This window comes from Planococcus sp. TJ-301 (genome assembly GCF_058268475.1).
In genome coordinates, this window is the sequence record NZ_JBZDOH010000001.1 from 1555289 (window position 1) to 1612193 (window position 56905).

57 protein-coding genes and 1 riboswitch (2 of these 58 cut by a window edge) are annotated in these 56905 nt (G+C 48.1%); of the genes, 19 read left to right on the forward strand and 38 right to left on the reverse strand.

Translation table 11 applies throughout. From position 1 onward, the window contains the following. The 10 genes from AC4EHJ_RS07665 to AC4EHJ_RS07710 all read right to left on the reverse strand — a co-directional run. On the reverse strand, positions 1-958 hold the 5' portion of the coding sequence (locus AC4EHJ_RS07665) for an adenosylcobinamide amidohydrolase (RefSeq protein ID WP_490974967.1). Its footprint begins 503 nt before the window's first position; only the first 958 of its 1461 coding nucleotides appear in the window; the start codon lies at positions 956-958; the stop codon falls past the left edge of the window. A 1-nt stretch (position 959) separates the two neighbouring features. After that, positions 960-1952, reverse strand: coding sequence for a FecCD family ABC transporter permease (locus AC4EHJ_RS07670; protein ID WP_490974968.1), 993 nt, complete (start codon positions 1950-1952; stop codon positions 960-962). Then, positions 1945-2913: an ABC transporter substrate-binding protein gene (locus AC4EHJ_RS07675; RefSeq protein WP_490974969.1), complete on the reverse strand. Its 969-nt coding sequence runs from the start codon at positions 2911-2913 to the stop codon at positions 1945-1947. Before AC4EHJ_RS07675 ends, AC4EHJ_RS07670 begins: the two co-directional genes overlap by 8 nt. A 357-nt stretch (positions 2914-3270) precedes the next feature. Next, positions 3271-3458, reverse strand: a riboswitch (cobalamin riboswitch). 44 nt (positions 3459-3502) lie between these two features. Continuing rightward, complete coding sequence (argS, locus tag AC4EHJ_RS07680) at positions 3503-5164, reverse strand: arginine--tRNA ligase (protein WP_490974970.1); 1662 nt, start codon at positions 5162-5164, stop codon at positions 3503-3505. After that, positions 5161-5571, reverse strand: coding sequence for a YwiB family protein (locus AC4EHJ_RS07685; protein ID WP_490974971.1), 411 nt, complete (start codon positions 5569-5571; stop codon positions 5161-5163). Before AC4EHJ_RS07685 ends, argS begins: the two co-directional genes overlap by 4 nt. A 174-nt stretch (positions 5572-5745) precedes the next feature. Further along, entirely contained in the window at positions 5746-6243 is a 498-nt protein-coding gene (locus tag AC4EHJ_RS07690; RefSeq protein ID WP_490974972.1) for an antibiotic biosynthesis monooxygenase family protein, read from the reverse strand. Positions 6244-6345: 102 nt separating this feature from the next. Further along, entirely contained in the window at positions 6346-7572 is a 1227-nt protein-coding gene (locus AC4EHJ_RS07695) for a cation:proton antiporter (protein WP_490974973.1), read from the reverse strand. Between the two features lie 275 nt (positions 7573-7847). Continuing rightward, entirely contained in the window at positions 7848-8720 is an 873-nt protein-coding gene (speB, locus tag AC4EHJ_RS07700; RefSeq protein ID WP_490974974.1) for an agmatinase, read from the reverse strand. A 1-nt stretch (position 8721) separates the two neighbouring features. Next, the gene (gene speE / locus AC4EHJ_RS07705) at positions 8722-9555 is read right to left on the reverse strand and encodes a spermidine synthase (protein WP_490974975.1); all 834 of its coding nucleotides are present in this window, start codon (positions 9553-9555) and stop codon (positions 8722-8724) included. 374 nt (positions 9556-9929) lie between these two features. Further along, complete coding sequence (locus AC4EHJ_RS07710; RefSeq protein ID WP_490974976.1) at positions 9930-10445, reverse strand: YwhD family protein; 516 nt, start codon at positions 10443-10445, stop codon at positions 9930-9932. Between the two features lie 93 nt (positions 10446-10538). Here AC4EHJ_RS07710 and thmT point away from each other — a divergent pair, with 93 nt between their 5' ends. Beyond that, on the forward strand, positions 10539-10724 hold the full coding sequence (gene thmT / locus AC4EHJ_RS07715) for a 2-hydroxymuconate tautomerase (protein WP_135500829.1): 186 nt from the start codon (positions 10539-10541) through the stop codon (positions 10722-10724). Between the two features lie 52 nt (positions 10725-10776). On the opposite strand, the gene AC4EHJ_RS07720 is transcribed toward thmT, so the two are convergent. The 3 genes from AC4EHJ_RS07720 to AC4EHJ_RS07730 are packed head-to-tail and all read right to left on the reverse strand — an operon-like array spanning position 10777 to position 13452. After that, entirely contained in the window at positions 10777-11271 is a 495-nt protein-coding gene (locus AC4EHJ_RS07720; protein ID WP_490974977.1) for a YwgA family protein, read from the reverse strand. Beyond that, positions 11272-12576 (reverse strand): HD domain-containing protein, encoded by a 1305-nt coding sequence (locus AC4EHJ_RS07725; RefSeq protein WP_490974978.1) that lies wholly within the window; start codon positions 12574-12576, stop codon positions 11272-11274. It abuts the gene before it with no gap. A gap of 54 nt (positions 12577-12630) precedes the next feature. Next, positions 12631-13452: a lipoate--protein ligase family protein gene (locus AC4EHJ_RS07730; protein ID WP_490974979.1), complete on the reverse strand. Its 822-nt coding sequence runs from the start codon at positions 13450-13452 to the stop codon at positions 12631-12633. A gap of 174 nt (positions 13453-13626) precedes the next feature. Here AC4EHJ_RS07730 and hemQ point away from each other — a divergent pair, with 174 nt between their 5' ends. Then, positions 13627-14376: a hydrogen peroxide-dependent heme synthase gene (hemQ, locus tag AC4EHJ_RS07735; RefSeq protein WP_490974980.1), complete on the forward strand. Its 750-nt coding sequence runs from the start codon at positions 13627-13629 to the stop codon at positions 14374-14376. Between the two features lie 372 nt (positions 14377-14748). On the opposite strand, the gene AC4EHJ_RS07740 is transcribed toward hemQ, so the two are convergent. Genes AC4EHJ_RS07740 through AC4EHJ_RS07755 form a run of 4 tightly spaced genes read right to left on the reverse strand, consistent with a single transcriptional unit; the run spans position 14749 to position 16868 of the window. Continuing rightward, entirely contained in the window at positions 14749-15126 is a 378-nt protein-coding gene (locus tag AC4EHJ_RS07740; protein ID WP_490974981.1) for a DUF423 domain-containing protein, read from the reverse strand. 20 nt (positions 15127-15146) lie between these two features. After that, on the reverse strand, positions 15147-15401 hold the full coding sequence (locus tag AC4EHJ_RS07745) for a DUF5327 family protein (RefSeq protein WP_490974982.1): 255 nt from the start codon (positions 15399-15401) through the stop codon (positions 15147-15149). A gap of 59 nt (positions 15402-15460) precedes the next feature. Beyond that, positions 15461-16135 (reverse strand): uracil-DNA glycosylase, encoded by a 675-nt coding sequence (locus tag AC4EHJ_RS07750; protein WP_490974983.1) that lies wholly within the window; start codon positions 16133-16135, stop codon positions 15461-15463. A gap of 13 nt (positions 16136-16148) precedes the next feature. Next, entirely contained in the window at positions 16149-16868 is a 720-nt protein-coding gene (locus AC4EHJ_RS07755) for a DUF4230 domain-containing protein (protein ID WP_490974984.1), read from the reverse strand. Between the two features lie 70 nt (positions 16869-16938). On the opposite strand from AC4EHJ_RS07755, the gene AC4EHJ_RS07760 reads away from it, so the two are divergent. Together AC4EHJ_RS07760 and thiD are read left to right on the forward strand one after the other, a co-directional pair. Further along, positions 16939-17193, forward strand: a complete 255-nt coding sequence (locus tag AC4EHJ_RS07760) for a hypothetical protein (protein ID WP_490974985.1) — start codon at positions 16939-16941, stop codon at positions 17191-17193. A 63-nt stretch (positions 17194-17256) separates the two neighbouring features. Then, a complete protein-coding gene (gene thiD / locus AC4EHJ_RS07765; RefSeq protein ID WP_490974986.1) occupies positions 17257-18093 on the forward strand; it encodes a bifunctional hydroxymethylpyrimidine kinase/phosphomethylpyrimidine kinase in 837 nt (278 codons plus the stop codon). 96 nt (positions 18094-18189) lie between these two features. Here thiD and AC4EHJ_RS07770 read toward each other — a convergent pair whose 3' ends face one another. Together AC4EHJ_RS07770 and AC4EHJ_RS07775 are read right to left on the reverse strand one after the other, a co-directional pair. Beyond that, complete coding sequence (locus AC4EHJ_RS07770) at positions 18190-19218, reverse strand: ABC transporter permease (RefSeq protein ID WP_490974987.1); 1029 nt, start codon at positions 19216-19218, stop codon at positions 18190-18192. Beyond that, positions 19219-20082, reverse strand: coding sequence for an ABC transporter permease subunit (locus tag AC4EHJ_RS07775; protein WP_490974988.1), 864 nt, complete (start codon positions 20080-20082; stop codon positions 19219-19221). Between the two features lie 152 nt (positions 20083-20234). Between AC4EHJ_RS07775 and AC4EHJ_RS07780 the strand changes: the two genes are divergently transcribed. The 3 genes from AC4EHJ_RS07780 to AC4EHJ_RS07790 all read left to right on the forward strand — a co-directional run bounded on the left by AC4EHJ_RS07780 (position 20235) and on the right by AC4EHJ_RS07790 (position 22797). After that, positions 20235-20585 (forward strand): YojF family protein, encoded by a 351-nt coding sequence (locus tag AC4EHJ_RS07780; RefSeq protein ID WP_490974989.1) that lies wholly within the window; start codon positions 20235-20237, stop codon positions 20583-20585. A 13-nt stretch (positions 20586-20598) separates the two neighbouring features. Then, positions 20599-21288 carry a bacillithiol biosynthesis deacetylase BshB2 gene (gene bshB2, locus AC4EHJ_RS07785; RefSeq protein ID WP_490974990.1) on the forward strand — a complete coding sequence of 230 codons (690 nt, stop codon included), beginning with the start codon at positions 20599-20601 and terminating at the stop codon, positions 21286-21288. A gap of 156 nt (positions 21289-21444) precedes the next feature. Further along, complete coding sequence (locus AC4EHJ_RS07790; RefSeq protein WP_490974991.1) at positions 21445-22797, forward strand: YjiH family protein; 1353 nt, start codon at positions 21445-21447, stop codon at positions 22795-22797. 56 nt (positions 22798-22853) lie between these two features. Here the strand turns inward: AC4EHJ_RS07790 and AC4EHJ_RS07795 are convergent, their stop codons facing one another. Next, positions 22854-23798 (reverse strand): L-threonine 3-dehydrogenase, encoded by a 945-nt coding sequence (locus tag AC4EHJ_RS07795; protein WP_490974992.1) that lies wholly within the window; start codon positions 23796-23798, stop codon positions 22854-22856. A gap of 373 nt (positions 23799-24171) precedes the next feature. Between AC4EHJ_RS07795 and AC4EHJ_RS07800 the strand changes: the two genes are divergently transcribed. From AC4EHJ_RS07800 to AC4EHJ_RS07815, 4 genes are all read left to right on the forward strand, one after another. Then, on the forward strand, positions 24172-24990 hold the full coding sequence (locus AC4EHJ_RS07800) for an amino acid ABC transporter substrate-binding protein (protein ID WP_490974993.1): 819 nt from the start codon (positions 24172-24174) through the stop codon (positions 24988-24990). Beyond that, the gene (locus AC4EHJ_RS07805) at positions 24977-25678 is read left to right on the forward strand and encodes an amino acid ABC transporter permease (RefSeq protein ID WP_490974994.1); all 702 of its coding nucleotides are present in this window, start codon (positions 24977-24979) and stop codon (positions 25676-25678) included. The genes AC4EHJ_RS07800 and AC4EHJ_RS07805 overlap by 14 nt, the downstream gene beginning before the upstream one ends. Before the next feature lie 30 nt (positions 25679-25708). Then, the gene (locus tag AC4EHJ_RS07810; RefSeq protein ID WP_490974995.1) at positions 25709-26458 is read left to right on the forward strand and encodes an amino acid ABC transporter ATP-binding protein; all 750 of its coding nucleotides are present in this window, start codon (positions 25709-25711) and stop codon (positions 26456-26458) included. Between the two features lie 134 nt (positions 26459-26592). Next, complete coding sequence (locus AC4EHJ_RS07815) at positions 26593-27804, forward strand: M20 metallopeptidase family protein (RefSeq protein WP_490974996.1); 1212 nt, start codon at positions 26593-26595, stop codon at positions 27802-27804. Between the two features lie 123 nt (positions 27805-27927). On the opposite strand, the gene AC4EHJ_RS07820 is transcribed toward AC4EHJ_RS07815, so the two are convergent. The 9 genes from AC4EHJ_RS07820 to AC4EHJ_RS07860 form a co-directional block, all read right to left on the reverse strand. Then, the gene (locus AC4EHJ_RS07820; RefSeq protein ID WP_490974997.1) at positions 27928-29118 is read right to left on the reverse strand and encodes a glycine C-acetyltransferase; all 1191 of its coding nucleotides are present in this window, start codon (positions 29116-29118) and stop codon (positions 27928-27930) included. A 91-nt stretch (positions 29119-29209) separates the two neighbouring features. After that, on the reverse strand, positions 29210-31312 hold the full coding sequence (locus AC4EHJ_RS07825) for a peptidase M6 (RefSeq protein ID WP_490974998.1): 2103 nt from the start codon (positions 31310-31312) through the stop codon (positions 29210-29212). 213 nt (positions 31313-31525) lie between these two features. Continuing rightward, a complete protein-coding gene (locus tag AC4EHJ_RS07830; protein ID WP_490974999.1) occupies positions 31526-32659 on the reverse strand; it encodes a bifunctional cystathionine gamma-lyase/homocysteine desulfhydrase in 1134 nt (377 codons plus the stop codon). Further along, positions 32656-33588 (reverse strand): PLP-dependent cysteine synthase family protein, encoded by a 933-nt coding sequence (locus AC4EHJ_RS07835; protein ID WP_490975000.1) that lies wholly within the window; start codon positions 33586-33588, stop codon positions 32656-32658. Before AC4EHJ_RS07835 ends, AC4EHJ_RS07830 begins: the two co-directional genes overlap by 4 nt. A gap of 11 nt (positions 33589-33599) precedes the next feature. Continuing rightward, positions 33600-34073: an S-ribosylhomocysteine lyase gene (locus tag AC4EHJ_RS07840; RefSeq protein WP_490975001.1), complete on the reverse strand. Its 474-nt coding sequence runs from the start codon at positions 34071-34073 to the stop codon at positions 33600-33602. Positions 34074-34113: 40 nt separating this feature from the next. After that, a complete protein-coding gene (locus AC4EHJ_RS07845; protein ID WP_490975002.1) occupies positions 34114-34764 on the reverse strand; it encodes a class I SAM-dependent DNA methyltransferase in 651 nt (216 codons plus the stop codon). 158 nt (positions 34765-34922) lie between these two features. Beyond that, positions 34923-35564 carry a YczE/YyaS/YitT family protein gene (locus tag AC4EHJ_RS07850; protein ID WP_490975003.1) on the reverse strand — a complete coding sequence of 214 codons (642 nt, stop codon included), beginning with the start codon at positions 35562-35564 and terminating at the stop codon, positions 34923-34925. 71 nt (positions 35565-35635) lie between these two features. Next, a complete protein-coding gene (gene ybaK / locus AC4EHJ_RS07855) occupies positions 35636-36124 on the reverse strand; it encodes a Cys-tRNA(Pro) deacylase (protein ID WP_490975004.1) in 489 nt (162 codons plus the stop codon). 55 nt (positions 36125-36179) lie between these two features. After that, the gene (locus tag AC4EHJ_RS07860; protein ID WP_490975005.1) at positions 36180-38339 is read right to left on the reverse strand and encodes a DNA topoisomerase III; all 2160 of its coding nucleotides are present in this window, start codon (positions 38337-38339) and stop codon (positions 36180-36182) included. 234 nt (positions 38340-38573) lie between these two features. Here AC4EHJ_RS07860 and AC4EHJ_RS07865 point away from each other — a divergent pair, with 234 nt between their 5' ends. Beyond that, positions 38574-39560 carry a nuclease-related domain-containing protein gene (locus AC4EHJ_RS07865; protein WP_490975006.1) on the forward strand — a complete coding sequence of 329 codons (987 nt, stop codon included), beginning with the start codon at positions 38574-38576 and terminating at the stop codon, positions 39558-39560. A gap of 160 nt (positions 39561-39720) precedes the next feature. Here the strand turns inward: AC4EHJ_RS07865 and AC4EHJ_RS07870 are convergent, their stop codons facing one another. Together AC4EHJ_RS07870 and AC4EHJ_RS07875 are read right to left on the reverse strand one after the other, a co-directional pair. Then, entirely contained in the window at positions 39721-40284 is a 564-nt protein-coding gene (locus AC4EHJ_RS07870) for an NADPH-dependent FMN reductase (RefSeq protein ID WP_490975007.1), read from the reverse strand. 135 nt (positions 40285-40419) lie between these two features. Beyond that, positions 40420-42243, reverse strand: a complete 1824-nt coding sequence (locus AC4EHJ_RS07875; protein ID WP_490975008.1) for a cation:proton antiporter — start codon at positions 42241-42243, stop codon at positions 40420-40422. Between the two features lie 160 nt (positions 42244-42403). On the opposite strand from AC4EHJ_RS07875, the gene AC4EHJ_RS07880 reads away from it, so the two are divergent. Beyond that, on the forward strand, positions 42404-42586 hold the full coding sequence (locus tag AC4EHJ_RS07880) for an SE1832 family protein (protein ID WP_490975009.1): 183 nt from the start codon (positions 42404-42406) through the stop codon (positions 42584-42586). 148 nt (positions 42587-42734) lie between these two features. Then, entirely contained in the window at positions 42735-44294 is a 1560-nt protein-coding gene (locus AC4EHJ_RS07885) for an ABC-F family ATP-binding cassette domain-containing protein (protein ID WP_490975010.1), read from the forward strand. Between the two features lie 89 nt (positions 44295-44383). Here AC4EHJ_RS07885 and AC4EHJ_RS07890 read toward each other — a convergent pair whose 3' ends face one another. The 4 genes from AC4EHJ_RS07890 to AC4EHJ_RS07905 all read right to left on the reverse strand — a co-directional run bounded on the left by AC4EHJ_RS07890 (position 44384) and on the right by AC4EHJ_RS07905 (position 49354). Next, on the reverse strand, positions 44384-45838 hold the full coding sequence (locus tag AC4EHJ_RS07890) for a phospholipase D-like domain-containing protein (RefSeq protein ID WP_490975635.1): 1455 nt from the start codon (positions 45836-45838) through the stop codon (positions 44384-44386). Between the two features lie 102 nt (positions 45839-45940). Further along, positions 45941-46477: an RNA polymerase sigma factor gene (locus tag AC4EHJ_RS07895; RefSeq protein WP_490975011.1), complete on the reverse strand. Its 537-nt coding sequence runs from the start codon at positions 46475-46477 to the stop codon at positions 45941-45943. 345 nt (positions 46478-46822) lie between these two features. Continuing rightward, on the reverse strand, positions 46823-47881 hold the full coding sequence (locus AC4EHJ_RS07900) for a YkvI family membrane protein (RefSeq protein WP_490975012.1): 1059 nt from the start codon (positions 47879-47881) through the stop codon (positions 46823-46825). 219 nt (positions 47882-48100) lie between these two features. Further along, on the reverse strand, positions 48101-49354 hold the full coding sequence (locus AC4EHJ_RS07905) for a hemolysin family protein (protein ID WP_490975013.1): 1254 nt from the start codon (positions 49352-49354) through the stop codon (positions 48101-48103). Between the two features lie 149 nt (positions 49355-49503). On the opposite strand from AC4EHJ_RS07905, the gene AC4EHJ_RS07910 reads away from it, so the two are divergent. From AC4EHJ_RS07910 to AC4EHJ_RS07925, 4 genes are all read left to right on the forward strand, one after another. After that, a complete protein-coding gene (locus AC4EHJ_RS07910; protein ID WP_490975014.1) occupies positions 49504-50877 on the forward strand; it encodes a dipeptidase in 1374 nt (457 codons plus the stop codon). A 91-nt stretch (positions 50878-50968) separates the two neighbouring features. Next, positions 50969-51532, forward strand: a complete 564-nt coding sequence (locus tag AC4EHJ_RS07915) for a glycerol-3-phosphate acyltransferase (protein WP_490975015.1) — start codon at positions 50969-50971, stop codon at positions 51530-51532. A gap of 139 nt (positions 51533-51671) precedes the next feature. After that, positions 51672-52532, forward strand: coding sequence for a DegV family protein (locus AC4EHJ_RS07920; protein ID WP_490975016.1), 861 nt, complete (start codon positions 51672-51674; stop codon positions 52530-52532). Positions 52533-52655: 123 nt separating this feature from the next. Continuing rightward, positions 52656-53675: a DUF2804 domain-containing protein gene (locus AC4EHJ_RS07925; RefSeq protein WP_490975017.1), complete on the forward strand. Its 1020-nt coding sequence runs from the start codon at positions 52656-52658 to the stop codon at positions 53673-53675. A 93-nt stretch (positions 53676-53768) separates the two neighbouring features. Here the strand turns inward: AC4EHJ_RS07925 and AC4EHJ_RS07930 are convergent, their stop codons facing one another. From AC4EHJ_RS07930 to AC4EHJ_RS07940, 3 genes are all read right to left on the reverse strand, one after another. Continuing rightward, positions 53769-54482, reverse strand: a complete 714-nt coding sequence (locus AC4EHJ_RS07930) for a glycerophosphodiester phosphodiesterase family protein (RefSeq protein ID WP_490975018.1) — start codon at positions 54480-54482, stop codon at positions 53769-53771. Between the two features lie 11 nt (positions 54483-54493). After that, positions 54494-55348: a tryptophan 2,3-dioxygenase gene (gene kynA / locus AC4EHJ_RS07935; protein ID WP_490975636.1), complete on the reverse strand. Its 855-nt coding sequence runs from the start codon at positions 55346-55348 to the stop codon at positions 54494-54496. Between the two features lie 73 nt (positions 55349-55421). Continuing rightward, on the reverse strand, positions 55422-56273 hold the full coding sequence (locus tag AC4EHJ_RS07940; protein ID WP_490975019.1) for a GNAT family N-acetyltransferase: 852 nt from the start codon (positions 56271-56273) through the stop codon (positions 55422-55424). A gap of 145 nt (positions 56274-56418) precedes the next feature. Between AC4EHJ_RS07940 and AC4EHJ_RS07945 the strand changes: the two genes are divergently transcribed. Further along, a protein-coding gene (locus AC4EHJ_RS07945; RefSeq protein ID WP_490975020.1) for an acyltransferase family protein crosses the window boundary here: on the forward strand, positions 56419-56905 show its start. It continues 563 nt past the right edge of the window; the window shows 487 of its 1050 coding nt (coding positions 1-487); its start codon is at positions 56419-56421; the stop codon falls past the right edge of the window.

Here is a 56905-nt window from a genome sequence, read left to right on the forward strand (position 1 = left end):
TGTCATCGATGTTGTAATCCATGTCCACATGGCGGTTAATAAAGGTTCGGTACCAGCCTGCTCCTGCGTTGATGACTGCGGAAGATACGGTTTTCAATGGCACATCGCTTTCGTATAGCACCATGTCCGCTGAAATTGAAAAGTCCTTCACCCGGATAACTGATGCCGCTCGCGGCCGTTCCACTCCCGGAAGCAGTGTAATCTGGGGTTTTGGCAATTCCGGGTGGGGATGGTTACTGACCCTAGCTTGATAAACCCTCTCGATGTCTTGTTCCCGCACCACTTCATGAGGTTCACCGATGCGCATTACATGCCCCTTGTCGAGAAGCAATAATTGATCGCAATACATGGAAGCGAGGTTGATATCGTGAAAAATGGAGATTATTGTTAAGTCTTTTTCAATTGCTTGCCGTTTGATCGTATCCAGCAATTCCCGCTGATGATTAATATCCAGATGATTGGTCGGTTCATCCAATAATAGGATTTTGGCATTCTGTGCAAGCGCTTGGGCGACGAACACCCGCTGCTGTTCTCCGCCGGACAACTGGTCAATCGGTGTATTTTCATAATGTTGGATATCCATCAATCGCAGCGCCTCCGCAACCGCCGCTTCGTCTTCATGAGACCAGGATGCAAACCAGCCGCTTTGGTGCGGATACCTGCCGAGCGACACGGTTTCCCGGACAGTATGGGCAAATGCGTGGGCATGCAGCTGCGGCAGAACGGCCATTTTCTTCGCCAATTCTTTCGCCCCGAATTCGCTGATAGCACGCCCTTCAATTTCAACCGCTCCACTTTTGGCCGGCAGAACGCCGCTGATCAATTTCATCATGGTGGATTTTCCGCTTCCGTTCGGACCCAAAATACCCAGCATCTTTCCTTTCGGCACTTCAAAAGAAACTCCTTTAACAATGGTCTTATCTCCATAGCCGCCGGTAAGTTCCGTTATTTTCAGCATGTTAAGCCCCTCCTTTGCGCTGCCGGAAAAAGATGAAGGCAAAGACCGGCGCGCCAATAAATGCAGTAATTACGCCAATTGGCAGTTCTGTAGGGGAAATGATCGTCCGCGATACAAGGTCACAGACGATGAGCAACGCTGCTCCATTGATAAAAGACAGCGGCAGCACATGGCGATGGTCCGAGCCCCAGACGAGACGCACCATATGCGGTACGACGAGGCCGACAAAACCGATGGTGCCGGATACAGCGACAGCTGCCCCAGTCAGCACCGAACCGCTGATCAAAATCATCATCTTGCGTTTTTTCACGTCTACTCCTAGATGCTGCGCCCTTTCTTCGCCGAACAGCATGGCATTTAACTCCCGGCGGTTGAGCCACAGGATAAAAGAACCGATTAAGATGAAAGGCAAAGCCATCTGGACAAAAGGCCAGCCGCGCATCGAAACACTGCCAAGGAGCCAGCCGATAATCTGGCGCAGCTCTTCACCGGTCAAGGCGATCATCAGCGAGATGATCGAACCGAGAAAAGAACTGAAGATGATGCCGGTCAAAATAACAGTTTCCATTTTCATTGCCTTGTCCACCAGCTTCGCAAACGCCATCACGGCGAGCATCGTCACTAGCGCTCCTAACATGCTCATGACAGGTAATGTGTAAATACCGAGAAAAGGGATGGAAATGCCGAAAAAGAGCGTCATCACGGCGCCGACTGAGGCACCGGAAGACACTCCTAACGTGTAAGGATCAGCCAATGGGTTTTTGAGAAGCCCTTGGAATGCTGCGCCTGCAATTGCTAACGCAGCGCCCACAAGACCTGCCAGCACCACACGGGGCATGCGAATATTCCATAATATATTGGCTGCTGCTTCATCCGATGCCGGATTCCAAATGACAACCGGCGAGATGGAAACCGTCCCGACCGTTACACCCAACACCACGGCGCCTCCCAAAAGAAAAAGAGAGACGAAATAGGCAATAATTTTTTTACTCACTGAAAACCTCTGGATAAACCGTTTTTGCCAATTCCATCAAACCTGCCGTCAATCGCGGGCCTGAACGGGTTACTTGGTCTGAATCCACGTTATACACTTCATCTTCTTTCACTGCGGCCACTTCGGCAAAGCCGGTGCGTGCTTTGATTTTTTCTACAGCATCAGGCACATAAGCACCTTCTGTTGAGATGATCACTTCGGGATTCGCATCCACAATCGCTTCAGGATCCATGCTGACCCACCCTTCCTGATCGGCAGCGATGTTTTCAGCATTGATGATCGTCAGCATTTCGTCGATGAACGTACCGCTGCCCGTTGTGTAGATATCCGGTGTGCTTCCGACTTCGACAAATACGGATTTCGGTTCTTCGACCGCGCTTGCCTGTTCTTTTACTTCCGCTACTTGTGCTTCCATGTCTGACACCAGTGTTTTCGCTTCTTCCGTTGTGCCTGTCGCCTGGCCAATTATCGAAATCGTTTCATATACTTCATCAAAACTGGCCGCTTCTTGCACCACATAAACTGGAATACCTGCGTCGCGGACTTGTTGAAGCCCCGCTTCGCCTACCGCGACTCCTGACTCATGCGCCAATACCACGTCCGGATTCAAGCTGATGATTTTTTCGACATTGAATTCCTGCCCGCCGATTTTCTCAACTTTTGCAGCTTCTTCCGGATAATTATCAAAATCAGACACGCCGACCATTTTGTCGCCAAGCCCAAGTTCATATGCAATTTCAGTATTTGAAGGAATCATCGAGATGATCGCCTTCGGCTCTTCTTCAATTACCACTTCTTCGCCAACTGCGTCCGTCAATGTCACCGGGAATTCAGCTTCTCCCGCTGCCGGTGTTTCTGCCGGCGCAGTCTCTTCCTGTGCCGGTGCTGCTTCTTCGCCGCAGCCTGCTAATAATAATGCCGCCAACCCTGTACTTAATCCAAATTGCCAAATCTTCTTCATCTGTGAAATCCTCCGTTTCTAATTCGAAAAGTTGATGCGCCTGTCCAGTCCTGTTGGGCAAGTTATGGCCAAATGAAATTTGGGCTATAACTTTGCGACGAAGCACGAAGTGCTGCAGGAGCATATTGTTTTAAGGCGAATCGCCGAAGCGGCATTTTTTGCCGCACAAGCGAGGCGACTTAAGACCCCGAGGGACTAGGCGCTGAAGCTGGACACCATGAAAAGCGATAACGCTTATTCAACAATGAAAGGCTCCGGCGCATCCGCTTTCCGTTAAAAAATCCCCCGCAGAATCTGCGAGGGATTGAAAGGACGACATAAAAAAGCATGTACATCCAACCGGTCCTCGCAGGCTATGTGGGCGTTGTCATAAAGGCAGGTCTCCTGGCTTGTGATCATCGCTTGCTGCGCCTTCCCAAAGCTTGGCTTCAGTGGCATTGTTGCAGCTTGCTCTCACTTACAGTGGCGGGACCGCGCCGGAATCGAACCGGCTTCCCTTTTAACTCATGTTCTTAGACATAAGCACCTTTATGAATGAATATTCGATTGCCTTACACCAATAGTATACACGAAAATTTTTTCGTGTCGCTTACATTTTTTCCGGAGCTGAGACGCCGACAAGCTTCAAAGCATTGGCAATCGTCGTTTTCACTGCCGTAATGAGAGCCAATCTTGCACGCGTCATCTCTTCTTCAGAAGCATCAAGGACTTTATTGGCATTATAGAAGCTGTGGAAGTTTGCCGCCAGCTCATGGATATAAGTTGTAACGCGGTGCGGAGAACGCTGTTTAGCTGCATCTGCAACCACTTGCGGGAAATCGCCGATTTTCTTCAGAACATCAATTTCTTTTTCTGAAGACAAGAGGCTCAAATTGTCAGTTGATGCGATAAAACCTTGTTCTTCTGCTTGGCGCAGGATCGAGTTGATGCGCGCGTGCGCGTATTGTGAATAATAAACCGGGTTTTCATTGGATTGCGAAACAGCTAGATCCAAGTCGAAATCCATATGCGAATCGCCTGAGCGCATCGCGAAGAAATAACGGACCGCATCCAAACCGACCAATTCCACCAATTCACGCATGGTAACCGCTTTGCCTGTACGTTTGCTCATCTTCATTTTTTCGCCGTCTTTGTACAACTGCACCATTTGGATGATGCTGACTTCAAGCGTGTCGCGGTCGTAGCCCAATGCTTCAATCGCCGCTTTCATGCGCGGGATATAGCCATGGTGATCCGCTCCCCAGATGTTGATAAGCTTGTCGAAGCCGCGAGACAATTTGTCCTCGTGGTAAGCGACATCCGGCATTAAATACGTGAACGAGCCGTCGTTCTTGATCAATACACGGTCTTTGTCATCGCCGAATGTTGTCGAACGGAACCAAGTTGCCCCGCCTTCTTCAAAGATGTGGCCATTGGCGCGCAGCTTGTCCAAAGCGATTTCAATTTCTCCTTTTTCATACAATGAAGTTTCCGAGAACCAGACGTCGAACTCGACGCGGAAATCAGCCAAATCTTTCTGCAGTTTCGCAAGTTCAACTTTTAAGCCGTGCTGGCGGAACGCTTCAAAACGGTCTTCTTTCGACATCGAGACGAATTTATCGCCATGTTCTTTGACCAATACTTGCGCAATGTCTTTGATATCTTGGCCGCGGTAGCCGTCTTCCGGCATGTTCAACTCTTGGCCAAGCGCTTCAAAATAACGCGCTTCAATCGACCACGCCAAATTGTTTATCTGATTGCCCGCATCGTTTATGTAATATTCGCGTGATACATCATAGCCGGCCATATCCAAAACGTTGCATAACGAATCGCCGACTGAAGAACCGCGTGCGTGCCCTAAATGGAGATCGCCTGTCGGATTCGCCGAAACAAATTCCACTTGAATGCGTTCGCCGCCGCCTGACGTGCTGCGCCCGTAATCTTCTTTCTGCTCAAGGACTAATTTTACAACGTCCTGCAAATAATCTTTTTTGATTGTGATGTTGATGAATCCAGGGCCAGCGATTTCGATTTTCTCGATGTTCGCCGCTTCTTTGTCGACGTTTTCGACAATCGCTTCGGCAATGATGCGCGGCGCTTTTTTAGCGACGCGCGCCAATTGCATCGCAATATTCGTCGCATAGTCGCCGTTCGCCTTATCTTTTGGTGATTCGAGGAAAACATCCACTGGTTCTGCCGTCAATTCGGCTTTTTGAACTGCCTCATTGATTGCTTGTTTGATTGCGTGTTGCACTTTTTCTACTGCATTCATTGTTTGCCCTCCGTAAATTGAATTTCCATTTCGTATTCGCCGACATGGGAAGAACCCATCGCCAAATCGTAGCGGACTTTAAAATGTGCGTCGCTGGCTGAAAGTTCATGCGCTTTCGTCGTCAGCATGAACGAGCCGTGTTCGTTCGTTAAATTGCCAATCTGTTCTGTATGCAATAAAAACGGCAGCCGCATCTGCAGGCCTCCGCTTCTCATAATCACGGCATCATGTTCCCCGATTTTCACTGTGGTCTTGATGTCCAGTTCATCCTGCCGTTCCTCGTACTGCAAGTACCGCCGGTCATTCTTCACCGTCATCGTTCCCTCAGACCACATTTCTATCGTCTGTTCTTCCACGTCCGGCTGGCGGATTATGGTCGTCAGTTTGATTTTAACCAATTTTCTCATGCCGCCCCGCCTCCTTTAAGTAATAGCCTTTCCATTATAGCTCGATTCCGCGCTTGTTTTCAATTAAGGCTTTGGCGGAATATGCATAAAACACCCAAAAACGGGCCCAAATGCAAGAAACCACTCCGAAGAGTGGTTTCACATTCATCCAATAAAGCCTGCACTTGCATGGAATTACCTCTTATACGTCTTTACAAAAGAAGGGCGCGCGAAGATGTTCGGCCTTTTGTCGATGCCGTCCGCCGTTCCACGCTTTGCATGCGCCTGGCCGTAAGATTCCGACGCTTGCCAGTCTTTAAACGATTGTTCATCTTTCCACATCGTCAGAATGATGTATGTATCTGAGTTCAGCGGCTTTAATACGCGGATAGCTGCAAAGCCGGGCTCCCCTTCCACCTTGCCTGCCCGATTCTGGAAACGCGATTCGAAAATCTCGCGGCCTTCATCTGTCACTGGAATATTATTAAATACTGCAAAAAAGCCGTTGTTGATATCGCCGACCGCATTCAGCACTTCAAATGCTTCAAATCCTTGAGGCGGCGTGCCTCCTTCACTTTCATAAAGCAACGTCGATTCCTCGCCGTCCACTAGGTAAATCAGCCGTGCATTCGGAGTCGCGGCGAGCATCGCTACACCTTGGTCTCTGTGCCCTGTCCATTTATATAATTCCATTGCCATGCACCTCTTTCAGTTCTTCATTTCCTAATATTTTATCTCGACTGCCCAGAAGAATCTATTTATATCACCAGGCACTTCTTCTCCAAAATTAGTTTTTCATCCTTTTTCCCTAAGCCCGAGTATTCGGATAAGCGGTTTGATCGTCAAGCCTTGAACAATCAAGGAAAAGAGGACGACGGCGAATGTCAGGATCAGTACCGTTTCCCTTCCGTCAAAACTTGTCGGAAGACTCAGCGCCAATGCGATGGAAAGGCTTCCTTTCAGTCCCCCCCAATTGAGCAGGATTCGCTCTTTTCGGTTCAGGCTTTTCGCCGGCATCGTGCTGATAAACAGGGCAATAATCCTTGCTCCAATTACGATGAGAATTGCATAGAGAATAATGTCCCATTGTCCTCCGAAATCAATATTGCGGATTTCCAAGCCGACAATCAGGAAAATGAGCGAGTTCGCGATCAAAGCAATAACATCCCAAAAGGAATTGATATTCCGTTCGGTTATCTCGGACATCCCGATTTTCCCGCCATAATCCCCAAAGACAAACCCCCCTGCTACAACCGCGATGACACCTGACACATGAAGATGTTCCGCGATAAAATAACTGCCGAAGAACAATAATGCGGATACCACGATCTCAAAAGGATAATCGTCATAAAAACGGATGACTTGCGAGAAGATGAAGCCGAGGATGACCCCCACCAGGATTCCGCCAACCGCAAACTTCAGAAACAGCCAGACCCCGCTTCCGACGCCTGCCCAGCCCATTTCGATATAGGTCAATAAATACACCGAGGCAATTTGGAAAAGCACAATCGCTATGCCGTCATTGAACAGCGATTCCCCTTCCATGATTGTGGATAATTTTTCGGAGACGCCTGCAGATTTGAAAATGGACAGCACGCTGATCGGATCAGTGGCACTCATCAATGCCGCAAACGTGAAAGCCACAGCAATTGGAAGACCGATCAAAAAATGCCCTGCAAAACCGATGATGATGAACGATAGAAAGGTTCCGCCAAGCGCCATGCCAATCACCGTATTCTTCTGCTTGTAAAGATGATGAAATGGTAGCTTCAACGTCGCGTCCCCAAGAAGGATCGGCAGGAACAACGAAATGATGATGACTTGGAATACATTCGATTGGGTGATGAACTCTTCCGCTTGGTCAATCAGCGGAATCGGCAAATTGACGATGCCTAAAAAGAGCCCCACTAGTACAAGCGCAATCGTGTCCGGCTGATTGATTTTCCTGGCAACTCCAACTACGGAAATCGCAATGGCTAGCAGTATCAGAATTTGGATAAACACTTCATTGAAATCATGCATGCTCCCGCGCTCCCATCTGCCCTTTATCTCTTCCATTTCTCAAAAATTGAGCTTGTAAACATTTTAGCTAAATCAAAGTGTTTATTTGTTGCCCAGTTGCCTCAGCATACCGAATGATGTTTCCTTTCCTCTTGTTTTTCAATGCCGTCAATGCCGAAAATTTTTCCGTTTTTATTTCTAAGATCGCTTCCTATTCCCTAGTACCAGTCCATCCTTTACCGATTGTAAATCTAGAAAAGGCCGGCTTGGATTTTCCAGGCCGGCCTTTTTCTAGATTATTTTACCCAGCCAAGAATCATTTCACGGATGAGTTTGCTTGCAGTATTTGCGGTTTGGTCAGAATGGTCGTAGACCGGTGCCAATTCCACGAGGTCGAATCCGACAACGTTGACGCCTGATGCGGCAATGGCGTGGATCGACGCGAGCAATTCACGCGACGTAATGCCGCCGGCGTCGACTGTGCCTGTGCCTGGCGCATGCGCCGGGTCAAGAACATCCATGTCGATTGTGACGTAGACGCTGCGTCCTGCTAGCGTCGGCAATACTTGTTTCAAAGGCTCAAGCACTTCGAATTTAGATAAGTGCATGCCGTTTTCTTTCGCCCATTCGAATTCTTCTTTCATGCCAGAACGAATCCCGAATGAATAAACGTTCTTCGGTCCGATGAGGTCCGCAATTTTGCGGATCGGCGTTGAATGTGAATATTCTTCGCCTTCGTAGTTTTCGCGTAGGTCGGTATGCGCGTCAAAATGGATGATTGCTAAATCGTCGTATTTGCTGGCAACGGCTTTCATCACCGGCAGTGACACGAGGTGTTCGCCGCCCATGCCCATCGGGATTTTCCCATCGGCTAAAAGAGTGTGCACATACGTTTCAATTTCAACAAGAGATTTTTCCGGATTGCCGAATGGCAGTGGAATATCACCGGCGTCAAAGAATTTGACGTCGTCGAGTTCGCGGTCAAGATACGGGCTGTATTCTTCAAGCCCGATCGATACTTCACGGATTTTATTCGGGCCGAAGCGTGAACCTGGACGGTAGCTTACTGTCCAGTCCATTGGCATGCCGTAAAGCACTGCTTTGGATTCTTCGTAGCTCGGATGGCTTTTGATGAATACTTTACCTGAATAGGTTTCGTCAAAGCGCATCTTATTTACCTACTAAGTCTTTCACGAATTTCGGCAAAACGAATGCAGCGCTGTGCAATTCTTTCGTGTAATACTTCGTTTCGATGTCGTGGAAACGCTCAGCTGGCACTTCCAGCGGATTGTATTTTTTCGAACCGATCGTGAACGCCCACAAACCGCTCGGGTAAGTCGGGATGTTCGCCAAATACAGATTCGTGATCGGGAAAATCTCTTTCACGTCTTTTTGGACTTGTTCGATCAAATCGGCTTTGAACCATGGGTTGTCCGACTGTGCGACGAAAATGCCGTCTTCTTTCAGCGCTCTGGAAATCCCTGCGTAGAAGCCTTTTGTGAAAAGGTTTACTGCGGGCCCTACAGGCTCAGTAGAATCGACCATGATGACGTCGTATTTGTTTTGGGATTCAGCGATGTGCATGAAACCGTCTCCGACAATTACGTCAACGCGCGCGTCTTCAAGGCCGGATGCGATTGAAGGCAAGAATTTTTTCGAGTACTCGATCACTTTGCCGTCAATGTCGACAAGCGTCGCTTTTTTTACAGAAGGGTGCTTCAGCACTTCACGGATTACTCCGCCGTCGCCTCCGCCCACAACCAAAACATTCTCCGGGTTTGGATGAGTGAACAATGGAACGTGCGCCACCATTTCGTGATAAACGAATTCGTCTTTTTCAGATGTCATGACCATGCCGTCAAGGAAGAGCATATTGCCCCATTCAGCCGTTTCTGCCATCTCCAAGTATTGGAAATCCGTTTGTTCGGTGTGAAGCGTTTTATTGATTTTCATCGTAATTCCGAAGTTCTCGGTTTGTTTTTCTGTGTACCAAAATCCTGCCATCTATAATCAAACTCCTTTTCGATCAATTTAAAACTCCTTAAAAAAGTATAAGTCTTTTCGGCAAAAGTGCAATATTTTTTTGTACAATGTCCTTTACCCGCTGCGCTTAGCTCTACACACAAAATAAAAAGGTTTTCTGCAGAGGGAATTTTTCCCTTCACAGAAAACCTTTTTATCCTGATGATGCGGAGAAAGAGACATGAGGCATTGGGCTTGGGTTTTCTCGCAATGGCTCACGGCACTTGCTCGCACTTCAGGTGTCCTAGCTTTCTATTCAAAAGCTGTAGTTATAGTGTACTGCCTTTCTTTCCCAACTTCAACTGCCTGTGTAAAGCAATTACAAATGTCACAATTCAGTCAATAAATTACCTTATTTACCCATTTAAATCCTGATGCAATTGTTCGCTGCTGCGCTCCCACATTTCTGGGTTGTGGCTCTTCAAATAATCAGCCAGCACTCGCTTAGAAGCTTCATCCATTTGGTTGACAACAATTTTGCGCTTCATTGACTTGTCCATCAAATTGACGTGCTCCGCCAACATCTTGTAGCCGCGGCGTTTTTCCCGGTTGACGACCATCTCACACGCTGTGACGCCTGCGTAATAAGGGCCTGCCGGATTAAAGTCGATGGTGATCCAGACGAGCCAATATGGCTTTCCGCCTTCCGAGTCTTCGCGGTTGACCGTGAACTTGATGCCTCGCTCGACTTGGCTGCGTGCATGCATCGCGCCGATGTCAATAAATGCTTCGCCTTCTTCGATGTCGATAAATAGCGGGGAAACATTTTCCAATGACAAGGAACCGATGCCGTAGCCTTTATGGCCGTCGGTCGGATCGTTTTTTATAATGGTGAATCCTACTTTTTGTTTTGGTTTTTCTTCATTTGCCATGTGTCTATTTCCTCCGTTCTGATATGATAAAAGTATCTTCACAAGAGCTTCGCCAAAATGCCGAAGCTTATAAAAAAAGGAGCTGTATCCATTATGCCATACGTAACTGTCAAAATGCTCGAAGGCCGCACAGAAGACCAAAAACGCGCTCTGGTTGAAAAAGTCAGCCAAGCCGTTTCAGAAACAACCGGCGCACCGATCGAAAACGTCACTGTCTTCATCGAAGACATGAAGAAAACCGATTACGGTGTCAAAGGGAAATTGTTTAGCGACATCTAAAAATCGGACATCCGCTAAGTTATACGAAAAAACTCCCTTTATGGGAGTTTTTTTATTGCCTTAATTCCTCTATAAAGCCGTAAGCTTCTTGAATTTCGTCCCTTGTGAAATTCAATTTCGCTTTGACGATGTGAAGTTTCTCAACCTGTTCTTCGCGTTCCATGTGGTCAAAATACAAGAGTGTCGCAGTGAGTTCAAGGAAACGGCTGCTTTTGCCGTTCAGTTTTCCTGCGACTTCCGGTGAATCCAAAATTGACTCTTTCAGCGTTCCGCGGAAGTCCGAACCTTCTTTGGTCACCGCGTATTTATATTGAACGTATGAACCTTTGTCTTCGCGCTCCTCCGACAAAAACCCCATGTCGCATAATTCCTCTACACGAGCTGTCAGTTCTTCGGAATACGGTCCATAAATGTGGAATTCGTATTTTTCCTGGAATGGCACACCCAGCTTCTTTAAGATATAAATCATTTTCTGCATTTTTTTGCGTCCGGTGATTCCTTCAGCAGTGGCAATGAAATCCACAATTTTTGCATGTTCCTGGAGCAACTATACCCCTCCTTCTTTAAGCATTTCCACGATTTGCTGCTTGATGGCTTTTTTCTTGCCGTCCACCAGCAATTCGGCAGGGAAATATAATTTATAGTCAGTACGCCGTTTGCCGGAGATCGCTTCGACAATCTGAGACAAGCGCGACAATTCTTTGATGTCGCCGTTTGGCATCAACAAGTGGATCGGCAAGCGCTCCCCTTCTTCGCCGGGGCGGTAGAAATCGTAAGGCAGGTCCGACGTGGAGTCATCCACCAGGTAATAATCGGGATCGATGCCCGCTTTTTTGAACAAGCCGGCGAGTTCGCCGAGCTTTCGGTAATCTTTGCCCGGATCGAAATCGACGTATTGGAAAAGCCGTCGGTTGACGAAACGATCGCTCATATCCGAAAGGATCGGGTCGCGTTCGGTCATCCATAATTGGAAATAGGTCATCATGACGCCTTCATCGAGCGCCAAATAATCTTTCAATGTGAATGAACGGTCGAAGAATGCTGCGAAATGGGTCGGCGGCTGCGCAAATTCGTAGCCGCTGTCATGCAATTCTTTGGCACGCTGCAGGATTTTCCGCAAAATAACTTCTGCGCTGCGCGCCACCGGATGGAAATACACTTGCCAATACATTTGGTAGCGGCTCATGATGTAATCTTCGACCGCATGCATGCCGCTTGCTTTGATGACCACTTGGTCTTCGAGCGGGCGCATGACGCGGAGGATCCGCTCCATGTCAAAATGGCCGTACGAAACGCCGGTATAATAGGCGTCACGCTGCAGGTAATCCATGCGGTCGGCGTCGATCTGGCTGGAAATCAACGACACCACTTGTTTATTGGAATACGTTTTGGCGATGACTTCAGCAACTTTCTTCGGAAAATCAGCACCGACTTTCAGTAGAATTTGATGGACTTCCGTGTCGCCGAGCAGAATTTCACGGGTGAAGTTCTCGTGGTCGACATGGAACACCTTTTCGAACGAATGGGAAAACGGTCCGTGGCCAAGATCATGGAGCAGCGCTGCGCATAGCACAACGAGCCGCTCGCTTTCATCCCATTCAGGGCGTCCGTGGAACATATCGTCTGAAATCCGTCGGACAATCTCATAGACGCCGAGTGAATGGCTGAAGCGGCTGTGTTCAGCTCCGTGAAACACCAGATAAGAGGTGCCGAGCTGCTTGATGCGCCGCAAACGTTGGAATTCCCGCGAATTGATCAGATCCCAGATGACTTGGTCGCGCACGTATATGTACCGGTGAACCGGATCTTTGAATACTTTTTCTTCCGCTAACTTCTGATTTGCATAGCCCACGGCCGCACCTCCACTTTTTCTGCGTAATTGTTATTTTACACGAGCCGGTCCTAGTCATTCAAGGTCTGGCGACAGCATTTTTCGGTTGCGTTCAACGACTCGGTTCAAGTAAAAACCGTAAAGCTCCGTCTCTTCGGGCATCAGCGGCTGAGGGGCCGGTGAACCGAGCAATCCGTGAAGATCAAGCACGACTTCCTGTACCGTCAAGGGTTTCCCAAGGAGTTCGCTGAGCGACGCCATCACGGTCGGATCGATGTCCGGGTAGACCGCTTTCGTCTTCTCCCCTTGCAATCCTGCCTCGTAAAATCCACGGATCAAGTCCGCACGCTCTGCGCCAGACCCTTCGATGCACAAGTACACCTGGACCGCGATGCCGCGGCGGATGCGGCGTTGGGAAATCCCGGCGAATTTTCGTCCGCCGATGCTCAAGTCATACGAACCTGGGCAATAAGAGCCGAAGATTTCATACGCTTCAATCGGCGCTTCCGGGAACAAAGCCTGTACGAGTTCGACCATCATGTCATAGCCAGCCGGAATATCGATCGCGTTGTCTTTTTCGGACAGCACGAGCGAAATGTTCAGCACTCCCGAATCCAAGACGACGGCAAGCCCTCCCGAATTGCGCACGATGGGCTGATAGCCGCGCTCTTCCAAAAATTCCATGCCCGCTCCGATATGCGGCAGCCGGTGGTCCTGGATGCCCAGCACAACCGTATCGTCATGCACCCACGTACGGATTGCGGACGGGCTTTTCCCTGAACCGACGAGCTCGCACAATAGGTCGTCTGCCGCGAATGACTCCAGCGCGGATCGTTTTCTGGCGCTCAGGGACTGATCCCAAAAACGCCATTTTGTTTCTTCCATAAATGTTTCCATCTTGCTATCTCCTCTTTCATCACAATCGCTCTCCTAAGTGTACCCGAGATAACGGCCACTGAAAACCCGTTCCGCCCTTGTCAAATTAGTGACAGTCATTTCTTTTGGAGGTACTAGCCAGGCGGTTATGATAAACTGATTCTGTGAGATTCAGATTAAAGGAGTGTTTGATAAATGAATGAAGCAGCTATTACATTAGACGGCTGGTACGTCCTCCATGACTTCCGCACGATGGATTGGGTTACGTGGAAAATGCTGGACGACGCCGAGCGCCAATTTGCCATCGACGAGTTCCAAGCGTTCATGGACAAAGTCAACACAGCCGATACGAATAAAACGGGCGCACACGCGTTGTATTCAGTAGTTGGCCAAAAAGCCGACTTCATGCTGATGCTTTTGCGTGAAACGATGGACGAATTGCACGAACTGGAAACGGAATTCAATAAATTAACGTTGAACGCTTACACAGTCCCTGCTTATTCGTACGTTTCTGTTGTCGAACTTTCCAACTATCTGGCTGGAAAATCAGACGAAGATCCTTACCAGAACCCGCATGTCCGCGCACGCTTGTACCCTGAGCTTCAGCGTTCGCAGTACATTTGCTTCTATCCGATGGACAAACGCCGCGAAGGCAATGACAACTGGTACATGTTGCCGATGGACGAGCGCAAAGAATTAATGTTGTCACACGGCAAAATCGGCCGCAGCTACGCAGGCAAAGTAAAACAGATCATTTCCGGCTCTGTCGGCTTTGACGACTACGAATGGGGCGTTACGCTCTTTGCAGACGACGTTCTCCAATTCAAAAAATTGATCTATGAAATGCGCTTTGACGAAGTCAGCGCGCGCTACGCTGAATTCGGTTCATTCTACGTCGGCACTCGCTTAGACGCAGAACGCACCGCTAAATTCCTGGAAGTTTAATTGATTGATTGAAACCGCCCACGGGCGGTTTTTTCTATTTGGCGTCGGTTCGGCGGCTTTACTGTCCGCGTGGCAGCAAATACTGTCCGAGATTGGTGAAATACTGTCCGGAAGGCACAAAATACTGTCCGCATGCTCCTTTTACTGTCCCCAATGAATTTTTCAGAATCCTTTTCATCGCCCCCGGATTTTGCCGAGCTGGAGCTTCAAAGAACCTTAGTCGGTTGAACGAAAAGGGTCACGCATATCGCGCTAGCCGTTGATGATCCCGTAAAACTGAAACGTATGCTGGGAGAATAACCTTTTGGCATAAGTTCCTGCTCCATAAATGAAAAAAGCCCCCGCATGCGCGGAGGCTCCCTTTAAAAACGATTACAACGCTTTGGCAGCCGCGATGATCAGCATAATCCAGCCAGCGATGAACGCGACGCCGCCGATTGGCGTGATCGCGCCGAGTATGCTGATGCCAGTCAAGCTCAGCACATACAAGCTGCCTGAAAAAATGACGATTCCGGCAAGCATTAAATAGCCTGCCCAGTTTAATGAACCAAGCGGCCCAAGCAGCGAAGAACTCATCAAGATGGCAACAACCATCAAGCCGATGGCGTGGAACATTTGATATTGCACGGCAGTCTGCCATGTATCCAAGTATTTATCGGCAACGCGGCCTTCGAGCAAATGTGCGCCGAATGCGCCGAACCCGACTGACAACAACGCATTGAGCGCTCCTGCGATTAAGAAAAATTTCATGGTTTCATTCCTCTTTCCAATTAAAATTCAAACAGTGAATCTCCGTTTGCATCGTCTTCTTTTAATTTATTGACAGAAGACACGGTTTGCACCTGAGGAGACGCGAGCGGGATTGCCTGCGGCTTTTCGGCTGCCGGACGGTCGTCATCGAGCAGCAAATCGCAAAGCGCACGGATGGCCGCGATGGATTCGCGCATTTTTGAGGGATTCGATTTGCGCGCCAATGCCGTGTGTTTTTCAATCTCGCTTAAAATACGGGCGGCATCAATTGCCATGCCAAGTCCCCCTTTCGATTTACAATCTTTCTTATATTACCATGCATTTTGCAGCTTCGTCAGGCTAGGCAGAAATCAATCGGCGCTTCTCCGCGCTTCTCGAGCAATTGATTCACTTGCGAATATGGCCGGCTGCCGAAAAATCCGCGGCTTGCACTGAGCGGGCTCGGATGCGGCGCTTCGATGATTGCGTGGCGTTCCAAATTGATGAATTGCTTTTTCTGCTGGGCCGGCCGTCCCCATAATACAAAAATCACCGATTCTTCGCGGGCGGATAATTTCCGGATGACTTCATCCGTGAATTGTTCCCAGCCCTGGCCGCGGTGTGAATGCGCTTGGCCTTGTCTCACCGTTAGCACGGTATTGAGCATCATGACGCCTTGGTCCGCCCATTTCGTCAGCGTTCCGTCTTTTGGAATAGCGCAGCCCAAATCCTCTTTCAATTCCTTGAACATATTGCGCAAACTCGGCGGATGCGGGATGCCCGGCTGCACCGAAAAACTCAAGCCGTGCGCCTGGTTCGGCCCGTGGTAGGGATCCTGTCCCAAGATGACGACTTTGACGTCTTGAAAGGCCGTATGCTCGAATGCATTCCAAATATCTTGTTTGTCCGGATACACAGGCCCGTGTTCATATTCATGCTTCAGAAATTCCCGCAGCTTCAAATAATACGGTTTGGCGAATTCGTCGCCAATCACTTCTTGCCAATCATTATGAAAAATCTCTTTCGGCATTGCTTGGCCCTCCTCAGTCTTTGAACTCAACTGTCACGTCATAGCCAACCAGCTGGAACATTTCCTGCACCGAGCGTGCTCCGTTCTCTTCTGCCCGCTCAAGCACCCCTTGGCCTTCTGCTTCTTCAAGAATCAGCTTTTGCGCTTCTTCCGCCAGCTCGTAAGCTTCTGAAATATCCGCTTTGTCGCGGAACAGCCCTTCATACGAATAGACTTCCACTTGGTCCATGAATAATTCCGGTCCACCTAGGAAATCCGCTTTCGGCAACATCAATGTCGCCGTTTTCGCTTCTTCATCCACTTCGATGTCATCTTCCGTCACTTCTGAAAAATCGATGCCTGCTTTGACCGATCCCGGGATGATCACCAGCAATTGGCGTTTCGTCCCTGGCAGCTCCAAGCCGATTTCCTGGCCGAATACGGCGTTGTCCTGGCGTTCGATGATGGCTTTCGAGAACGCTTCCGCTGTCGATAATTCATTTAAATCCTGGATGCGCTCAAGGAACGCGCCTTTTTCTTCCGTGAACGTACTGCCATTCAACATCCAGAAGGCGCCCAGCGGCAATGCAATGAATAACAACAACAGCAACACTGCCAACACCATGAACGTTTTGCGGAAAACGCCTGCCACTACCTTCGCTGATTTCCAGAATCCGGATGGATTTGAATCTTCTTTGCCTTTCACTTCTTGCAATAAACGCTCAATCTCTTTCAATTTCGAATCATTTGCCACTGTCTATCCCTCTTTCTTGTATTCAAATCAATGAGCCCCCGTGATACGATGGAGCAAAGGGGCGATTCACATGGCCGATTGGCGGGAAAAAATAAAATCCGTTTCCAAAACTAAAGGAAACAGCGCGCCTGAAAGCGCCAAACGGCTTGGCCTGGGATGCCTGGGCTTCGCTGTCCTCGCTGTTTCCATTCTAACATTGATCGTGGCATTTGGTCTTTTCAAAAGCGGCAGCTGGATGGCCGGTTTTTTCGCAGGGGCATTTTTCCTGGTGTGCGCGGCCACTACTGTTCTGCTCCTCATGCCGCACAAGTCCAATCCATTGTAAATACACTGATTTTTGATAAAATGAAGAAACATAACATATTACTTATAAAGGGGATAAAATTGAATGGCTTTGAAAAAAACTTTAACAATCGCCGGCTCGGACACTTCCGGAGGCGCTGGTATACAAGCTGATTTGAAAACTTTCCAAGAACACGGCACATACGGTATGAACGCGCTTACCGTCATTGTGACAATGGACCCGAACAATGGCTGGAGCCACGGCATCCATCCGATCGCAGTTGATACGCTGCAAGCGCAATTGGACACGGCTTTTTCTACAGGCATCGATGCGTTGAAAACGGGCATGCTGCCGACGGTCGAAATCATCAAAATGGCGGGCGAAGCAATCGCTGAATCCGGCATCCGCGACGTGGTTATCGATCCGGTCATGGCGTGCAAAGGCGAAGCGGAAGTCCTATTCCCTGAAAATGTCGACGCCATGATCAAATACTTGCTGCCGCACGCGAAAGTCGTAACGCCAAACCTTGTGGAAGCTGGCGAACTGTCTGGCGTCGGCATCCTGAAAACCGTTGACGATTTGAAAGAAGCAGCAGAAAAAATCCATGCACACGGCGCGGAATATGTTGTCATCAAAGGCGGCAAGCAATTAAAGCATGAAAAAGCGGCTGATCTGCTTTTCGATGGTAAAACGCATTACTTGCTGACATCAGAGAAAACCGAAACAACTTACAACCACGGCGCTGGCTGCACGTTCGCAGCGGCGATCACTGCCAATCTGGCAAACGGGCAAGAAGTTGAAGATGCTGTCCTGAACGCGAAGAAATTCGTTTCAGCAGCTATCGCCAACGGCTGGAAGCTCAACGAATACGTTGGTCCGGTTATGCACGGTGCGGCGAATAAATTCGAAGAAACACCTGAAGTGCAAATGGAAAAAATCTAATCCTCATCAATAATGCTGTCCCGAATGCTGTGAAAACGGCTTTCGGGGCAGTTTTTTTTAATGTCATCTATCCTCTTATCCAGAATAAAAAAACCCTCACAACTTGTGAGGGTTTTTTGGTGTTTCAGAATTTTTCAGGAGCACCATTCGGCTGTGCAATTGTTCGCGGTTCCAGTCGACCACCCCTTCATCCGCTGCCAATAACGAGCTGCTTTTAGGAGCTTGAAGGTCTTTCGAACGCAAATAGCCTTCGAGCATCAGCGTGACCGCCAAAATCGACAAAGCGATGAACAACACCGGAAACAGCGGGAGCCATGGCGAGCCGTGTAGATAGCGGAAGGTCGAACCAAACAAGCCGGACCATTCGAACGAAATCGACATCGGCGGATCGCCGAACATCGGATCGTAGCTTATCTTCGTGCCGCCCAAAAATAAGTTCAGCAAGCTTAAATGGGCCAGAATAATGAATGTTTCAATCACTTGCTGGCCATACAACACCGCCAATTTCTCCCGCATCTGCGGATACAGGTGCTTGTGGATGATCCGCGGTTCCCTTGCTCCGAGCACCCGTGCCGCCGTTACGTATTCCTGGCGGTAGAGCAATGCAGCTTCATTGCCGATCAAGACAGCGACAATCGGCATTGTCAGCAATGCCATTAGGAATACCTGGATGGCGATTCTTTCCCAAATGCTATTGGTGAATCCTCCGAGCGGCATCCACAGAACCGGATAAAGAATGTATGCCGCAAAAAGCGTCAGTGGAATATAATGCAGCGAATCAGCCAAGCCCCCGATCCACGGGCGATGGCGCTGCAAATACGTCGCCATGATATAGCCGAGCGGCACTGCGATAAGCATGCGCAATGCGGCAATCGCCAGCGCAGCCAGTATCGTATACTTGCCGCCGATCATCAATTTGCCCCATAAATCATAGCCATACTGATCCGTACCCAACGGGAACTCCCATTTTGGGGAAATCGGCGGGCCTTCCACCGTTCTGCCGTTTTCCGTCACGAAAAAAATCTGTTTCGGCACATTGCCCCATAGCCATTCATAAATAAAACTTCCGCCCAGAAAAAAAGCAAGAATGGCGAATCCTGCTAGAAAATAAGGCTGTTTCCACATTTAAATCGCCTCCTTTCCGCGCAGATGCCGCAGCACAAGCCATTCGCCGATGCTGTACAGCAAAAAAATTGGAAGGAAAAAGCTGAAAATAGAGACCAGGAACACTTGAGGAGAAATATTATCCTTCATAAACAGCATGATACCTGGAATGTTGAACATCAATTCCAGCACAAACAAATTCGACAACATGAACCAGATGGTCTTCTTCGATTGGAAAAAGACGCTGATGATCGCATTGCGGAACATGTGCACCCAAATGACGAACACTTTGGAAAAGCCGAGCGAACGCGCAAGTTCGATGTACATCTTCCGCTCTTCGTCCTGAAACGTCAGCATGCACAAACGATATAATTGGATCATCGGCAATAACGCCAGGCACAGTACCGGCAGCCAATAAATGTGTTCACCTTGGACGACGGCGATTTTGGAAATCAACACATTAGTCTGCAGATAGATGGCAATGACAACAAGCTGGGCCAGCATGATCACCAAAAGATCCGGCAGCGATTCAAGGAAATACAACGCCATTTTGATACGGTGCCGACCCTTTTCTTTCAGCAGCATCGTCAGCACCGTGAATGTGATGGCGAAGAAAATTGCCACCGCGAACGCCAAGAACAAAAGTTCCAATGAATAGGTGATGTAATCGGCAATCGTCGGGAACAGCGGGATTTCCCTATTCGTCCTTAAATTCAGCACTGTAAATTCCTGCAGCGGCCAAATCCCGCGCAGCACCGCTTCCAACGCGGCAGCATATTCCGCGAGCCGCAGTTCCCCGGCCACCAACCCGCCGATCAGCACCGGAAAGCCGCTGATCAGCACAATGCCAAGCACGGAAAAGATAAATTTGATCATTAATTTCATGCATTCCACCCTTTTGCGCACTTTCAAATAAGTCCGAAGATTCTCTTTTCCATATAATAACATTATTTTCATGTTCGTAAATCATCCTAATCGCATTCTTTTGCGATTTTCCCTATACTGAAAGAATACGGATTGCATGAGGAGTGAAAACAATGGAATTAGTCGAAGTTAAGAAACTGCAAGTAGAACTTGATGCGTTCGCAAAAAAAGATGTCTATCTGCATTTGGAAACAACCAATGGTTCATACGCAACTCATTTCAATGAAGGATTTTTTAATGCCGGCGCCTTTATCCGAAATGTAGTCATCAATTATGAGCTTGGTAAAGTAGTTGGCGACAGCCCGCACCGGGTCGGCTTAAAATTGCCGCACGGTTGGGTATACGCGCAAGGCATCACCCATTATGAATTGGACGAGCAGGGGCGCCTGCTGTTAGCCGGCCATGACGGAGCAGGAAAACTGGCGGTTGCGCTGCAAATCAGCGAAACACCGTTCAGTTATTAAGGGGGAAAACAAGATGGCAATTGAAAAAGAACGTCAAGTATTGGTCGTCTTCCCTCACCCGGACGATGAAGCGTTCGGCGTTTCAGGAACGATCGTCACTCATATTCTGCAAGGGACTTCGGTTACATACGCCTGTTTGACGCTTGGTGAGATGGGCCGCAATTTAGGCAATCCGCCTTTCGCAACCCGTGAATCTTTGCCGAATGTCCGTAAAAAGGAATTGCTCGGCTCTGCCCAAGCGATGGGACTTACTGATTTGCGCATGATGGGATTGCGCGACAAAACAGTTGAATTCGAAGATGACGAAAAAATGGTCAAAATGATGGCCGATCTGATCGAGGAATTGAATCCTTCCCTGATCATCACATTTTATCCAAACTTATCTGTCCACCCCGACCACGAAGCAACAGCGCGTGCAGTCGTCCGTGCGGTCCGCCGCATGAAAGACCGGCCGAAGCTGCATTGCGTCGCTTTTGCTAATGAAACACTCGAAGTTCTTGGCCATCCCGACATCATTCACGATGTAACGGCGGTTCGAGACCAAAAAATGAACGCCATGAAAGCACACATTTCCCAAACTGCCTGGATGCTTGAAGAGATGGAATTGAAATTATCTCAAGGCGACACAGATGCGGAAAATTGGCTGACCAAAGAACGATTTTATAATTACCGCTGGCACGAAGATTTCGAAAAATCATTCTAACGAAAACACCCTCTTTTTCTTTTTGAAAAAGGGGGTGTTTTTTCTGTCTCTTATCAGATAATATAAACATTGGTATGAAAGCGTTTCACTAAGGGGAGACGCTGTATAATTACCATTAATCATGTGTTTTAATGCACAAGGAAAAGGGGTTTATTCGTGAAAAAATTTTCAACTTCGACCTGGCTATTATTCTTAATACCTTCATTGCTGGGCGTATTGCTCTTCATCGTTCCTGTGCCCACAGAAGACGGTTGGTCGGTCACTATCGCTGTGCTGGCAAACTGGATGGCTGGATTGATCGAACCGGTTGTTGCATGGATCATGACAGGAATTTTGCTCATAGCGGCAATCGGCTCTCTCGTGATGATTACGAGAAAAGTCAAAGAAGGCCACAAGGTTTCATTTTTTGATAGATTATTCAATGTTAATCTTTTCTGGACAATCGTGCGCATCCTCGGTGCTGCGTTCGCTGTTATGGTCATGTTCAATCTTGGACCGGAAGCGATATGGAGCGAAAACACTGGCGGATTGCTGTTGTCGAGCACTGGCTTGCTGTCATTCTTGTTCACGATTTTCTTATTTGCGGGTTTATTCCTGCCCCTATTGATGAATTTCGGTTTACTTGAATTCTTCGGCACGATAATGTCCAAAATCATGCGCCCGCTGTTCCGGTTGCCTGGACGTTCGTCCATCGATGCACTAGCTTCATGGGTCGGCGACGGTACAATCGGAGTGTTATTGACAAACTCGCAATACATTCAAAACAAATACACGCAGCGTGAAGCTGCAATCATCGGGACGACGTTCTCAGTAGTATCGATCACGTTCGCCATCGTAGTAATTGAAGAAGTGGGCTTGGGCCAATACTTCCTCCCTTATTACGGGACCGTTATTTTAGCGGGCGTCATCCTTGCATTGATCATGCCGCGTATTTTCCCATTGGCGCAAAAACCGACTACTTTCATGAATGGCGATCCTCAGGAAACGATTTCCGAAGATGTTCCTGAAGGCCAGAGCGTCACTTCCCATGGTATTGAAAATGCTTTGACGAAAGCTTCGGAAAACAAATCCGTCAAAGAATTCTTCAAAGACGGCTTCAAAAATGTCTTGGACATGTGGATTGGGGTTGCTCCCGTCGTCATGGCATTTGGTACAATTGCTTTGATCTTAGCGGAATACACACCGGTCTTCTCGATTTTGGGAATGCCGTTCGTCCCTTACTTGAACCTATTGGGCATTCCGCAAGCTGAAGAAGCTGCGCAATTGATGGTTGTCGGCTTTGCTGACATGTTCTTGCCTGCTATTCTCGGTGCCGGATTGGAATCTGAAATGACTCGTTTTGTCGTTGCTACTATGTCGGTCACTCAGTTGATCTACATGTCCGAAGTGGGCGGATTGCTTCTTGGTTCGAAGATTCCAGTCAACATTATCGATCTGATTGTCATCTTCGTATTGCGCACGGTCATCGCTTTGCCGATCGTTGCTGGTGTTGCACATCTTCTCTTCTAATAAAACGAAAAAGCTGGAAGCGAAATTTCGCTTCCAGCTTTTTTATTTGCCGTTATTTAGACGTGTGCTAACTTTTTTTTAAGTTTCTCCAGCATATCCGATGTCATCGCATCCAGGTCATACTGCGTTTTAAAGCCCCATTCGTTTTTCGCTGCTGAAGCGTCGATGCTGTCCGGCCAGCTGTCGGCAATTGCCTGGCGCACCGGATCGACGTCGTAAGACATCTGGAATTCAGGAATGTGCTTGCGGATCGATGCTGCAATCTGCCCGGGCTCAAAGCTCATCGCTGTCACGTTAAATGCGTTGCGGTGGATAAGTTTTGCCGGGTCTGCTTCCATTAAATCGACGATCGCCTGCAGCGCATCAGGCATATACATCATGTCCATGTAAGTGCCTTCAGCGATATAAGAAGTGTAACGTTGTTCTTCGATCGCCTTATAATAGATGTCCACTGCGTAATCCGTCGTGCCGCCGCCTGGTTGTGCCACGTAGGACACCAATCCAGGAAAGCGAACGCCGCGCGTATCGATGCCGAATTTCTGGAAATAATAATCGCATAATAATTCGCCAGCCACTTTGTTGACGCCGTACATCGTCGTCGGGCGCTGCAGCGTGTCTTGCGGCGTATTGTTCTTTGGTGTGGAAGGTCCGAACGCGCCGATCGAGCTCGGCGTGAAGAATTGCATGCCCAGTTCGCGCGATGCTTCAAGGGCGTTGACTAAACCGCCCATATTCAAGTTCCACGCAAGCAGCGGTTTTTCTTCCGCAGTCGCAGACAATAACGCCGCCATGTGCATCATCGTGTCGGCTCCGAAGTCTTTTGCCAAATCGTGCATTTTTTGGGCATCCGTCACGTCCAAGACGCTGAACGGCCCGCTTTGATCGCCAGTTTCCCGGATATCTGTGGCCAATACGTTGTCCGCACCGTAGATTCCGCGCAGCTTTTCCGTCAATTCCGATCCAATCTGTCCCAGTGCACCAGTAATCATTATACGTTCCATCAATAGCACTCCTTTCGAATAAAACAATTGTCCTCTGTAAAAACACATTATTCGTACTGTTTTTGCTGTTTCTATAAGCTTCTCTATGAAGCCATTATAAATTGTTCTCTTTAAAAATACAATGCCTAACGCATTTCAACTACTTCGAACTTGCAGGTTGATGTTGTTGAAAAATGCGCTTTAATGGTGCTATAATAAGTCAGCACTTAATAAAGTCGGCTCCAATCATTGGACCAAAATTGTTGAAAACTTTTTTTTCATCTTAAAACCTAGTATTCCGCTCGGTATATATATTTTCAATCTTGCGGCAAAGCGGCTTTATGTTAGAAAAAAGTTTTCAGCGAAAAAATATAAGAAATCGAGGGGATTATTTATGAAGAAGTTCACATTGGGTTTATTGGCATTAATCGGCGCCGTGTTGTTATTGGCAGCTTGCGGCAGCAACACAGCTGCACCGGATTCAACTAGCGGCGGATCCGAAAGCGCAGAAGAAGATTTGTTGGCGAAAGTACAGGAAGAAGGAACATTGACGATCGGTACGGAAGGAACTTACCCTCCTTTCACTTTCCACGATGAAACCGGCAAATTGACCGGATTCGATGTTGAAATCGCTGAAGAAGTGGCGAGCCGCTTAGGCGTCGAAGCTGAATTTTTGGAAACGCAATGGGATGCTATGTTTGCTGGCCTTGACGCAGAACGCTTTGATATGGTCGCAAACCAAGTCGGCATCAACCCTGAACGTCAGGAAAGCTACGAATTCTCAGATCCATACATCACTTCAACTGCTGTACTAGTCGTACCGAAAGATTCAGAAATCCAAGCATTTGAAGACTTGGAAGGCAAATTGTCCGCCCAGTCATTAACAAGTAATTACGCGGAAACAGCTAAATCGTTTGGCGCAGAAATTGAAGGCGTTGAAGGATTCAACCAAGCAATCGAATTGCTGAACTCCGGCCGTGTCGATGCAACTGTGAACGATAACTTGACTGTCTTGGATTTCTTGAAGCAACGCCCTGAAGCCAATATCGAAATCGTTGACGAAGCGGACGATGCAGCGCAAAGCGCCTTGTTGTTCCGTAAAGGCAGCGGCCCGATGATCGAAGAAGTTAACAAAGCGTTGGCGGAAATGATCGAAGACGGCACGTACGAAGAAATCTCGAACAAATGGTTCGGCGAAAATGTACTTGAATAGTATTTTTACAGATCCGGTTCGCCTCGAGCGGCTGATGGACATCTCCCAGTCTTCCTGGCTTCCGTTGATTGAAGGGATGATTCAGTATACGATTCCACTGTCGTTCATCGCCTTCGTACTGGGGCTTGCCATTGCCGTGCTGACGGCGCTCGCCCGCATTTCGACAGTTAAGATTTTTCAGGTGATTGCCCGCGTTTACGTTTCGATTATCCGCGGCACGCCTTTATTGGTCCAATTGTTCATCCTGTTTTACGGCTTGCCGACGATCGGCGTGGTTATTGACCCGTTTCCGGCAGCCATTATCGGTTTCTCGCTGAATGTCGGCGCTTATGCGTCCGAAGTGATCCGCGCAGCAATCCTGTCCATTCCAAAAGGCCAGTGGGAAGCGGCGAACACAATCGGCATGAGTTACGCCCAATCGCTGCGCCGCGTTATTTTACCGCAGGCAGCGCGGGTATCGATTCCGCCCCTTTCGAACACGTTCATCAGCCTGATCAAGGACACTTCGTTGGCATCGCTGATTCTCGTGACGGAAATGTTCCGTGTGGCACAGCAGATCGCTGCGACCAATTACGAATTCCTGCTTTTATACGGGCAGGCGGCATTGATTTATTGGCTGGTCTGCTTCATTTTGTCCCTCGGGCAAGGCAGGCTGGAAAATCGATTCGACCGTTACGTTTCCCGCTAATAAAGCACACCATGCAGTAAGGAGCAAAATATGATTTCGATTACTGATTTGCATAAGAAATTCGGCAAGCTGGAAGTGCTGAAAGGCATCGATTTGACGGTCGAAAAAGGCCAGGCGGTTGTTGTCATCGGCCCTTCCGGTTCCGGCAAGACGACGTTTCTTCGCTGTCTGAATATCTTGGAAGTTCCGTCCGAAGGCGTCATCACAATCGACGAACAGACAGTGGATTTTTCAAAGCCCGTTCCGAAAAAGCAAGTGAACGCGTTCCGCAAGCAGTCTGCGATGGTCTTTCAGCATTACAACCTGTTCCCCCACATGACTGCACTTGAAAATGTCATGGAAGGACCGGTCATCGTCCAAGGGATCGACAAAGCACAAGCGCGCAAAAAGGCGCAGGCATTGCTCGAGAAAGTCGGGCTTGCAGACAAAGCGGACGAATACCCTTTCCAATTATCAGGTGGCCAGCAACAGCGCGTCGGCATTGCCCGCGCGCTTGCGCTTGAACCGAAAGTGATGTTATTCGACGAACCGACTTCAGCGCTTGACCCTGAATTGGTCGGCGAAGTCCTGCAAGTCATGAAAGACTTGGCGGCTGAAGGCATGACGATGGTCGTCGTTACCCACGAGATGCGTTTCGCACGCGGCGTGGCGGATGAAGTCCTGTTTATGGACGGCGGCGTGATTGTTGAACGCGGCAAGCCGGAAGACATTTTCAGCCACCCGAAAGAAGCTCGCACCCAGCAATTCCTTAGCTTGATTTCCAACACAGATGCAATTTGAAAACACGCTGCCCATTCGGCAGCGTGTTTTTTTATGGATAAATATGCTTTGCAATTGTTTTTTATTCTCCTTTATTTGAAGCCACAGGCTTGTGGGCAGTATACTGAAGATATTATGTGATGAGGAGTGGCACCATGAAAACTGGAATTTACGAAGCGATTGATGCGTTACAGGAAGAAATGACGGCAACCCGCCGCCATCTGCATATGCACCCGGAATTGTCCCATCTAGAAGTCGAAACACCTGAATTTATTGCGAGGCAGCTCCAAGCGCTTGGCGTGGAAGTGCGCCGAGGCGTCGGTGGCCGCGGGGTGGTTGGCAAGATCCGTGGCGGCAAGCCCGGCAAGACGATTGCGTTCCGCGCTGATTTTGATGCACTGCCAATTGACGATAAGAAAGATGCTCCGTATAAATCGACGGTTCCCGGCGTCATGCACGCCTGCGGCCACGATGGCCATACCGCCGCCCTGCTCGGCTTTGCGAAAGCGATGGCCGCCATCAAAGATGAACTGCCCGGCACCATTGTGCTGATCCATCAATTCGGCGAAGAAACGCCGCCCGGTGGCTCCCGCGCCATGATTGCAGATGGCTGCCTCGACGGTGTCGACCTTATTTTCGGTGCACATGTCCAAAGCAGCATGGAATACGGCAAGATTTTTGTGCGCGACGGTTTTTTACAGGCTGCAGAAGATACCTTCAAAATCATAATCCGCGGCTCAGGCAGCCACGGTGCTGAACCACAGCTTGGCGTTGACCCGATTCTGGCCGCGAGCCACGTCATGATTGCGCTGCAATCGATTGTCAGCCGCAATGCAGATCCCCTGCAGGAACTCGTGGTAACTGTCGGCAAATTCCATGCCGGCGAAGCGGACAACGTCATCCCAAGCGAAGCGGTGCTCGAAGGCACCATCCGCGTATTCAATCCAGAACTGCGGCAGCTTGCCAGAGAGCGTCTGACGTCGATAGCGGAGAACGTTGCGCGAGCGATGGGCGCAACTGCAGAAGTGGTGCTCGAAGCCGGCTACGACTCTCTGTGGAACCATTCTGAAGCGATGGATATGGTGCGCGCCGCTGCCCGCAAAACCGTTGGCGAGGATGCGCTGGTGGAGATCGACCCGATCATGCCGGTCGAGGATTTCGCTTATTACACGCAAAAGGTTCCCGGCGCGTTTTTCTTTGTCGGCGCAAAGATGGCGGATGATGCCTTAAGGTTTCCACACCACCACGAAAACTTCGATTTCAATGAAGGCGCAATGGCGATAGCGGCGAAAGTCTTTGCCGCGGCTTATTTTGAAGCGCAGAAATCAGGAATGGATCGTATTTCAGCTACGGCGGACAGTAAATAAAGGTTTGCGGACAGTATTTCTCCTGTCCGGATCGTATTTCTTCATTTACGAACAGTAAACTATAGATATATAAAATGAAAACCCACGAAGCTGATTACACAGCTCCGTGGGTTTTTCGCATTTTTAATTAATAACACCAAGTTCTTTGCCGACTTTTTCGTAAGTCGCAATGGCGTCATCGAGCATTTCTTTCGTGTGCGCCGCAGTTGGCATATTGCGTACGCGTCCAGTGCCTTTTGGAACCGTCGGGAAGACGATCGATTTTGCGTAAACGCCTTCTTCAAATAAACGCTTCGAGAAATGCTGCGTCAATTTTTCGTCGCCGATGATGCATGGCGTAATCGGTGTTTCTGAATCGCCGATATTGAAGCCCAGCTCTTTCAAGCCTTTTTTCAAGTAATCGCCGTTGTCCCATAGCTTGTCATGCAATTCCGTAGAATCCATGATCATTTGCAATGCGCCGATAATCGCTGCTACATCGCCCGGTGGAACAGCCGTCGAGAACAAGAACGGGCGTGCGCGGACTTTCAGCCAATCGATGAGGTTTTGTTTGCCGGCTACATAGCCGCCGACAACGCCGACCGCTTTCGACAGCGTACCCATCTGCAGATCCACTTCTTTTTCAAGGCCGAAATGCTTCACGGTGCCTTTGCCTTTGCCAGTGACGCCTGAACCGTGCGCGTCGTCGACGTACGTGATCAAGTCAAATTCTTTCGCGATTTCCACAATTTCAGGAAGCTTCGCGATGTCGCCGTCCATGGAGAATACGCCATCCGTGATGACCATCACTTTATTGTACAAGCCGGATTCAGTCGCTTCTTTCGCTTTTTGGCGAAGGTCTTCCATGTCTGAATGCTTGAACGCGATGATTTTTGCACGCGACAAGCGGCAGCCATCGATGATTGATGCGTGGTTCAGCTGGTCGGAAAGAATCACGTCATTTTTGTCCATAACCCCTGAAATCGCCGCCATATTGCAGTTAAAGCCTGATTGGAATGAAATCGCGGCTTCAGTCCCTTTGAACTCAGCCAGCTTTTCTTCCAATTTCACGTGGATATCGAGTGTGCCGTTAATTGTGCGGACAGCACCTGCACCGACTCCGTATTTGTCGATCGCGTCTTTCGCCAGTTTTTTTAAATCTTCGTTTGTGGCTAAGCCTAAATAGTTGTTAGAAGACAGGTTGATTAAATCTTTGCCGCGAACCTTGATAATCGCGCCATTCGGTCCTTCAACCGGGTCAATTTCGTTGTATAATCCCTGTTCTTTTAATTCGCCCAGGTTTTCATTTAAAAATGCATCCAATTTTTTTGACAATGCGATCTTCCTTCCATCCTGTATTATTTCACTCCCCTATCATACCGCAATTGAAGGCAAAAGAAAAAGCGGACCGAGGTCCGCTTGCTTCTTACTTCTTGCCTTTAGCTTTGTTTTTATTTGATTTGTAAAGAACTTCGTAAGTGAATTCTTTCGCTTCTTTTTGGCCTTCAGCTGCCGCGTAAGAAGTGATCATTTTCACGTTGCCTTCGCGAAGCACTTGTTGAAGATCCAATGCTTCTTTGTCCGTTACGTTGAATGGATCAACATTGACTACGCGCTGCTGTCCATTTTTCTTCGTTTGGATGAATGTAGTTGTGAAGTCTACGTATTCACCTTTCAATTGGCCAAGAGATTGGAACGGTTCAACTGAAGTACCATCAGCCGAGAAATCACCCAATTGAACATTCTTGATGAACCAGCCCTTATCGTTATAGCCCCAGTCCGTCAAGTTGCGGAATGAAACCAAGACGTCTTGCCCTGCATAAGCTGAAAGGTCGAATGTTTCAGTTGACCAATTTAACTTGTGGCCAGTGAAGCCAGGTACATTTTCTTTGATTTTCGGATAGCCTTCTTCCACTACATCGCTGCGTGTGTTTTCATTCGCCAATGAAGTCCAAGTTTCGCCGTTGTCAGTAGATACTTGTACTGCCGCATAATCCCACTGTTCTTCAATGTCGTAATAATGATCGAACGTCAACGTCGCGTTGTCCGTTGGAACTGTTGCACCAAAAATCAATGCCTGATCCGCTTCGTCGCCGTTGTTTGCGTGCAATACCTGCTCAGAAGCGTCTAATGGATTAGCAGTTGTCTGCCATTGCAATGGAAGGAAATCGACTCCATCAAATTCCATGCCGCGCACGTCTGTGCCGAAGTTGAATTCTTTAAAGTCACCGCCCCAAGCCGGAACGCCTTCTTTTTCAAATGTTTTCGCTTTTTCGAAGTCGACAGTTTTGCCGCGCACGTCGCCATTCGTACCAACTGGCAATTCACGCAAGTTGATGCTGTCGAAGTTGTAGTCGCTGCTTACGTCAGAGTTGTCCAACGCCAAAGCCGCCATGAAGTCTTGGTAAACTTCCGTGAATGTTTTGTCAGAGCCGTAGCGCTTCAATGTTTCATTGACGCTTGGCATGCCTTGGCTTGTGCCGTCAACCGCTAGTTCACGGATGAACTCTTTGCCGAATTTATCGTACATATAAAGCGTGAACAAGTAAGTCTGTCCATAATCTGCAATTGTTTCAGGACCAGTTTTTGCTGTTCCGTGCTCATCCCAATTTACAAGCGAGTTTTCAGGATGATCCAAGTAGAAGTTAATCGAACCTTCGCCGTGGCCGTATCCGCCAAGGAATTCAGAGAATGTGGACATCCCTTCGTTCAACCAAGTTTCTTCCGAACCGTCGTTGTCGGCTTGGATCAAATGCTGCAATTCATGGATTGTCGTTGCGAAGAACGTGTTCTCCAAACGAGTCGCCCATGAGTTTGTGTCGATTGTGATGATGTTGCGGTCTGTATAGTTTTCAAGCGTCTGCCAGAAGAATCCAGCTACGAAGAATGGGTACGATGGATTGTTCCAGCCTTCGTCCTGCACGTTGTCGACAAGCATGATCACTTTGTCTGACCCTTCGTAATAGTTATCAGGAAGTCCAACCATGCCAGGAACAGTCGCGTTTGAGCCGTCCAACGTATCCGGTGTTCCGAAAAACTCAGTTGCTTTCGGATAGATATTGCTGTCAAACTCGGCGCGCAATTTGTCGACTTGAGCCTGTGTTACCACGTCAGCCGGTTTCGGGTTGTTTGGTCCATATTTCAAATCATTCGCTACCCAGATTTCTACATTGTCGCCGATGCTGCGAAGCGTGAAATCCTTGAATTTCAAGTTCCGGTTAAGGAATTTTTTCGTCCCGTGATTTTCTGTGAATGTGCTGCCGGCCGCTGTTTCTGCGCCATTAGTTGATGCATTATCAAGAGCGCCTGCCTGCGCTTTAATCTTTTTATCTGCTTCTTTTTGGAATTCTGGATCCAATGTCAATTTGTTCAATTGCTGGTCGATATCAATTTTGTTCCCGTATTTTGCACTGTTCCAATCAACTGTTGACGGAACCGTTTCTACTGGTGCAGCTGTTGCTGCTGGTGTTAATAAAGACAGTGCCAACGCACTGGCTGAAATGACTGATGCCCATTTGCTTTTACTCATGGATGTGACCTCCTGTAATTGTCAGAATTTTACCGCTGGTTAAAATAATAACATGTTAGACAATTCAGAAGAATATGCTAATGTATTTATTTCGGATGTCGAAACTTAAGTGCGTATATACTATAAAATTTACCAAAGTAAAAATAAAATTGATATTAATAGTAAATTAGTGATTTTTCCGCATGAAAAAACCGCCTCATGGGCGGTTGTACCTCAGCTTAAAGCTTCAGTTAAATCTTCTATTAAATCTTCTACGTCTTCTATTCCGACAGAAATGCGCACCAGCCCGTCGCCAATGCCGAGTTCCGCGCGGCGTTCCGCTGGAATGGAAGCATGCGTCATCTGTGCAGGCACCGAAATCAGGCTCTCGACTGCGCCTAAGCTTTCGGCGAGCGTGAAGTATTTCAGTTTCGCAAGCAATTCACCCGCTTTTTCACGGCTGCCGACATCAAACGAAATCATGCCGCCAAAACCAGCTGACTGTTTCTTCATCAATTCGTGTCCACTGTGTGCAGGCAAGCCAGGATAAATGACTTTCCCAACCGCTTCGTGGCCATCGAGAAACTCCGCAATCTGCTGTGCGTTCGTGCCAGTCTCTTCCATACGGATGCCTAAAGTTTTCAAGCCACGGATCAATAACCATGAATCCTGAGGCCCTAAAATCGCACCGATTGAATTCTGGACAAAATGCATTTCTTCCGCCAGTTCAGCTGTATTCACGACAACCAGTCCGGCCACAACATCGCTGTGTCCACCAATGTATTTCGTCGCGCTGTGCAGGACGATATCTGCGCCCAATGGGATTGGGTTCTGTAAATACGGCGTCATGAATGTGTTATCGACAATCGTCAGCATGCCTTTCGCTTTCGCGAACGCGGAAACCGCTTCGATATCCGTTACTTTCAACAGCGGATTTGTCGGCGTTTCAATGAAAATCGCTTTCGTGTTTTCTTGTACTGCTGCTTCTACTGCAGCTAAATCTCCCGTGTCGACAAACGTGAATTCAAGGCCGAAGCGGTTCAAGACTTTATTGACGACCCGGTAAGTGCCGCCGTAGACATCATCTGTCAAAATAACATGATCACCCGCTGAAAACAGCATCATAACGGAAGAAATTGCCGCCATGCCTGAAGCAAACGCAAATCCAGCGTGACCGTATTCGACATCCGCAATCAATTCTTCGAGAGCGTGCCGCGTAGGGTTACCGGTGCGGGAATACTCGTAGCCTTTGAATTTGCCGACTGCTTCTTGCTTGTATGTGCTCACTTGGTAAATCGGAGTTGATACGGCACCTGTCGCCTCATCTCCAAAAATACCGCCGTGAATCAATCTTGTTTTCGGTTTCATGTATGATCCTCCTCAAAAGTTCTTCCGTAGATGTTCTGGCTCATGTAGCGCTCGCTTGAATCCGCGAACACCGTAACGATATGGCTTCCAGGCTCCGCTGCAGCGGCTTCTTTCAAAGCTGCCTGAAAGGCGGCTCCCGAAGAACTGCCGACGAGCAGCCCTTCTTTTAGCGCCAATTCCTTTACTGCTGCAAACGCATCCTTATCCATGATGGTGTGGATTGCGTCAAAATAAGTTTCATCCATATAAGCAGGCAAGATCTCCATGCCGATGCCTTCCGTCAAATGCGGACCTGGCACCCCCTGAAGTATCGAGCCTTCCGGTTCAACAATAACGGTTTTAATTTTTTTATTTTTTGCTTTCAAGAAACGCGATGTTCCCATGAATGTGCCGCCTGAACCCGCGCCCGCAACAAAGACATCGATGGCGCCATCCAGCGCTTCCCATAATTCAGGTCCCAATGTACGGACATAGGTTTCCGGGTTTGCCGGGTTGGAGAATTGCGAAGGCGAAAAGGCACCGAGTTCTTCGACAAGTTTTTCAGCTTTTGCAATCGCGCCTTTTATGCCTTCTGAAGTCGGCGTGTTGATGACTTCTGCTCCAAGCGCGCGCATCAAGCTCTGCTTTTCCTGGCTGAATTTTTCCGGTACAACGAATTTCACTTGGTAGCCTTTGCCGATTGCTGCGATAGCCAGACCAATCCCGGTATTTCCGGCAGTCGGTTCGACAATCGTGCCCCCTGGCTTCAGCAGCCCGCGGCTTTCGGCATCTTCAATCAAAGAAACACCCAGGCGGTCTTTGACGCTGCCGCCCGGGTTGAAAAATTCAAGCTTGGCAAAAATCCGGCAGTTGTTCGGAATCTCGATATGCGTCAATTCCAATAAAGGTGTGTTGCCGATCAATTGCTGTATGCTGGACGCAAATTTCATGTCAATTCCCCTTATACCGTTTCTTCGACGAACACGTGACGCCATTCGTCTTTTTTTGCAAGCATTTCACGCGCTAATTCTTTCGCGCCTTCCAAGCTATGGCTCGCAGCCCAGCCGCATTGGACTTCATTGCAAGCCGGTACTTCGTCTGCTTCGATCACGTCATTCAACGTGTTTTCCAAAATGACCAAAATGTCATCGAAATCGTCATGGTTGATGACCGACAAATAAAATCCGGTCTGGCAGCCCATCGGTCCGATGTCGATGATCTGTTCTGAATGGTTGCGGCTATGTTCCGCCATCATGTGTTCCAAGGAATGCAGGCCAGGCATTTCCATATGCTCTTTGTTCGGCTGCTTGAAGCGGATATCGTATTTACGGATGACATCGCCGTTTGCCCCTGTTTTCTCTCCTGCTAAACGCACGTAAGGCGCAACTACTTTTGTATGGTCCAAATTAAAGCTTTCAACATTCATCTTTTTCATGAAATCGTCTCCTTTGGGTATGGTGATTTTGTGACGGAGCTTAGCGGCCGTCTTCGCTTTTCTTTGTCGCGTCGATCAACCACACATAGCTGTTCAACTGTGTGAATTCCACTGTGAAACCGGCATCTTCGATTAATTCTCTGAGTACAGGCAGCGTGGTGTAATACTCGCGCTGCAGATCTTCTACTAGATTAGCATAAGCCCGCGCTTGTTCAAATTCAATTTTTTGCTGTTTTTTTTCAGCAGATTCGAACACAGTGTCAGCAAAAACGACTTTTCCGCCTGCCGGCAATTTCTGTGCATAAAGTTTGAACGCCTGCGCTTTTTCCGCATCCGTCAAATGGTGAAATGCGTAAGAGCTGGTGAAAGTCTTCACTTCTCCCGTCAAAGGGAAGTCCAGAAAATCGCCGTCGAACAGCGGAAGTTCCGGCAGCTTTTGCGAAGTGGCTTCGCGCATCGCGGCGTTCGGTTCAATGCCAGTCACGTGCATACCGCGCTCAAGCAGTTTCTGCGTTAAATTTCCTGTGCCGACGCCGAACTCCACGACCGGGCCGATTGCCACATCGGCTGTCGCCCGCAGGATGCCGTCGTAATGCTTGAAAACGTCTTCGTATTCTTTATCTTTTCCTTCAACTGATTCGTCATAAGTGTGCACCCATTCATCGAAAATCTCTACGAACTCGCGTCCCATAAAATTAACCCCTTTTAGTGATAATAGTATTCTTTTTGCTAGTGCGGAATAGCGCTGGCAGACATTGGCATCCTTTTAATCATTATAATGCCTATTGAATTACTTGGTTTTATTTATAACATAAAAAATGCAGGGATTCAACTTCCCTGCACTCGGTTTCACATTTTCAAAATGGGTGGGACGTCTGTACCTTTTTCGATGATTCTTTTCAAGAGGCGCTCGAATTGCGGCAGCGAGATCTGGACGATTTTGCCGGTGAACACTGCGACGGCAATCGTGCCGATTCCAACAGGGCCCCCAAGCAGCCAGCCGATAAATGCGACAGACACTTCCATCGTCGTCCGGATTATGCTGATGCTGAGACCCGTTTTTTCTACAAGCAGCAGCATCAGGCTGTCGCGCGGTCCTGCTCCGATGCGCGGCGCCACGTATATGCCGACGCCGTAACCCGCGATCACCAGACCAATCACGAACATTGCTGTTTGGCCCGCAAGCGTTTCAATCTCCGGAATCATCCAGTTGAAGACGTCAATGAAGACGCCAATCAGCAGCATGTTCAAAAACGTACCGATTTGCGGAATTTTGCGGGTGAACACCACTGTCGAAACAATGACGGCCAAACCGACCAAAATCGCCCACGTGCCGATTGTCAGCCCGAAATTTTTAAATAAGCCGACGTTCAGTACGTCCCATGGCCCAATTCCGAGCCGGTCCGCTTTGATGACCATTGTAAAGCCCAGTGCCAAAACAATCAGTCCGCTAATAAAAAACAGCCAGCGGTAAAATAATGCACGTCCCATTCTGACCCTTCTTTCTTTTGCATTTGCATAGTGAGAGCCCACCCACTCAAAAGAATGGATGGGCTTTCTAATCAGCCCGCCATTGTTACGTCGGCGTATTGGCCGTTCATGGTTTTCATCAAATCATCAGGCGACAGCTTCAACTGCATGCCGATCTTGCCGGCAGAGACGATGATTTCGTCCAAGTTCTCGGCTTGCCGGGCAAGAAATGACGGAAAGGGCTTTTTCATACCTAGCGGCGAACAGCCGCCGCGGATATATCCCGTCAAATGGAGGATTTCTTTCACCGGCACCATCTCGATTTTCTTTTCGCCGGCGGCTTTCGCTGCGGCTTTCAAGTCGAGTTCTTTTGCTACCGGGATGATAAAGACATAATGCTGCTTCGAGCTTCCGGCAGCGACAAGCGTTTTATAAACTGTTTCAACCGGATAGCCGATTTTCACCGCAACCGAAACGCCGTCGATCTTGCCGTCCTGCGGATCGTATTGGAGAACTTCATGCGCCACGTTCTCTTTATCGAGAATGCGCGCCGCGTTAGTTTTCGCGACTTTCTTCGCCATGGACTGCACCTCGCATGCTCATTTTGTCTAAGCATATCATTAAAGGGAGTGGAAATTAATCATTCTGCCCCAATAATTTCTTCAACGCATCCGCCATGGCCGTATTGGCTGGCGCTTCGTCTTGCTGGTTCATGAATTTATTGACATCTTTTTTGTTCGCTTTGGACTGGTTGCTGTTGCGGCGCTTTTCGAATGCCGACAGCTTTTCCCGGTGCCCGCATTTGCAGACGAAAATTTTGCCGTCACCTTCGCCTTGCATTTCCAGCTTTTTATGGCAGTTCGGGCAGCGTGCGTTCGTCTGCATCGCCACTTGTTTTTTGTAGCCGCATTCGCGGTCTTGGCATACGTTCATCTTGCCGCGCTTGCCGTTGACTTCAAGCAGCGGCTTGCCGCAGTCGGGGCACGTCTTGCCGGTGATGTTGTCGTGTTTGAATTTTTGGTCGCTCTTCTTGATGTCCGATACCGATTTCTCAGCAAATTGAATCATTTCTTTCATAAATTCTTCTTTCTTCAGCTCGCCTTTCGCGATTTTCGTCAGCTGCTGCTCCCAGTTCGCTGTCAGTTTCGGCGACTTCAGATCTTCCGGCACGAGTTCCAGCAACTGGCGCCCTTTCGAAGTGATGGTCAGATCTTTGCCCTTCTTTTCAATCAAGAACGTATTGAATAATTTATCGATGACGTCCGCACGCGTCGCCACGGTTCCGAGTCCACCTGTTTCGCCAAGCGTCTGGATCAATTCTTTCGATTCGCCTGCCATGAACTGCGACGGGTTTTCCATCGCGCCGAGCAGCGTTCCTTCATTGAAAAATGCCGGCGGCTTCGTTTTGCCTTCCGTCAGCGCAACGCCTTTGATGGGAAGCTTCTGTCCCCTTTCAAATGGCGGCAGCGACGTATCGCCGTCTTCCTCGTCATCGGAATAAACACGTTTCCAGCCTTCATTGCGGATCGTATTGCCTTTCGTCTGGAACGTCTCGCCGCCCGCTTCAATTGTCACCGTCGTCTGGTCGTATTCGTACATCGGGTAAAAAACGGCAAGAAAGCGCTTGGCAATCATGTCGTATAACTTATGCTCTTTGTCGGAAAGGTTGTGCATCTGCGGCGTTTCCTCGGTCGGGATGATGGCGTGGTGATCGCTCACTTTGCTGTCATCGATGACACCTTTTTGCGGAGCCACTGGCGATTTGAGGATCGTCGCTGCAAGCGCGCGATAAGGCCCAGTCTGCACGGCTTTGACGCGATCTATCAGTGTGTCTTTCATGTCGGACGTCAAATGCTTCGAATCCGTCCGCGGGTACGTGACGATTTTGTAGCGCTCGTATAAATTCTGCAGCGTGTTCAGCGTCTCTTTCGCCGACCAGCTATACCGCTTATAGGCCTCTTTCTGCAATTCCGTCAAGTCGAATAAAGGCGGAGCCGGCTGTTTCTTCGGCGTCACTTTGATGTCCGTGACGACGCCTTCGTGCGTATGTTCCAGTTTATTGAACAGCCCTTGGATTTTATCTTTGTCGAACGACTGAGGCGACTTGCCGTCCGTCCACGTAAACGCTGCCTGTTCAGCGACAGCCTGCAGCCCGTAATACGGCTTCGGCTGGAAGCTGCGGATCTGCTGTTCCCGTTCGGCGATCATCGCAAGCGTTGGCGTTTGCACGCGTCCCGTCGATAATTGCGCATTGTATTTCACCGTCAATGCGCGCGTCGCGTTGATGCCGACCACCCAGTCAGCTTCTGCGCGTGCAACTGCCGCCTGAAAGAGGTTTTCGTACGCTTTGCCGTCTTTCAGGTTGTTGAAGCCGTCGGTGATCGCTTTGTCGGTGACCGACGAAATCCACAAACGCTTGACCGGCTTGTTCGTTTTCGTCTTCTCCAGGATCCAGCGCGCCACGAGCTCGCCTTCGCGCCCCGCATCGGTCGCAATGATGACTTCATTGACATCGCCTCTCGCTAGTTGCGCTTTCACCGCGTTGTATTGCTTCATTGATTGTTTAATAGGCACCAGCTTGAATGGCTGCGGGATAATCGGCAGACTTTCCATCTTCCATTCTTTGAAGTCGTTGTCGTATTGTTCCGGCTGCGCTTGCGTCACCAAATGCCCGAGCGCCCAAGTCACAATATACTGCTTGCCTTCCAAATAACCGTTGCCTTTTTGAGCGCATCCCAGCACGCGTGCAATATCGCGCGCCACCGATGGCTTTTCTGCAAGTATGACTGATTTCATATTTCCTTCACCCTCATTTCTATAGCGTTTATTATAACATCTTCCGGTTTTGGTGGGTTGTCGCGGGGGTTGGACAGTATTTGCGGATTGTGAGGAAGTATTTTGTTCCGAACGGAAAGTATTTTGCTCTTCAAGGGAAGTAAAACCTTTTAATGGAAATAAAATCCCACAGCTTCTTGCGGCAAGATCGCCCTTGGGATATATTCAAATTAGAACGATAAAGGAGTTGATGCTTTGATCTTAAAACACCGCACCCCACCGCCAGACATCTTCCAGTTGGCGAGTTTATTAAAACGGATCCCTCATACTCACCCCCAATTTCCCCATTGGACAGAAAAACTTCGCCGCATCAGCGCCGGATACCACGGAGAACAGCGCGTAGACTCGTTGTGGCATGAAATTGACATTCCCATTCCCCACTTTTTTATCCATGATTTGTTTTTCCAGAAACCCAAATCTTCTCATCAGATAGACACGGTATTAGTGACGAGCCGCTTTATTTTGATACTCGAAATCAAAAGCATTTCAGGAGTATTGAATTTCGATTCTCAGACCCGTCAATTTTCGCGAACCAATAAAGATGGCAGCATCGATGGCATGCGCAATCCGGACGACCAGATCCGGCGACATGAAAAATGGATGGCGCAGTTTCTTGAAGAGCGCAAAATTGCGTTGCCTGTGATTGGCGCCATCATTTTCGCTTATCCTTCTGCCATCATCGCTTCAAAAGCTGACAACCGAATCCTTCTCCAATCTTCCGGTTTGCCATATTTGCTGGATCAATTGTTGTCGGTCCACAATGAGGATGCCTTATCCAAAACTTCGACAAAGAAACTCGCTACTCAGATACTCCGTCTTCACTCTCATAAATCATTGGCGATGCCCGTATTGCCAGCTTCTTTTCAAAAAGGCGTGATTTGTCCCCAATGCGAGAATCACATCTTAGTTTATTCACGGAAAAAATGGCGTTGCAGCAGATGCTTTTATGCAGATGCTAATTGCCACCTCAGCGCTTTGGCGCAATATCGCCATTTAATCGGACTGACTATCACAAACAGAGAGTTCCGTGATTTTACTGGTATCGGTTCCGTTGCTACCTCTTCAAAATTATTAAAATCGGCGCAAATGCCTTTTCAGGGAAGTTATAAGGATCGGGTATATTTCATTCCCGAAGAAGTTTGCGCCTTGGAAAGTATTTCCCCTCCAACAGAAAGTATTTGAAAGGTTAGAGAAAGTATTTAGCCGGCAATGGAAAGTATTTCAGCACTCAGAGGAAGTAAATACGTTTGATGGAATAAAACATTCAGATTATAGAAAAAAATTCCAAACCAAGCCCTATACAAACAAAAAAACCTCCCGCGGGAGGTTTTTTCACTTTTGCTTATGGATTATCAATCGTTTCCTTTGATAAATGTGTGCTCATCTTCGCGTATTCTGCAAACACACGCGCCAACTCGCGCAAACGGTCATGCACATCTTCGTTGATGATGGAGTTGGTTTCGTCGAAATGGCTCGTATGCGTGTAGACGTAGTTCGGCGTGACAAGGCAACGGAAATAATCGAGTATCGGCTTCAGCTGGTTCTCGATGACCAGGTGATGCTGGTACGTGCCTCCGTTCGCGACGATCGATACCGGCTTGTAGCGCATCGTGCGCGGATGCAGCATATCGAAAGCGTTTTTCAAGACGCCTGGAATCGAGCCCTGGAAAATCGGCGTCGCGATGATGTAGCCGTCCGCCTGTGCAAAGCGGCGCACCATCTCCTGCATGTCTTCGTTGTAATCGCCAAGCGGGCGGCCATCAACGAATTGATGCTCGAAATCACTGAGATTCATGATTTCCAAAGTCATTTCGGGATTGGTCTCCTCGATATACAATTTCACCTGCTCCAGGATTGCCCCTGTTTTTCTTCCAATAATCGTACCGTCCACCAATAAAATTTTCATCGTTGAATCCTCCTCAAATACGTATATGCCAGGCGGCCGCGCCGCCCTTCTAGTAGTAACTAATCAATCGACCTCACTTCATGATAGCAAACCCGGTTTCATTATACGCATCTAAAAACTTTCCTATAGAAGATTTCATTCTTTAGACTGAGATTCGATGCGGCTGCGATTCGATTCCAGTTTGCCTTGGACACGGATTTCCTGGTGCTCTGGCGGAGAAAAGCTGACGAGGGTGTCGCCTTCTTTTGGCTCCAGTCCGGAATCCGCGGTAATAAATTCAAGTTTTCCTTGCACGCGCTTGATGAACAGCGGAATCGTGCCTTCAATCGACCGTTCCTTAAATTCTTCATACGTAAACTGTCCGGTGATTTGCGTCTTGCGCATTGCATACCCCTGTTCAGCTTTGAGATCGAGTTCATGGATATTCCATTCGTTGCCGAACAGCGTCCGTCCACTCAATGATGCATGGAAATCAGCTGGATCGCCCGTGTGGATGGCGGTCTGGTAAAGGTTCAATCGTCCCATCTCAGGGACGTAATTATTGACGACCAGCGCGTTATACGAATCCGTTTCGGTCGCAACGACCATCATTTCATAAGGCGTCAAATCGATTTCGTAATCGGTGTGTTCAGACAGGATTTCGCCGGTGAAGTTAGGCAATCCCGCTTGTCGAGCCTGCTGCAGACGGCCCCATGACGGATCCATGATGAGCACTTTTTGATTTATTTCCTTAAGCACCTTGCCGAGGCTGGTGGTGAAGCGGCTGCCTCCGACGATTAGTACACCTGGAGCTTCGGACGAGGCCAAGTCCAGTTTTCGCCCGAGCCAACCGATTGTGAAGCCGTGCGCGATAACGGTCGAAAACACCAGCGCGAACGTCAGCGCGGTCAATAATTCTGCATCTTCGAACCCGGCTTCAAGTAAGGTGCTGGCGAAATAACCCGACACCGTTAATGCGACAATGCCGCGGGGCGCAATCCAGCCGATCAAGGTTTTCTCCTGCCAGCTCAGGTCGGTGCCGATTGTCGACAGCCAAATCGACAGCGGCCGCACGATGAACAGCGTCGTCAAGACGAATGCGATGATGCGCCAATTAAAGATTTCCAGCAGCACATCCAGGCTGAGCGATGCTGTCAGCATGACGAATATACTCGAGATGAGCAGCACGGAGATGTTTTCTTTGAAATGGCGCATATCATTGATGGACGTGATGTTCATATTGGCCATCGTCATCCCCATCGCTGTGACGGCAAGCAATCCGGTTTCGTGCATGATCAAATCCGAGACGACGAATGTCAGCAGCACGACGCCAAAGACCATAGGCGATTTGAGGAATTCAGGCACTTGCCCTTTTTCGAACATCCGGCCCATGCCGAATCCGGCGCCGACGCCAAGAATGACAGCAAACAGCGAGGCCAGGAAAAACAATCCGAACGCCGCAGCGGTTTCATCGCCTATCGCGAACAGCACAAACTGAAATGCGAACAGCGCAAGCAATGCGCCAAACGGATCGACGACAATGCCTTCCCATTTCAGGATGGCGGCAGGACGCGCGTTCAGCTTCGCCTGCCGGAGCATCGGCAAAATCACCGTTGGGCCCGTGACAATGAACAATCCGCCGATGACGAACGCCACAGCCCACGACAAGCCCGCCATATAATGGGCGGCAAGCGATCCTGCAATCCAGGCGATTAATGCGCCAATGGTTACAATCCGCCCTACCGGCTTACTGAATCCCCTTATTTCTTTGAAGTTCAGGTTCAAACTGCCTTCAAACAGGATAATGGCTACCGCCAATGAAATAAATGGATTGAATAAGTCGCCAAAACTTGTAGCCGGGCTGATGATACCCAGCAGCGGACCTGCTAAGAGGCCGGCGATCGACATTAAGACAATTGCTGGCAGCTGCAAGCGCCAGGCAATCCATTGGGAGAACACCCCAAGAAAAATGATAAGCATCAAATCGAACAACAAACTATTAATGTCATGCGCCCTCCTTCCTGAAGTATTGCCTATTATATCGGTTATACCCCAATTTTTAAAAGCACAAGCCCGATGCTTAAGGATTTAAATTTTGTGGATTTGTGATACAATAAGGAAAAACTAAGGATGGATTTCTTTGACTAGAGAAGAATTGGAATATGCAATCGCTGAATTGAAGATGGATTATGTGCGCCACCAAGGCGACATTGAGAAGCTGGAAACGACCGGGCATCATCAAATGGTGGAAAAAGCGGAACAGCGTTTAGCGAACATGGAGCAAAACCTTGCGGAATTGAACAAACAACTCGCGGAATTGTAGACCGCGATTTTTTTTTGACATCTTTTATGCCGGTGCCTTTGCCAAGCGCCTGTGCCTGATTCGGCACAACTGGATTTTTTCGGCACATCCGCATTCAAAGAGTTTAGCATCACCTTAAAAGGTTTGAAAAAATGGAGGAATTTATTAAATGGCTTTATTAACAGTAGAAAACCTTAGTCACACATTCGGTGACCGTACCTTGTTCAACGATGTGTCGTTCCGCTTGGTTGAAGGCGAGCATGTCGGCCTGGTCGGCGCAAATGGCGTCGGCAAATCGACAATGATGAATATTTTGACGGGCAAAATCATCCACGATGAGGGCCGTGTCGAATGGCAGCCGAGAACGCATTACGGCTATTTGGATCAGCATACACAATTGACCCCAGGGCGCACAATCCGCGAAACGATGCAGGATGCGTTCAAGCCGCTTTATGTCAAAGAAGCGGAATTGAACGACATCGCTATGCAAATGGGCGATCCTGATGCTAACCTGGAAGAATTATTGGAAGAGATGGCGGAAGTGCAGGATGCTTTGGATGCCGGCGACTTCTATACGCTTGACGTGAAAATCGAAGAAATTGCACGCGGCCTTGGCCTTGACGCTATCGGACTGGAACGCCCTGTCGAAGCTCTTTCGGGTGGACAACGGACCAAATTGCTGCTCGCGAAATTGCTGTTGGAAAAGCCGAAAGTGTTATTGCTGGATGAGCCAACCAACTATTTGGACGAAGAACATATTCAATGGCTCGTCAATTATTTGAAAAACTACCCGCATGCGTTTTTGTTGATTTCGCATGATACGGAATTCATGAGCAGTGTTACAGACGTCATCTTCCACTTGGAATTTTCTCGCCTGTCTCGCTACACAGCCACTTACGAGAAATTCATTGAACTTGCAGACCTTGCGAAAAAACAGCATTTGGACGCTTATGAAAAACAAGCCGACATGATCAAGAAAACCGAGACGTTCATTGCTAAAAACAAGGCACGTGCCTCTTCAGCCGGACGTGCGAAATCACGCCAGAAACAATTAGACCGCATTGACCGCATTGACAAGCCGGAAGTTGCTGCGAAACCGCAATTTTCTTTTAAAGAAACGCGCAGTCCAAGCCGTTATGTAGTCGAAGCGGAAGCTTTGACGATCGGCTACGACAAAGCCCTATTGCCGCCATTGACATTCATGATCGAACGCGGTGAGAAAATCGCTTTGGTCGGCATGAACGGCGTCGGGAAATCGACGCTGCTGAAAACGATGCTTGGCAAGATCAAACCGCTTGACGGCGATGTGATCCGCGGCGAATATTTGACGCCGAGCTATTTCGAGCAGGAAGTAAAAGCACCAAGCCATACGCCGCTTGATGAAATCTGGGCTGCTTATCCAAGCATGGAACAAGGGCAAGTCCGCGGAGCTTTGGCCCGCACTGGCTTGAAGAACGAGCACATTTCCCGTTCGATGACTCAATTGAGCGGTGGCGAACAAGCGAAAGTCCGCTTGTGCAAATTGATGATGGAAGAAAGCAATTGGCTCATTTTCGATGAACCGACAAACCATTTGGACATCGATGCCAAAGCTGAATTGAAACGCGCAATGCAAGCCTATAAAGGCACAATTGTCCTGGTAAGCCACGAACCTGAATTTTATGAAGGACTTGCGACGAAAGTCTGGAATGTGGAAGAATGGATTGAAGCAGGAAAACATTCATTATAAGTTTCAGAAAAATAAAAAGTGGACCCGAGAAAAATTTTTCTCAGGTCCACTTTTTTGTTTTATTCGACGATTGCCGCTGCATACCTAACTCAATAAGTAGTCAGTTTGAATATTTTCTGGAAAGCGTAAATACCGCGCTGCCAGAAAGTGAAGTCATCCTGGTATTCTTCAACGTCAAGCGTATACAGCGCGTCTTCGTTGTCCCATAGCATATTGAAATAGCTATCTACTTTCCCAGTGATGTCACTGTCGTTCGGGGCAATGATCCGGATATCGCTTTCCAAATTGTAATTATCCAGCGTTCGTTCGGTGTAATTGGCTGAACCGCCATAGATATATGTTTCTTCCGCAGTTTTGATCATCAATGTTTTCGTGTGATATTGGCCAACAACTGCATTGTACCAACGCGCTTGCACTTTATTGCCGGAGTTTTCCAGAATCTCATTAACCACAGGCCGGTTCGGAAGGCCGGTTTTTTCCGTACCGAAGGCATTTTCGTTCGGGTCTAGGATCATCTTGACATCGACGCCTCTTTTTGCCGCCTTTTCCAATGCGTCAACCACTTCTGCCTGCGCGATATAGAACATGCCAAGCCTGATGGCATCCCCATCCTGCGCTTTTACGATATCCGCTAGAAGGGCATCCTGGATTTTCTTTTCCGTCAAATACTGCGCTTGGTACTCTCCTGTTTGTTCGGCTGCGTCGATTCTTGGAAATTCCGGTCCACCGGAAAACTTCGAAACGGCTTCTTCCGCTTCCAGGAGATCATTAATAATTTCGCCGCTTACTTTGAACGCCATATTGCCGTGAAGGCCGCTGGCGTTATGGGGATTTGCCGAGCTGACGATGGCTTCTTTTTCTGTAATAACCACTTTTCTGTGATTCGCTTTGATGTTCAGCATCGTCAAATAAGAGGCAATGGATAAATCAGGTGCGTCACTGGACATGCCATTCGGCACCCAGCCGCGGCCGCCCGTATCGAACCACTGAAAAATGACACGGTAAAAGCCTGAATACAGCGGCATCGAGTCGCGCAGTTTATCCAAATCCGTAATAATAATTTCGATTCCTGCCTTGTCCATCGTATCGAAAAATTGATTTTCATAAGAGCCGTAACCCGTGTTCAGGGGATCGCTGATAAAATAAATCGGCATATCCGGATTTGCTTCTTTCTTTTTCAATAAATGCTCTGTCAGCAATTCAGATATGGCTGGAAATTCTATTTTTTGGTCATTGTAATTATCGAAAAGAAAAAGGTCCAGGACGATAAATTCTTCTGCTTCATCAATCATTGTAAAAATCTCATCGTATATTTCCAGATGATACTCGGTTTGCGTACCTTCTTTATCCTGGGCATACGATAGGTCATACAGCATTTCCACGTTCTCTACATTGCGCAATTCGCCTGCATAGGAAATTCCTTCAGGCAGCGGTTTATATGTATGCCAAATGATGACAATCAAATACATTATGGCCAGTACCCCTGCTATTGTATAGACGATTCTTCTGCGCTTGCTCCACCCTGTTACTCTTTTCTTCATAATTCGCTCCCCCTCCTCTTCATTATAGCAAGAAGAAGTGAAAACAATGGATTAATTTTATGGAAAAAAAACCCACCTATATAGGTGGGTTCGTAAAGATAGCACTTAAGCTGTTACAACGTATTCGCGGGTACGAGCATCTTCCATCAGCATATCTTTTAAGCGCTGTTTGCCGCGGAACAAACGGGATTTCACGGTGCCAATTGACACTTTCATCGTTTCCGCAATTTCAATAAGCGATAATTGATGTACATAGAAGTAAAGGATGGTTGTGCGGTAAATTGAATCCAATTCCGATATCTTGCCGCGGATCATGTCGGAAACGTCTTGCTGTTCCAATAGTTCCGCTGTGCCTGCTGCGTCAGATGGAATCAAATCCAGCAAGGAGACGTCGAGCCCTTCCGGCTGTTGGACCATATGCTTGCTGCGGCGCACGTTTTTGCGGTAACGGTCACGGAATGTGTTCATGCAGATCGTCGTTAGCCATGCTTTTACGTGGTCGACATCTTTGATCGATGATTCATAACGAACGACTTTCAGCCACACCTCTTGCATCAAATCTTCCGCCTCGGCTTTGTTGCGCGTCAATTTCAGGCATAAATGATAGATATAGCGATTGTATTCTGCGTAAACATTTTCCATGATCGTTTCCTCCATCCGTTTACTTACCGGTTCCTGTGTTTTCTTGTTAACCTTATTGTGCCGCACCCCAACCTTTCCCTCTATCGCATTCACTTTCATTTCGCTTACATATTTGTAATAAAGAAAAGTGGAAGCGGCCGTTCGGATTCGACCGGCATAAGACAGACTGGCGAAGCGGCGTGTTTTCAGCCGCACAGCCAGGCTGGCTTATGACCCGAGAATCTGGCCGCTGCAACTCGACAATAAGAAAAGTACAGATGCCCACGCAACCACAAAAAAGCAGCGCCTCAGACCTCCCGTAATCGGATTGCCTGCAGCACTGCTTCCTCTGTTGCATTTACATTATTATTGTTCTTTTGCTTTACCGACTTTGCGGATATTCGCCAGTATCAATGCACCTACAAGGAGCAAGCCCAAGTAGCCGACAACCGGGTAGAACCAGTTGACCAATTGCGTAAAGCCGACAAAGCTCAAACCGAACGCGATGATTCCTGAAATAATCACGAAAATTCTGAAGCGTTTCGTACCCATTTCAGTGAATCGCGCGGAGAATGACAGCAGCAAGCTGACAGCTGTATTATAAATCATGGCGAAGATGACGATGGCCATGACAATGCCAAGAAATGGTGAAATATTGTCCGCCAAGCTCAGCATCGGCAAATCAGAACCTCCGACGACGTCCACTTTCGAGAAAATAGCCAAATAGCTCAGCAATATCAATACGCCGAAAACGATGCCGCCAATCATCCCGCCGCGTGCTGCAACTTTAGAATTTTTTTCCGCGCCTCCCATCACAAGCGCCATAGAAGTCGTCAGTGCAATAGACAATGAAACGTAATTGATCGCTGATATGAACCAATTCGGTGCAGCTGACAATTGCTCTTTCGCGACCGGCTCGAGTTCAGTAAAGCTGGCGTCCATCGTCAGCAAACTGTAAGCCGCTATCCCGACAACCATCAAAATAAGAAATGGCGTGACACTGCCGATAATCGTAATGACTTTTTTAACATTGAGCATGATTGTGAGAATAACCAAAACCGTCATTACTGCCCGGCCGAACGCTGGGGCTAATCCAAACTGCTGCGAGAAAATCGATCCCGCTCCTGCAATCATAACGACCAGAATACCGAACAACGTGAGAATCAGTGTGTAATCAATAATCCTCCCGATTACTTTTCCGCCAATCTTGTATACCACTTCTTCATGGGACACTGTCTGCAACCTGCTGCCAAGCCCGGTCAGCACTTTTCCCAAGTAGCCGAAGAGCACAGTGGCAAGCGCAACTCCCGCGAGCCCCCAATAGCCAAAACTAGTGTAATATTGCAATATTTCCTGGCCGGATGCAAAACCCGCACCGACTACAATCCCTATAAATGCACTTGCGATTTTCAAACTTTTCTTCATCTTATTCCCCTTTCATTTTAATGGACGCTATTTTTTAGCCGTGTGTTAAACTAAGCTCCTTTATTCTTTACCTTTAGGAATAAACAATAAACAATATACACGCGATTCACATGAAAACCGGGCTTTCTTCGCCTATAAATCCCAGCGAATCCCTATTTTCGGGCAATAAAAAAGAACCCCCGACGAATTATCGGATTCGCCGAGGGTTCTACGCTGCCTTTATAGTGAATTGGCCATCATTTCTTCATTTGCATTTTTCGTAATCGTCAATCGCATGATGCGATTGCGGTCCATTTCATTAATTTTGACGTGAAGGTTTTCGTAAATGAACTCTTCGCTTTCTTCCGGTACATGCCCAAGCTGCTGCATGACAAAACCGGCAATCGTATCATGGTCACCCGGCACGTCCACGTGGAACATTTCGTTGACATCCTCAATTTCCAGGCGTCCGTGGCAAGTCAGCTGAGTGTCGGTCATTTCGAAGACCAGTTCGTCTTCTTCTTCATCCGTTTCATCTTCAATGTCCTGCCCGATCATTTCTTCGATGATGTCTTCATGAGTAACGATGCCGAGCGTCCCACCGTATTCATCAAGTATGACGGCCATATGCTTTTTCTTCGCCATCATCATCTTGAAGACTTTTTCCACACTGACCGACTGCACGACGAATAATGGATTGTCATCCATCAATTCAGCAAGCGTCAGATTCGGGTTCATCGACCATTCGATCAATTTCTTCGATAAAAACAGGCCGACAATATTGTCGAGGCTTTCTTCGTAGACCGGATAGCGCGTATACGAAGAATCGAGGATTAAATCGCGCACTTCTTCATAAGTCGAATCGAGCGAAATGCCGACAGTATCGGTGCGGTGGGTCGACATGACGTCAGAAACATCTTTGTGCGGGAAGTCGAGCACGCCTTTGATGCGCTCGGATTCATCTTCTTCAAACGTTCCTTCAGTCGAAGCAATGTCAACCATCGTCCGCAATTCCTCTTTGGTCATCGTCGCTTCTTTGACGGTCCCTTTCGAAATGATGCGGATAAAGATGTTTGTAAATTGCGCCAAAATCCATGTCAGCGGCTTAAAGATGACAACGAGAAATGAAATAACCGGGAATACCAAATACGCGACTTTATCCGAGAATGTTGCCGCAATTGTTTTCGGCAGCACTTCCCCGAAGATAATGAGCACGACAGTCAGGATAGCCGTCGCAACACCTACTTCCCATCCTCTCGTCAAAGCGATTGTTGTGACAAGCGTCGGCAGCATTATATTGGCAATGTTGTTTCCGATTAAAAGAGTCGTAATCATGCGGTCCGGCTTCGCGATCAATTTTTGCAGCTTTTGTGATTTGACATCACCCTGCTCAGCACGAAGATGGACCTTCATCCTATTTACAGCTGTCAAAGCCGTTTCGCTTCCCGAGAAGAAGAACGACATCGCCAAAAAGAATCCTAATGCAATAAACAAATTTATTTCCTCCAGTGTCTTGAAACACGTTTTTAAACGAGCTATTTCCGTAGCAACAATTATATCATAGCCTTTTTCCAAATGTCGAAAACCACATCTTGTATGTTATAATTTTTCCATAATTAAAATTTATGGAATAGAGGGATAATATGAACGCTCAACAAATCGATCAATATTTTAAAGATTACCGTGAACAGCATCTTGAAGAATTGAAGGCATTTTTGCGCATCCCTTCTGTCAGCTCACTGTCAGAACACAAAGACGACGTCCGCAAAGGCGCCGAATGGTTGAAAAAGTCGATGCAGGAAGCTGGGCTGGAAAACGCCGAAATCTTCGAAACTGACGGCCATCCTGTCGTCTACGCAGACTGGCTCCATGCGGAAGGCAAGCCGACTGTTCTTGTATACGGCCATTACGACGTCCAGCCTGTGGATCCGCTGAATCTATGGGAGACGCCGCCATTCGACCCTCATGTGCGTGACAATAAATTATTCGCGCGAGGCGCAAGTGACGACAAAGGCCAAACGTTCATGCACGTCAAAGCGGTCGAAGCCTTGCTTAAACTGAATGGCGAATTGCCGGTGAATATCAAATTCATCGTCGAAGGCGAAGAGGAAATCGGTAGCCCGAACCTGCCGAAATACGTAGAACAAAACCTGGAGCAATTGAAGGCCGACTTGATCGTCATTTCCGATACAGGCATGCAAGGTCCCGGGCGTCCGGCTGTATGCTATGGGCTGCGCGGTCTTGCCGGCATCCAAATTGATGTCAAAGGGCCAAAAGGCGATTTGCATTCAGGACTTTACGGCGGCGCCGTGCAAAATCCGCTGCATGCCATCGTGGAGATCCTGCAATCGTTCCGCGATAAAGAAGGGGTCATCCAAGTCGAAGGCTTTTACGATGATGTCATTGAAGTCTCAGACGCGGAACGGGCTGAATTCGCCGCTCTTGAATTTGATTTGGAACAAGAAAAGAAAGACCTGGGCATTACAGAAGATTTCGGTGAAAAAGGCTACTCGTTCGTTGAGCGCACTTGGATTCGTCCGACACTTGAAATCAACGGTATCACTGGAGGCTTCTCCGGCGAGGGCATCAAAACCGTGCTGCCTGCCGAAGCGAGTTCTAAAATCACTTGCCGCCTTGTACCCAACCAGGATCCGGATGACATTGTCGCAAAATTGCGGACGCACGTTGAAGCACATAAACCAGCGGGCGTCACTGTGAAAATTTCTGAATTCGACAAAGGCCAGCCATTCCTGACGCCATACGACCACCCGGCTATCCAAGCAGCAGGCCGTTCTTATGAAAAAGTCTATAACGTCAAAACCGCTTTTACACGCATGGGTGGATCCGTGCCGATTGTTGCCGTATTCGACCAAGTCATGGGCTTGCCGGTCGTATTGATGGGCTTCGGCTTGTCTTCGGAAAACTTCCATGCGCCAAACGAACATTTCCATCTTGAAAACTTTGATAAAGGTCTTCGCGTCATCAGCGATTACCTATTTGAAGCCGCAAAGCTGTAAGATCAAACCATGGCCTTCCTTATGAACAGGAAGGCCATTTTTTTGGCTTTGCCATGTTTTTTGAACCAACTATCTTTTCCGGGAGGTAAAAATGGCCATCTATTGGATTGCATCGTATTTAATCGGAAATCTTCTGACAGCCTGGTGGGTTGGAAAGTGGAAGGGTGTCGACTTGCGAACTGAACTCAGCGGCAATTTAGGCGCACGCAATGCAGGAGCTGTTATCGGTAAAACCGCTTTTTTCCTGACATTCCTAGGCGATGCGGCTAAAGTCGGCATTGTAATCTGGCTGGGCCATTATTTGGGTTTTGAAAAATGGATAATTGCAGTGGCGGCACTCGCGGCCATCTGCGGTCACCTCTTCCCTGTCTGGCTAAAAGGCCGGGGCGGCAAGGGCATTGCGTCCTTCATCGGCGCTGCGCTGATTTTAACACCTACTTTATTTCTGATGATGGCAGCAGTGTTCGCCGCCTTTCTGCCTTTCGTCAAGAGCGCAACCTTAACAATGCTGTTCAGTTTTCTCGCTTATGCCGTCTCGATGGTCTGGTTCAGCGAGCTTCCCGACTTCTGGCCGCTCCTTGCTGCCATGGCTCTGATCCTCATCAAGCACGTTCCGGATATAAAAGAATCTTTCGAAATCCGGTTCAACAAATAATAAATACTATCCATTCACTAATGTTTTCATATACCTAAAACAGCGTATTCACTCGACTTCAAGATAATACTATGTCCTTAAAGCTATTCATGTTATAGTTTATTTATTCAAAAAACTTTAAGATAGGATGTTGCAACCCATGAAAAAACCCATTGCCTGGATCCTTGACTCGACAGGGTTCGTTACCGAAGAATTCAAAGCTCATCCCGACGTTTATATGGTGCCGTTGAATATCCATTTCGGCCGCGAAGAATTCATCGATGACGGCGTCGATTTAACGAACAAAGAATTGTATGCGCGCATCAAAAGCTCAGCTGAATTCCCGAAGACATCCCAGCCTTCTGCTGGTAAATTCGCGGAACTCTATGAAAAGCTGAAAGAAGAATATGAATGCGCAATTGCCGTCCACGCTTCTGCTAAACTGAGCGGCACCATTGCATCGTCCACGGCCGCTGCAGAAATGACCAGCTTTAAAGTCTATGCGATCGACTCGCTGGCATTGTCTTATGGTTTATCCGGTTTGATCGACCGCGGCCTTGAGTTACAAAAACAAGGCATGGAGGCGGAGGAAATTGCCGAGCTTCTGCAAAAAGAAGTCCATGACCTGCGCAATTACATCCTGATCGGCAACCTGTCCCAATTGTATAAAGGCGGCCGCATGAGCGGAGCCCAATACTATATTGGCAGCCTGCTGAAAGTAAAGCCGATCGTCCAACTGAGCTCGGAAGGCGAATTGGTCCCGATCGACAAAGTCCGTTCGCATAAGAAAGCGATTCAGTATCTCCTGGACCGTGTAAAAGAAGACCACGAGAAATACGGCACTGACAAGTTCCAGATCATGCACGGCAACGTCCTGGACGAAGCCGAAAGTCTCAAGCAGGACATCCTTAAAATCGTACCGGAAGCTAAAATCCTGGTTGGAGATCTAAGCTCATCTCTTGCTGTACATGCCGGCGAAGGAACCATCGCTCTGCTTTGGAGAAAGCCGCCCCAGAACTAAATGAAAGCCCCGGATATATAAGATATCCGGGGCTTTTCAGTGCCTGTAAGACGGTTATTTCGTGAAAATTCTGCTACAATGGAATTACCATTTACAATGATCGCTGAAGGTGAGGTGGATTCAATGCAACATATGGAACGTGAAATTACTGAACATGTCATGCTATGTGATGCAAAAGGCCAATTAAATCCGAATGCGATAGGTTTTGCACGCCAGCCACTGGTAATCAGCAATCTTCGAGGCAATTTCATGCGGAAGAAAAAGTGGAATTACTGGTGTGTTTTCGGCGAAGAAGTGATGTTTTCTGCTACCATTTGCCACTTGGATTACTCGACGGTGTGCTTTGTCTACTTCCTGAATTACGAAACGCAGCGTTTTTATGAAAAAACCGTCATTATGCCTTTTACCCGCCAAATTAAATTATCAAATCAAGTTCTTGATACAAGCCACTTCCTCCATGAAGAGATGAATATAAAATTCGAATATGAGCACAATGAAACCCGCATTTTAGTAGAGGTCGAAGAATTCGATGGAGAGCCGCTGGAAGCTTCCTTGCTGATCCGCCATCCCGAAAACCACGATTCGCTTAATGTAGTTATCCCTCGGAACCGCCAGACTTTCCAATTCACAGGCAAGCATCTGTCCCTTCCTGCTACCGGGTCTATAAAGCTTGGCAACCGGACTTATGAAATTGATCCGGGGGACAGTTTTGCAGTACTCGATTACGGCAGAGGCATCTGGCCGCGTGAGTCCTCATGGAATTGGGGAATGGCTTCGCAGCGCTCCGATGGTAAAACCATCGGCTTGAATTTCGGAGGCAAATGGACAGATGGCACCGGCATGACCGAAAACGCTTTTTTTGTCGACGGCAAGATGACGAAACTGCACGAAGACGTCCTTTTCCATTACAATAGCGAGAACTACAAAGAACCTTGGTTTATCCAAACCAAATTCTCTGATGACGTTAAATTAACCTTCACGCCGTTTTTCGAACGCGAATCGAAGACAGACTTGAAGCTGGTAAAGTCAGAAATCCATCAATTGATCGGCTATTACAATGGCTATGTCCGTTACCCCGACGGCCGGAAATTGAAAATCTCCCAAATCCTCGGCGCGGTCGAGGAGCATTTCGCGAAATGGTGAAACGTGTGGCTATGCAGCAATTGCACGAGGCACCTAACATGAACAATAAAAACAGGCCCCGGCGCAAATTGCGCCGGGGCCTGTTTTTTGATATCATTTCAGCTTCTCAAGCATGCGCGCGGGGTAATCCGTGAAAATGCCATGAATGCCAATTTGCTGCAATTGTTCGGCGTATTCAATGCTATTGACGGTATACACATAGACGATCGACCCTTTTCTTAAGGCATCGGTCGTCATTTTCCGGAATGCGGCCGGCAGCGAGACATGAATTTGTTTGGTTCCGATGACCCTGGCGTAATCGTAAACGTCCACATAAATCTGAGAAGTCAGTATTGCCGACTTCACTTCCGTTTCCCGGCAGATATGGAGGACATCTTCGTGGTTGAACGAAGACAGCAGCAGCCTGTCCATCAGTCCTCGCTTATTGGCAAGGTTGATAACTTTATCTACCAGAGTATCGTATGGAAAAACATCCGATTTGATTTCAATATTAAGTCGATGGTGAGTGTCTTGGAAAACTTCAAACACTTCATCGAGTGTCGGGATGCGTTCCCCTCTCCACTCTTCGGAGAACCAGGAACCAGCGTCGTATTCCTGCAATTCGTCCATTGTCATGTCTTTGACATAGCCCTTACCGTCAGTTGTCCGATTGATTCTTTCATCATGGATGACAACAGCTACACCATCTTTTGTTAAATGCACATCAAGTTCTACGCCGTCGATAGGCAATGCCGCAGCTGCCTTAAAAGCAGCCAGCGTGTTTTCCGGATGTGTTCCGGAACTTCCTCTATGTGCAAAAATCTTCATCCCGTGGCCTCCTAAATTTCCGTCCGAATTTCCCATAGTTCTGGGAAGAAGTATTGGTCGAGCACTTTTTTCAGGTAGTTGACCCCTGATGAGCCGCCTGTTCCTTGTTTAAAACCGATGATGCGTTCCACTGTTTTCATGTGGCGGAAGCGCCATTGCTGAAGCCAGTCTTCGATGTCGACGAGCTTTTCAGCCAATTGGTATAATTCCCAATACGTATCCACATCGCGGTAAACCGTTTTCCATGCTTCTCTGACGCTTTCATCCGATTCATAGACTTTCGTAACGTCACGGTTCAAGACCTCAGGATTGATGTGGAAACCGCTTCGGGCCAACTTTTGGATAGCGGCGTCATAAAGCCCAGGTTTGCCGAAAGCTTCCAACAGCGTCTTATGCAGCGCTTCATCTTTTTCGTAGATTTTCAACACATGCTGCGTTTTATAGCCCAGGGCAAATTCAATCATCCGGTATTGATACGATTGAAAGCCGCTGGCATTTCCGAGATCTCCACGGAATTCCATGTATTCTGCTGGTGTCATCGTTGCGAGAACGTCCCAGCCTTGGATAATCTGGGATTGGATTTTCGAAACACGCGCCAATTGCTTGAAGGCTGGCTGAAGGTCGTCATTGCCGATATGGTCGATTGCCGAGGTTAGTTCATGCAATATCAGCTTCATCCATAGTTCCGACACTTGATGGATGATGATGAATAAGGTTTCATCATGATGTCCGCTGACGCCGCCTTGTGCGTTCAGCAATTGATCAAGATGCAGATATTCCCCGTACGTCATGCTTTCTTTAAAATCCGTGCGGATGTTGCTTTCATTTGCCGCTGCAATATTTTGGCCGTTTTTGTAATCATTCATGGATTGGGCTCCGTCCTGCTCGTCTTCAGCTGTCCTCATCTGCTATACCCGCTATGCTCGTATTCCATACCAATTATGCCGGTTTTGTTGCCTTTTTCCAATAGGCCACGATGTCTACTGCTTCGAAGCCGGACTTCTCGTAGACTTTCAGCGCGTCATTTTCCGTTTCCACATCCAGCAGGACTTGGTGCTTGCCAACAGCAAATGCATGATGCCTGCACCATAACAAAAAGGCTTTGCCATAGCCTTTGCCTTGCTCTTTGGGATCGACAGCGAATGCTGTCACCCATAAATCTGTTCCCTCCTCAAGAAGCGTCGCAGCAGCCACCATCTTACCGTCCCGTGCCATCAACCAGACGTTCCGGTCGGGCGACTCGATGTTATGGGAAACCACGGATAATATCCCTTCGTCAAAAGCCGCCTCCAATAGCGAATCCAATTCTTCCCGCTCGCCGTTATATGGCCGTACAACCAAGTCATTCGGCAGCTCCAGCTCCTCCAACGGTCCCGCAGCCATTAGGATTTCCTTGAAATCGAGCCTGTAGCCGAGGCTTTCCAGAAATTGTGCAGCTTCGGGCGTTTCAATGGATGCGGCCAGTATGCTTTCTGCCTGGCGCTGGCCATGGCCGTGTTCAATGCCTTCTGCCAATGCGGTGCCAAGCGACAATCGGCGGTACTCAGTGTGTACCAGCACCGACCATTCATAATGATGCAAGCCGACCATATCTGCCGAAGAAGCGAATCCTACTAATTTCCCGTCATCTGTATAAGCGAAGACTGCAAATCCTCTGGCTTCCGGATTTTGCCAAAGCGATCTATGGAGCACTTGGCTGTAATCTGTTTGAAATAATGTTAAAAAGTTCGAGGCATCCTGAACGGTCTTGCCATCCAAAGGAAATGACTCTATTGATAGGGAAATATTCATTTTCCACCATCCCTTCACTTGATTATTTTCATCGTATCACAAGATTACAGAATTAAACGAACTTTTACCGTTCTGTATCATTGGTTTAAAGGCGTTGTAGTTAGGCTATAATGTGTTGATGAACTTATTTTCGGAGGTCAGCATTATGGCGAAAGAACGTTTAACGTGGGTGGATGCAGTAAAAGGATTCCTGATGGTGCTTGTTGTCATCGGGCATTATTCAGGGCCGATGCCTGTCGAATCCCCTTTGATCACATATATTTATTGGTTCCACATGCCGGCATTTTTCCTTTTGAGCGGCTTGTTCTTTAAACCGATAACCGATAATAGCCAATTAAAACCGGCTATCCATAAACGTTTTATGCAGCTAATGGTGCCTTATCTATTTTTCCTGCTATTATTGACGTTCTTCAAATACGGCATGATGATTGGCGATGGCACCCTTACTTCAGCCTTCCTCAGACAAGACGTGATCGAATTGACTGTGGGCGGACGTTTTTTACGCGGTGAACACGGCGTCTTCTGGTTTGTTACGGTTATGTTCGCCACTTACTTGCTGTTTTTGTGGATTACACGCCAAAAGCGCTGGCTGCAGTTCACCATCTTGGCTGGCTGTTATATGGCCGCACAGC

What these genes read in the sequence shown, in the direction of transcription:
- AC4EHJ_RS07675 (WP_490974969.1), bottom strand. Translation starts at nt 2,913, where the DNA reads ATGAAGAAGATTTGGCAATTTGGATTAAGTACAGGGTTGGCGGCATTA.
- argS (WP_490974970.1), bottom strand. Translation starts at nt 5,164, where the DNA reads ATGAATGCAGTAGAAAAAGTGCAACACGCAATCAAACAAGCAATCAAT.
- AC4EHJ_RS07685 (WP_490974971.1), bottom strand. Translation starts at nt 5,571, where the DNA reads ATGAGAAAATTGGTTAAAATCAAACTGACGACCATAATCCGCCAGCCG.
- AC4EHJ_RS07690 (WP_490974972.1), bottom strand. Translation starts at nt 6,243, where the DNA reads ATGGAATTATATAAATGGACAGGGCACAGAGACCAAGGTGTAGCGATG.
- AC4EHJ_RS07695 (WP_490974973.1), bottom strand. Translation starts at nt 7,572, where the DNA reads ATGCATGATTTCAATGAAGTGTTTATCCAAATTCTGATACTGCTAGCC.
- speB (WP_490974974.1), bottom strand. Translation starts at nt 8,720, where the DNA reads ATGCGCTTTGACGAAACCTATTCAGGTAAAGTATTCATCAAAAGCCAT.
- speE (WP_490974975.1), bottom strand. Translation starts at nt 9,555, where the DNA reads ATGGCAGGATTTTGGTACACAGAAAAACAAACCGAGAACTTCGGAATT.
- AC4EHJ_RS07710 (WP_490974976.1), bottom strand. Translation starts at nt 10,445, where the DNA reads ATGGCAAATGAAGAAAAACCAAAACAAAAAGTAGGATTCACCATTATA.
- thmT (WP_135500829.1), top strand. Translation starts at nt 10,539, where the DNA reads ATGCCATACGTAACTGTCAAAATGCTCGAAGGCCGCACAGAAGACCAA.
- AC4EHJ_RS07730 (WP_490974979.1), bottom strand. Translation starts at nt 13,452, where the DNA reads ATGGAAACATTTATGGAAGAAACAAAATGGCGTTTTTGGGATCAGTCC.
- hemQ (WP_490974980.1), top strand. Translation starts at nt 13,627, where the DNA reads ATGAATGAAGCAGCTATTACATTAGACGGCTGGTACGTCCTCCATGAC.
- AC4EHJ_RS07740 (WP_490974981.1), bottom strand. Translation starts at nt 15,126, where the DNA reads ATGAAATTTTTCTTAATCGCAGGAGCGCTCAATGCGTTGTTGTCAGTC.
- AC4EHJ_RS07745 (WP_490974982.1), bottom strand. Translation starts at nt 15,401, where the DNA reads ATGGCAATTGATGCCGCCCGTATTTTAAGCGAGATTGAAAAACACACG.
- AC4EHJ_RS07750 (WP_490974983.1), bottom strand. Translation starts at nt 16,135, where the DNA reads ATGCCGAAAGAGATTTTTCATAATGATTGGCAAGAAGTGATTGGCGAC.
- AC4EHJ_RS07760 (WP_490974985.1), top strand. Translation starts at nt 16,939, where the DNA reads ATGGCCGATTGGCGGGAAAAAATAAAATCCGTTTCCAAAACTAAAGGA.
- thiD (WP_490974986.1), top strand. Translation starts at nt 17,257, where the DNA reads ATGGCTTTGAAAAAAACTTTAACAATCGCCGGCTCGGACACTTCCGGA.
- AC4EHJ_RS07770 (WP_490974987.1), bottom strand. Translation starts at nt 19,218, where the DNA reads ATGTGGAAACAGCCTTATTTTCTAGCAGGATTCGCCATTCTTGCTTTT.
- AC4EHJ_RS07775 (WP_490974988.1), bottom strand. Translation starts at nt 20,082, where the DNA reads ATGAAATTAATGATCAAATTTATCTTTTCCGTGCTTGGCATTGTGCTG.
- AC4EHJ_RS07780 (WP_490974989.1), top strand. Translation starts at nt 20,235, where the DNA reads ATGGAATTAGTCGAAGTTAAGAAACTGCAAGTAGAACTTGATGCGTTC.
- bshB2 (WP_490974990.1), top strand. Translation starts at nt 20,599, where the DNA reads ATGGCAATTGAAAAAGAACGTCAAGTATTGGTCGTCTTCCCTCACCCG.
- AC4EHJ_RS07795 (WP_490974992.1), bottom strand. Translation starts at nt 23,798, where the DNA reads ATGGAACGTATAATGATTACTGGTGCACTGGGACAGATTGGATCGGAA.
- AC4EHJ_RS07800 (WP_490974993.1), top strand. Translation starts at nt 24,172, where the DNA reads ATGAAGAAGTTCACATTGGGTTTATTGGCATTAATCGGCGCCGTGTTG.
- AC4EHJ_RS07805 (WP_490974994.1), top strand. Translation starts at nt 24,977, where the DNA reads ATGTACTTGAATAGTATTTTTACAGATCCGGTTCGCCTCGAGCGGCTG.
- AC4EHJ_RS07810 (WP_490974995.1), top strand. Translation starts at nt 25,709, where the DNA reads ATGATTTCGATTACTGATTTGCATAAGAAATTCGGCAAGCTGGAAGTG.
- AC4EHJ_RS07815 (WP_490974996.1), top strand. Translation starts at nt 26,593, where the DNA reads ATGAAAACTGGAATTTACGAAGCGATTGATGCGTTACAGGAAGAAATG.
- AC4EHJ_RS07825 (WP_490974998.1), bottom strand. Translation starts at nt 31,312, where the DNA reads ATGAGTAAAAGCAAATGGGCATCAGTCATTTCAGCCAGTGCGTTGGCA.
- AC4EHJ_RS07830 (WP_490974999.1), bottom strand. Translation starts at nt 32,659, where the DNA reads ATGAAACCGAAAACAAGATTGATTCACGGCGGTATTTTTGGAGATGAG.
- AC4EHJ_RS07835 (WP_490975000.1), bottom strand. Translation starts at nt 33,588, where the DNA reads ATGAAATTTGCGTCCAGCATACAGCAATTGATCGGCAACACACCTTTA.
- AC4EHJ_RS07840 (WP_490975001.1), bottom strand. Translation starts at nt 34,073, where the DNA reads ATGAAAAAGATGAATGTTGAAAGCTTTAATTTGGACCATACAAAAGTA.
- AC4EHJ_RS07845 (WP_490975002.1), bottom strand. Translation starts at nt 34,764, where the DNA reads ATGGGACGCGAGTTCGTAGAGATTTTCGATGAATGGGTGCACACTTAT.
- AC4EHJ_RS07850 (WP_490975003.1), bottom strand. Translation starts at nt 35,564, where the DNA reads ATGGGACGTGCATTATTTTACCGCTGGCTGTTTTTTATTAGCGGACTG.
- ybaK (WP_490975004.1), bottom strand. Translation starts at nt 36,124, where the DNA reads ATGGCGAAGAAAGTCGCGAAAACTAACGCGGCGCGCATTCTCGATAAA.
- AC4EHJ_RS07860 (WP_490975005.1), bottom strand. Translation starts at nt 38,339, where the DNA reads ATGAAATCAGTCATACTTGCAGAAAAGCCATCGGTGGCGCGCGATATT.
- AC4EHJ_RS07870 (WP_490975007.1), bottom strand. Translation starts at nt 40,284, where the DNA reads ATGAAAATTTTATTGGTGGACGGTACGATTATTGGAAGAAAAACAGGG.
- AC4EHJ_RS07875 (WP_490975008.1), bottom strand. Translation starts at nt 42,243, where the DNA reads ATGCTTATCATTTTTCTTGGGGTGTTCTCCCAATGGATTGCCTGGCGC.
- AC4EHJ_RS07885 (WP_490975010.1), top strand. Translation starts at nt 42,735, where the DNA reads ATGGCTTTATTAACAGTAGAAAACCTTAGTCACACATTCGGTGACCGT.
- AC4EHJ_RS07895 (WP_490975011.1), bottom strand. Translation starts at nt 46,477, where the DNA reads ATGGAAAATGTTTACGCAGAATACAATCGCTATATCTATCATTTATGC.
- AC4EHJ_RS07900 (WP_490975012.1), bottom strand. Translation starts at nt 47,881, where the DNA reads ATGAAGAAAAGTTTGAAAATCGCAAGTGCATTTATAGGGATTGTAGTC.
- AC4EHJ_RS07910 (WP_490975014.1), top strand. Translation starts at nt 49,504, where the DNA reads ATGAACGCTCAACAAATCGATCAATATTTTAAAGATTACCGTGAACAG.
- AC4EHJ_RS07915 (WP_490975015.1), top strand. Translation starts at nt 50,969, where the DNA reads ATGGCCATCTATTGGATTGCATCGTATTTAATCGGAAATCTTCTGACA.
- AC4EHJ_RS07920 (WP_490975016.1), top strand. Translation starts at nt 51,672, where the DNA reads ATGAAAAAACCCATTGCCTGGATCCTTGACTCGACAGGGTTCGTTACC.
- AC4EHJ_RS07925 (WP_490975017.1), top strand. Translation starts at nt 52,656, where the DNA reads ATGCAACATATGGAACGTGAAATTACTGAACATGTCATGCTATGTGAT.
- AC4EHJ_RS07930 (WP_490975018.1), bottom strand. Translation starts at nt 54,482, where the DNA reads ATGAAGATTTTTGCACATAGAGGAAGTTCCGGAACACATCCGGAAAAC.
- kynA (WP_490975636.1), bottom strand. Translation starts at nt 55,348, where the DNA reads ATGAATGATTACAAAAACGGCCAAAATATTGCAGCGGCAAATGAAAGC.
- AC4EHJ_RS07940 (WP_490975019.1), bottom strand. Translation starts at nt 56,273, where the DNA reads ATGAATATTTCCCTATCAATAGAGTCATTTCCTTTGGATGGCAAGACC.